We start from the raw sequence: 56,687 nt of genomic DNA, 5'->3' as shown, positions 1-56,687 counted from the left end.
TCCTTCATTTTCTTGAGCTCGTCGAGCTCCATCGAGCGGTTGACTTCCTGCTTGACGTCGGCCACATAACGCTGCGCCTTGCCCAGCAGGGTGCCCACCGTACGCGCCAGCCGCGGCAGCTTCTCCGGGCCGATCACGATCAGGGCGACAGCGCCTATCAGGGCAATTTTCGAAATGCCGAGATCAATCATTGGAGATCAGGCCCCGCATGACGAAACACATGCGGCGGCAAGCGTGGGGGCAGCCATCCTGATCAGGATTTCTGCTTGGCTTCCACGTCGATCGTGGCTTTGTCGGTGGTCTGGGCGTGGCTGACCTGGCCGGCCGGGGTGTCCTTGGCGTCGTCAGCGCTTTGACCGCCCTCCTTCATGCCGTCCTTGAAGCCCTTGACAGCGCCACCGAGGTCGCTGCCCATGTTCTTGAGCTTCTTGGTGCCGAACACCATCACGACGATCAACAGCACGATCAGCCAGTGCCAAATGGAAAATGAGCCCATGGTTCTCTCCTAAACTTTAATTGCAAGCATGCACAAGGTTGTGTCCATTCTAAAGGCCTTGCGCCCCGCTGCGGCGCAATAGCCCTGCATAAACCGCACGGCTTCATCTGGTGGGCGATGCCAGATCTGCAAGTGGGGATTTACCCGCGAGCGACCGTGGCCCGCTTAACCCAGCAGGGGCCGCAGGTCCGGCTTTGCCGGCCCGCAGGCGCAGCGCCCCCTCGGGGGGCAGCGACCCGCGCAGCGGCGGAGCGTGGGGCTAACCTTTTAACCAGGGCCGGGGGCCGCCCATCACGTGGATGTGCAGGTGGTGCACTTCCTGGCCGCCTTCCGCGCCGGTGTTGCTCACCATCCGGAAGCCGCCTTCGGGGTAGGGATTGCAGCCCTGCGCCACCGCGAGCTGCGGGGCCAGCACCATCATACGGCCCAGCAAAGCCGTGTGTTCAGGCCCGACCTGCGCCAGCGACGCAATATGCGCCTTCGGGATCATCAGGAAATGCACTGGCGCCCAGGGATGGATGTCATGGAAAACGAAGATCTCGTCGTCCTCATAAACCTTGCGGCTGGGGATCTGGCCGGCGGCGATCTTGCAGAAAATGCAGTTGTCGGGGGCGTGGGGGCTGGACTGGCTCATGGGAGGTAACGGCGAAGGGGTCAGACAAGTGGCAGGTTGCGGGCAGGCCGGTGACTGTTGAAGCGCATCCAGCCGCGGATGCAGCGGTACAGGTACCAGAGCCAGACGATGCCGTAGGCGATGGCGCCCGGCAGGAACAGCAGCAGCCACAGCGGCGACAACAGGACCAGCCACATCAGGGTCCACCAGAAGGTCTGGATCATGTAGTTGTGGTGGTCGATGTACAGCAAGTCGGACTCCTCGGCACGCCGCACGTAGTTGACGATCAGCGCAACGACTGCAAAAACGCCGCCGCTGAACCAGGCCAGCGTGTGCAGGCCGTACAGCACATGCATGACGAGGCGGTCGTTCGGGTTTTTGCTGTCGAATTCAGCCAGGTCGGTCTCGCTCATGGGTAGCCTTTCTTGCGTCGTATCATTTTTCAGCGGCTTCGCGGGCGTGCGCCTTGCGCAGGGCTTTTTCCTCGATGCCGCTGGTGCCTTCGCGGCGCTCCAGCTCGGCAATCACGTCGGCCGGCGACAGGCCGTAGTGCGCCAGCGCGATCAGGCTGTGAAACCACAGGTCGGCAACTTCACCCACCAGCTTCGCGCTGAGTTCGGGGGTGGCGCCGCCGTGCTCCAGGTCCTTGGCAGCCATCACGGTTTCCGTGGCCTCTTCACCGATTTTCTTCAGGAAGGCGTCCGGGCCCTGGTGCAGCAGACGCGCCACGTAGCTGGTTTGCGGGTCGCCACCGCGGGCCGGCTTGCGGCTTTCGATGGTTTGCGCGAGGCGCTGCAGGGAGTCGTTGGAAGTCATGGCTTACTTGTAAATGGTTGTCGGGTCTTTAAGGACCGGCTCGGTCACCACCCATTGGCCGTCTTTGTAGAGGCTGAAAAAGCAGCTGTGGCGCCCGGTGTGGCAGGCAATTCCTGGCTGATCGGGTTCATGGCCGAGCTGCGTCACCTTGAGCAGAATCACGTCGTTGTCGCAGTCCAGCCGGATCTCGTGCACGGTCTGCAGGTGGCCGGACTCTTCGCCCTTGTGCCACAGGCGTCGGCGCGAGCGGCTGAAATACACGGCCTGGCCGAGTTCGGCAGTTTTCTGCAGCGCCTCGCGGTTCATCCAGGCGAACATCAGCACGTCGCCGCTCGATGCCTCTTGCGTGATGACCGGGATCAGGCCCTTGTCGTCCCACTGGATGTCGTCTAGCCATTTTTGCGTCATGCGCCATTGTCATGGATTTGGAGAAGCCTCAGAGGTTTTCCAGACCGGGGCAGCGCGGAACCGGCTTTGCCGGGCCGCAGATGCCGCCCCAGCAGGGGGGAAGGCGCTACACGCAGTGAGCGTCCGACGGGGGTTACAACCGTACAGGGATGCCGCGGGCGGCCATGTGCTGCTTGGCCTGCTGCACCGTGTATTCGCCGTAATGGAAGATGCTGGCGGCCAGCACGGCGTCGGCGCCGCCGATCTGGATGCCGTCGGCCAGGTGGTCGAGGTTGCCGACGCCGCCAGAGGCGATCACCGGCACACTCACCGCGTCGCTGACCGCGCGTGTCAAGGCCAGGTCGAAGCCGGACTTGGTGCCGTCGCGGTCCATGCTGGTCAGCAAAATCTCGCCGGCGCCGCGCCGCGCCATCTCGCTGGCCCAGGCCACGGCATCCAGCCCGGTGTTCTTGCGGCCACCATGGCTGTAGACGTCCCAGCCGGGGCCGCGGGTCAACGCCTCTTCGTCGGAACGCCGCTTGGCATCGATGGCCACCACGATACACTGCGCGCCGTATTTGCCGGAGGCGTCTTCAATCACCTGCGGGTTGGCCAGCGCGGCTGAATTGAAGCTGGTCTTGTCGGCGCCGGCATTGAGCAGGCGCCGCACGTCTTCCACCGTGCGCACCCCGCCGCCCACCGTCAGCGGAATGAAGACCTGGGACGCCACCGCTTCGATGATGTGCAGGATCAGGTCACGCCCGTCGCTGGTGGCGGTGATGTCCAGAAAGGTCAGTTCATCGGCGCCCTGCTCGTTGTAACGCGCGGCAATCTCGACCGGATCACCAGCGTCGCGCAGCTCGACGAAATTGACGCCCTTGACGACGCGGCCGCCAGTGACATCAAGGCAAGGGATGATTCTTTTCGCGAGCATAAATTTAGGTGCGGAGCAGCGGACTTTTAGAGGTTGTCAGAAATTCGATTATCGGGATGCAGGGCAAGGCGCACGGAGCACAGGAACCGGAATGCACTTCGGTGCATGAGGATTCCGAGCACCGCGCAACGCCGCCATGCGCCCGAGAATCGGATTTATGACGGCCTCTAGCCGTTTAATTCGTCAGCCCTTGCTTGCGCCGCAGCGAAATCAAGGTCACCGCTGTAGATCGACCGGCCGCAGATCACGCCTTCGATACCTTCGTCTTCCACCGCACACAGCGCTTCAATATCAGCCATGCTGGACAGGCCGCCGGAGGCAATCACCGGAATGGTCAGCGCCTGTGCCAGCTTGACGGTGGCTTCGATGTTGATGCCGGTGAGCATGCCATCACGGCCGATGTCGGTGTAGATGATGGATTCGACGCCGTAGTCCTGGAATTTCTTGCCGAGGTCCACCACTTCATGGCCAGTCATCTTGCTCCAGCCGTCGGTCGCGACCTTGCCGTCCTTGGCGTCGAGCCCGACGATGATGTGGCCGCCAAACGCCGTGCAGGCGTCCTGCAGGAAGCCGGGGTTTTTCACCGCCGCCGTGCCGATGATCACGTAGCGCAGGCCGGAATCGAGGTAACGCTCGATGGTGTCCAGGTCGCGGATGCCGCCGCCCAGCTGCACGTCGATCTCGCTGCCGACTTCCAGCAGGATCTTGCGGATGGCCGCTTCGTTCTTCGGTTTGCCGGCAAACGCCCCGTTCAGATCCACCAGGTGCAGGCGGCGCGCGCCCTTGTCCACCCAGCTGCGCGCCATGGCGGCCGGGTCTTCGCTGAAGATGGTGGACTGGTCCATATCGCCCTGTTTGAGGCGCACACAATGGCCGTCTTTCAAGTCAATCGCGGGGATGAGTAGCATGGGCAATGAGGCAACGGTGGATGAAAGTGAAACGTGAGGAAAAGCGGTGCAACAAGGCGGTAAGCGGGCGGGGCAGGCGGGCCGGCGTGGTGAATCAGGGATTCCAGTGCAGGAAGTTGCGGTACAGGGCCAGTCCCTGGTCTGCGCTTTTTTCGGGGTGGAACTGGGTGGCGAAAATATTATCGCGCGCAAGCACCGCCGTGAAGCGCGCGCCGTAGTCGGCCTCGCCCGCGGTGTGGCGCGCATCCGACGGACGCGCGTAAAAGCTGTGCACGAAATAAAACCAGGATGCGTCGGGGATGCCCGCCCACAAGGGATGGACCGGCGCCGGCTGGTAGACCTGGTTCCAGCCCATTTGCGGCACCTTGAACCGGCTGCCGTCAGGCTGAAGCCGACCGGCCAGCTCAAACTTGAGCACTTCGCCGGCAATCAGGCCCAGACCGCGCGTGCCTTCGCCGCCCCGCCCTTCCGCGCTATGGTCCAGCAGCATCTGCATGCCGACACAGACGCCAAACAGCGGCTTGCTGGCGGCTGCCTGCAGCACCGCCTCCAGCATGCCCGAGGCCTGCAGATCGTGCATGCAGTCGGCAATGGCGCCCTGACCGGGCAGCACGATGCGGTCGGCGTCCAGCACGTCCTGGGCGCGGGAGGTCACGAGCACCTCGAAACCGCTGTCGGCCGTCACGTGCTGGACCGCCTGCGACACCGAACGCAGGTTGCCCATGCCGTAGTCCACCACCGCGATTTTCTTGAATTTGGCCATCAGGAGGGAAATTTGCTACTTTTTTTATAGCTGCTTGCGCATATGCAGCAAGGGCTGGAAGGCGAGAACATATAAAACAGTCTACAGCGAGCCCTTGGTCGACGGAATCACGCCCGCCGACCGGGGGTCGATCTCCAGCGCCATGCGCAGGGCACGGGCGAAGGCCTTGAAGACGGTTTCCGCCTGGTGGTGCGCGTTGTCACCCTTGAGGTTGTCGATATGCAGGGTCACAAAGGCGTGGTTCACGAAGCCCTGGAAGAACTCGTAGGCCAGCTGGCTGTCGAAAGCGCCAATCATGCCGCTCTTGAAAGGCACGTGCATGTCCAGTCCGGGCCGGCCAGAAAAATCAATCACCACGCGCGACAGCGCTTCGTCCAGCGGCACATAGGCGTGGCCGTAGCGGCGCAGGCCTTTCTTGTCGCCGACGGCCTGCGCCACGGCCTGCCCCAGGGTGATGCCCACGTCTTCCACCGTGTGGTGGCCGTCGATGTGCAGGTCGCCCTTGGCCTGGATGTCCAGATCAATCAGGCCGTGCCGGGCGATCTGGTCCAGCATGTGGTCGAAAAAGCCGATGCCGGTGGACAGCCTGGCCTGGCCGGTGCCGTCAAGGTTGAGCTTGACGGTGATTTGTGTCTCGGCGGTGTTGCGCGAGACTTCGGCGGTTCTGGGGGCAAGGGGCGCCGTGGCAGTGGGGGTGGTCATAGGGATTCTTTGAGGGCTGCCAGCATCTGCACATTGTCGTCGGCGGTGCCGACGGTCAAACGCAGGCAGTTGGCCAGCAATGGATGCATTTTAGAAACGTTTTTGACCAGCACCTTGCGTGCCCGCATGCCTTCGAAGGTCTTCTGGGCATCGGGCACCCGCACCAGGATCATGTTGGCATCGCTTTTCCAGGTCTTGAGCCCCGGCAAGGCCTGCAGCGCTTCGAAAAGAATAGCACGCTGCGCCCGTATTTCCTCGGCTTGCGCCGCAAACACGTCGGAATGTTCGAGCGCAAACAGCGCGCACTCGTAATTGAGCACACTGATGTTGTAGGGCGGGCGCACCTTGTCGATCTCGGCGATCAGGGCTTTCGGGCCCATCATGTAGCCAATCCGCACGCCGGCCAGGCCGAACTTGCTCAGCGTGCGCATCAGAAGCACATGGCCGTGCCGGCCAATGCGGTCGATGTAGCTTTTGCTCGAAAAGGGCTGGTAGGCCTCGTCGATCACCACCAGGCCGGGCGCAGCAGCAATGATCTTCTCGATGACCGCGTCGTCCCAGAGATTGGCCGTCGGGTTGTTCGGGTAGGCAATGTAGATGATGGACGGCTGGTGTTCGCTGATCGCGGCCAGCATGGCGGCTTCGTCGAGCTCGAAGTCCGCCGTCAGGGGCACGCCGACGAACTTCAAGCCCTGCAGCTGCGCACTCATGGCGTACATCACAAAGCCGGGCAGTGGCGCCAGAATCGAGGCACCGGGTACGTCGCAGGCCATGGCCAGCAGCGAGATGAGTTCGTCCGAGCCGTTGCCCAGCATGAGGTCGAAACCTTCGGGCATCTGCGCGTACGCCGCCAGCGCCTGGCGCAGGTCGTTCACGCGACCGTCGGGGTAGCGGTTCAGGGCCAGAGCGCCCAGGCGCTGGCCCAGATGCGCCTGCAGGGCCGGTGGCAGGCGGTGCGGGTTTTCCATCGCGTCGAGCTTGACCAGGCCACTTGATTCCTGAATCGCATAAGCGTGCATGGACTGCACATCCTGACGGATCAGTTTTTTCAGCGCGGGGGCAACATCGGTCATTTTTTCAATCTCATTTCGGCGGCGCGGGCGTGCGCCTGCAGGCCTTCGCCGTAAGCCAGTTCGGCGGCAACTTTTCCCAGGACCTGCGCGCCGGCTTCGCTGACCTCGATGATGCTGGAACGCTTCTGGAAGTCGTAGACACCGAGCGGGCTGGAGAAACGCGCGGTGCCGCTGGTCGGCAACACATGGTTGGGGCCGGCGCAGTAGTCGCCCAGAGATTCGCTGGTGTACGCCCCAAGAAAAATCGCGCCGGCGTGTTTGAGCAGCGGCTCCCACTTGTGCGGGTCGCGGCTGGAGACCTCGAGGTGTTCCGGCGCAATGCGGTTGCTGATGGCGCAGGCCTCTTCCATGCTGCGGGTGTGAATCAGGGCGCCGCGCCCGGTGAGGGACTTGGCGATGATTTCCGCACGCGGCATGGTGGGCAGCAGGCGATGGATGGCCTCCTGCACCGCATCGATATAGGCCGCGTCCGGACACAGCAGGATGCTTTGCGCGAGTTCGTCATGCTCGGCCTGGCTGAACAGGTCCATGGCCACCCAGTCGGCCGGCGTACTGCCGTCGGCCAGCACCAGGATTTCGCTGGGGCCGGCAATCATGTCGATGCCGACCGTGCCAAACACGCGCTTCTTGGCGCTGGCCACGTAGGCGTTGCCGGGGCCGGTGATTTTGTCGACCTTGGGGACAGTCTGCGTGCCATAGGCCAGCGCCGCCACCGCCTGCGCGCCGCCGATGGTGAAGGCGCGCGTGACGCCGGCCACATAGGCGGCAGCCAGCACCAGCGCGTTTTTTTCGCCTTTGGGCGTGGGCACCACCATGATGATTTCGCCGACGCCGGCCACATGGGCGGGAATGGCGTTCATCAGCACCGACGAGGGGTAAGCCGCCTTGCCGCCCGGGACGTAAATGCCAACGCGGTCCAGCGGCGTGACCTTCTGTCCCAGCAACGTGCCGTCTTCGTCGCGGTAGCTCCAGCTCTCGCCATTGGCCCTTTTCTGCGCTTCGTGGTAGGTGCGCACCCGGGCGGCGGCAGCCTGCAGGGCCTCCCGCTGCGCCGCAGGAATCGTGTCGAAAGCGGCCTTGAGTTCGGCCTGCGTGAGTTCCAGCGCCTGCAGGCTGGCGGCGCTGAGCCCGTCAAAACGCGCGGTGTATTCCAGAACCGCCGCGTCGCCGCGCTGCTGCACATCGGCCAGGATGTCGGCCACGCGCTGCTCGATGGCGGCATCGGTGTCGGCCGACCAGTGCAGGCGGGCCGTGAATTGAGCCTCAAAAGTGGCCTCAGCCGTTGACAGGCGGGCGGGAGCAGCTATTAATTCCATAGCAATTTCAAGCGACAGGCCGGGCGATGGCCGAGGAAAATGCATTGATGATGGCGCGTATCGGCGCCTGCTTGAGCTTGAGCGCGACCTGGTTGACCACCAGGTGCGAGCTGATGTCCATGATGCGCTCGACCTCGACCAGGTGGTTGGCCTTGAGCGTGTTGCCGCTGCTGACCAGGTCGACAATCGCGTCGGCCAGTCCCGTCAGCGGCGCCAGCTCCATGCTGCCGTAGAGCTTGATCAGGTCCACGTGCACGCCCTTGGTGGCGAAAAAATCGCGCGCGATGCTGACAAACTTGGTCGCCACCTTCAGGCGTGAGCCCTGCTTCACCGCCGCTTCATAGTCAAACCCGGCACGCACCGCCACACTCATGCGGCACTTGGCAATCTGCAGGTCCAGCGGCTGGTACAGGCCCTGGCCGCCGTGTTCGATCAGGGTGTCCTTGCCGGTGACACCGATATCGGCACCGCCGTACTGCACATAGGTGGGTACGTCAGTGGCACGCACCAGCACCACGCGCACGTCGGGCCGGTTGGTGCCAATGATCAGCTTGCGCGATTTTTCCGGATCTTCCAGCACCTCGATGCCGGCGGCCTTGAGCAGCGGCAGGGTTTCGTCGAAGATTCGGCCTTTGGACAATGCAAGAGTAATCATAGGTAGGCAGTCGAAATGTATTGTCCAGCGGCCACCGCGGAACCGGCTTTGCCGGGCCACTGGTGGCGCCCCCTGGAGGGGGAGGCGCCGCAGGCGCTTCGGGGGGGAGTCATTTGACCCTTTCGATGTCCGCGCCAATGCCGCGCAGCTTGGCTTCCATCTGGTCGTAGCCGCGGTCCAGGTGGTAAATGCGGTCAATCAGCGTCTCGCCTTCGGCCACCAGGCCGGCGATCACCAGGCTGGCCGACGCGCGCAGGTCGGTGGCCATCACGGTGGCGCCGGAGAGTTTTTCAACGCCTTCGATGATGGCGAACTTGCCGTCAATCTCGATCCTGGCGCCCAGGCGCACCATTTCGTTGACGTGCATGAAACGGTTCTCAAAAATCGTTTCGGTCACCTTGCTCGGGCCCTCGGCAATCGCATTGAGCGCCATGAACTGGGCCTGCATGTCGGTTGGAAAGCCCGGGTATTCGGTGGTACGAAAGGACTGCGCCTGCATCCGGCCCGAAGCCTGCACCCGGATAAAACCGTCACCCGCGGTGATCACGGCACCGGCCTCGCGCAGCTTGTCGATCACGGCCTCAAGGTGGTCGGCGCGACCGTGGCGCAGCACCACGTCGCCGCCGGCAGCCGCCACGGCGCACAGAAAAGTGCCCGTCTCGATGCGGTCGGCCACCACCTGGTGCGTGCAGCCGTGCAGGCGCTCCACACCCTGAATGCGGATGCGGCTGGTTCCATGACCTTCAATCTTCGCGCCCATCTTGATCAGCATTTCGGCGAGGTCACCGATTTCGGGCTCCTGCGCCGCGTTTTCGAGAATCGTTTCGCCCTCGGCCAGCGTGGCAGCCATCAGGAAATTCTCGGTGCCGGTGACCGTGACCATGTCGGTCAGGATGCTGCAGCCCTTGAGGCGCCCGCGCTGGCCGTTCGGCCCCGGTGGCAGTCTGGCAATCATGTAGCCGTGTTCAACCACGATGTCGGCTCCCATGGCCTGCATGCCCTTGATGTGCTGGTCCACCGGCCGCGAGCCGATGGCGCAGCCGCCGGGCAGAGACACCGTGGCTTCGCCGAAACGCGCGAGCAGCGGGCCGAGCGCCAGCACCGACGCGCGCATCGTCTTGACCAGCTCGTACGGCGCTTCAGGCGAGCTCAGCGCGCCCGCATTGATGACCACACTGCCGGGCGCGCTGTCGCTGCGCTCTGCCGTCACGCCCATGTTGCGGATCAGCTTGAGCATGGTGGCCACGTCCTGCAGGCGCGGCACATTGTCAAGCGTCACGGTGTCTGCGGTCAGCAGCGCCGCGCACAGCTCGGGCAGGGCCGCGTTTTTGGCGCCTGAGATATCGACGGTGCCGGAGAGCGAGCGGCCGCCCCTGATCAATAGTTTGTCCATGTCTTACTCAGCGGGGTGGTTGGCCCATTCGGCGGGCGTGTAGGTTTTCATCGACAGCGCATGCACCTCGTCGGTCTGCATGCGCCCACCCAGCGTGGCGTAGACCCGCTGGTGACGCTGGATCAGGCGCTGGCCTTCAAAAGCGGCTGACACGATGGTGGCATACCAATGCCGGCCGTCGCCGGTGAGCTCGATGTGTTCGCAGGGCAGGCCTGCGGCAATGATGGTTTGGAGTTCTTCGCTGGTCATGTTGTGCAGGGATCCGGTCAATGTCTTATTTTGTAGCCAATGCGCAGCAGATTCACCGCGATGCCGCTGACCACCAGCAGCGCGCCGCCCACGATGGCCAGACTCAACCACGGTGAGACGTCGCTGACACCGAAAAAGCCGTAGCGGAAGCCGTCAATCATGTAGAAAAACGGATTCAGGTGGCTGACGGTTTGCCAGAACGGCGGCAAGGAGTGGATCGAGTAAAAAACGCCGCTGAGAAACGTCATTGGCATGATCACAAAATTCTGGAATGCCGCCATCTGGTCGAATTTTTCAGCCCACAGGCCGGCGATCAACCCGAGGGAGCCGAGCAACGCCGCGCCAAGCACCGCGAACACGAGAATCCAGAGGGGCGCCACAAAGCTGGGCTGACCGAAATACACGGTGACCACAAACACGCCCAGGCCGACTGCCAGACCGCGCACGACCGACGAGCCGACGTAGGCGAAAAACCAGTGCCAATGCGACAGCGGGCTGAGCAGCACAAACACCAGACTGCCCATGATCTTGCTCTGGATCAGCGAGGAAGAGCTGTTGGCAAAGGCGTTTTGCAACACGCTCATCATCACCAACCCGGGCACCAGGAAGGCGGTGTAGCTGACCGTGCCATACACCTTGACCTGGTCCTGCAGCACATGGCCGAAGATCAGCATGTACATGACCGCTGTGAGAATGGGCGCACCGACGGTCTGGAAACCGACTTTCCAGAAACGCAGCACTTCCTTGTAGAACAGGGTTTGCCAGCCGGTCATAGGGGCCCCACGCTTTTCACTGCGTGTAATACGCAGCCCCCCGAGGGGGCGCTGCGCCTGCGGCCCGGCAAAGCCGGTTCCGCGGCCCCGGCTGTTAAAAACGGAGTCCTTGCACAGGTCATGCGGCCACCCCGATCTTTTCCGCCATCACCTCAAGGAAGACGTCCTCCAGGTCGGCTTTGCGGATCTCGACATCTTCGGCGACCAGGCCGGCCTCACGGATGGCGCTCAGGTACTGCTCGATCTCGTGTGCGTTGTGAGCCGGCAGCTGCACGATGCGGCCAGTGATACGGGCCTTGTCGGCCAGCGCCTTGGGCAACTCGCTGTCGATCTTGAACCGCAGCACATTCGACGACGCGGACTTGAGCAGTTCGGAGGTCTGGGCCAGCGCCACCATGCGGCCCTGCTTGAGCATGGCAATCCGGCTGCACAGCGCCTCGGCCTCTTCAAGGTAGTGGGTCGTCAGCAGCACGGTGCTGCCCTGTTTGTTGAGCCGGGCGACAAATTGCCAGAGGGTCTGGCGCAGCTCCACATCCACGCCGGCGGTAGGTTCGTCCAGCACGATGACCTGCGGCTTGTGCACCAGCGCCTGCGCGACCAGCACGCGGCGCTTCATGCCGCCCGACAGCTGCCGCATGTTGGCGTCAGCCTTGTCGGCCAGCCCCAGGCTGAGCAGCAACTCGTCAATCCAGTCATCGTTGTTTTTGACGCCGAAATAGCCGGACTGAATGCGCAGCGCCTCACGCACCGTGAAGAAAGGATCAAACACCAGCTCCTGCGGCACGATGCCGAGCTTGCGGCGGGCAGCAGCGTAGTCGGTCAATACATCGCTGCCATGCACCAGCACGTGGCCGCTGCTGGCCCGCGAGAGGCCCGCCAGGATGCTGATCAACGAGGTTTTACCGGCCCCGTTGGGGCCCAGCAGGCCGAAAAACTCTCCCTGCTGGATGTCAAAGCTGACATTGTCAAGTGCCCGGACGCCGGGACCAGTCTGGCTGCGTGTCGATGGGTAGATTTTGGAGACGGACTGAAATGAAATGGCGGGCATGAGCGCTCTATTTTAAGGGCTGACGCCTGTTTCCTCTGGTCTGACCACGCAAATGCCAGCCCGCCTTGCCTCCAGGCAGGACTGTCTACCGAAAAACGTTGGGTCTGCGGTCAGGTCGTGGCAGCTGCGGATGGCGGAATCAACTCTGCAACGCCATACAACTCGGCCAACTCCCGCAGGCGCGCAGGGGCAGCGCTCACCGAGAAGCGCTTGCCTGCCGCCAGAGCGTGACGTCGACACTCCAGCAGGACCGCCAGAGCAGATGAGTCGAACTGCTGCAGGGCCCCCGCATCGGCCACCACCTCCGCGGGCCCGCCGGTGAACAGCTCGGGTTTCAGACCGCGGGCAAAACCCGCAGCCACGGCATGGGTCAGGACAGGCGGAAGCGTCAACACGGCAGAATTCCCTTTCAGGACTTTTTCTCGCTGGCGTTCGACTTGTTGCGCTGGGACAGCGCGGAGATCAGTCCATCCACACCCTTGGCTGAAATTTCCTGCGCGAACTGGGTGCGGTAGGTTTCCACCATCCAGATGCCAAGGACGTTCAGGTCATAGATTTTCCAGCCCGTGGGCGTTTTTTCCATGCGGTAATCGAGCTGGATCGGTTCACTGCGGCCTATCACCTCGGTGCGTACGATCACCTCACTGTCCGTCGGCGCGGCGCGCAGGGGTTTGACGCTGACAGTCTGGTCCTTGACCTGCGCCAGCGCCCCGGAATAGGTACGAACCAGCAAGGTCTTGAACTCTTCCTGCAAACGCTTTTGCTGCTCGGGGGTGGCCTGGCGCCAGTTGCGGCCCACGGTCGCCGCCGTCATGCGCGTGAAATTCACATGGGGCATGACTTTGCCATCGACCAGGGCGATAATTTTTCCGGTGTCGCCGGACTGGATGGCCTTGTCGGCCTTGATGATGTCCAGCACTTCAGTGGAAGTGCGTTTGATCAGCGCGTCCGGGGCTTCGTCGGCCGCTCTTGCAACAGTACCCGCAGCCAGCAGGAAACCGGCAAGGCAGACCCCTGCGACATGGCTAAAAATTCGACGGTTCATGGTTTTCTTTCGGTTCGGAATACAGGCCTGCCGGGCCGGGGCAGGCGCCCTTCTGGCACAACTGACAGACAAGTGATTGATTTGACAGCGTTTTTCCGGCTTTGTTCAGGTCTTTTGAGTGAAGTTAAGGCACTGCGTGTAAGTGTTCTTTACTTGGCCGGCGCTGGCGCAGGTGCCTCGGGCAGGTCGTAGCGCTCCTCGGTATCGCCGTTGGTGTCTATCACCACGCCGCGGCGCTGCAGATAGGCATCGCGTGTGAAACTGTATTTATCCAGCGCAGCTTGATCAAGCACCTCGCCGGCGCGCAGCAGGCTGGCGCGAAGGTCTACCGCGCGCAGGACGTACAGCGAATTGCGGACAGGCACATTGTCAATCTGCAACACCAAGTCACCTTGGGCGTCGACCACCCGTGCGGCCGCATCGCGGACCGTGGAGGGCCCAAGCACCGGCAACACCAGGTAAGGGCCGGTCGCCATGCCCCAGTGACCCAGCGTCTTGCCAAAATCCTCGCTGTGCCGCTCTATACCCATGGGCGTGGCCCAATCGAGCACGCCGCCCAAGCCAATCAGCGTGTTGACGCTGACACGCATGAAGCTGTCGACGGCCGCCTGCGGCTTGGCCTGGAGCACGTTGTTGACGAAAGACCAGACATCCGACAGGTTGCCAAAGAAGTTATTCACGCCAGTGCGCACCGGCGGTGGAACCGTATTCTGGTAAGCCTGTGCCACGGGTTTGACGATGGCCTCATCGAGGCCGTCGTTGAAACGGGTCACGCTGCGGTTGAAGGGCTCAAACGGGTCGCGCGGGTTGGGACCGAGGGCACAGCCCTGAAGCAGCGCCAGCACCAGCAAACCGGCCCACAGGCCGCTCCGTTTCATTGTGATTTGTGTTTTCATTTTTTTTCGTTACTCCCTGTGGGCGGTGCAGTCACCGAGCCAGAACTGCTGTCCGCCGCCTTGCTGTACAAAAACTGGCTGATGAGATTTTCCAGCACAACCGCCGATTGCGTGCTGGAGATGGTGTCGCCCGCCGCCAGGGTCTTGTCGTCCGAGCCAGCCTCAATGCCAATGTACTGTTCACCCAGCAAACCACTGGTCAGGATTTTCAGCGAACTGTCCTTGGGGAATTTATAGCGGCTTTCCATGGCCAGCGTGACACGCGCCTGGAAAGACTTGTCGTCAAACACCAGCGACTCCACGCGTCCGACCACCACACCACCGCTGCGGACTGCACCCTTGGGCTTGAGACCCCCGACGTTGTCAAATTTGGCCGTGATCCGGTAGGTGGACTGAAAGCTCAGGTTCAGCAGATTGGCGGCCTGCAGTGCCAGAAACAGGATGGCCGCAGCGCCGATCATGACAAAAATACCCACCCACACATCATTTTTTGAGCGTTGCACAACACCCTCCTCAGGTAAACATCATCGCGGTCAGGATGAAATCCAGACCCAGAACCGACAGGGAAGCCACCACCACCGTGCGCGTCGTGGCGCTGGCCACGCCTTCCGGCGTGGGTTGCGCCTCAAAACCCTGCAACAGGGCAATAAATGTGACGGTAAAGCCGAAAACAACACTCTTGATCACACCGTTGCCCACATCTTTCCAGACATCGACCCCGCCTTGAATCTGACTCCAGAAAGACCCCGCATCCACTCCGATCATGACCACGCCAACGGCCCACCCGCCGATCACGCCCATTGCGCTGAAAACGGCAGCCAACAGAGGCATGACAATCACGCCAGCCCAGAAACGCGGCGCCAGGATGCGCTGCACCGGATCGACGGCCATCATCTCCATGACGCTGATCTGCTCACCGGCCTTCATGAGGCCGATTTCGGCGGTCAGCGAAGTACCGGCCCGTCCGGCGAACAACAATGCCGTCACCACTGGCCCGAGTTCCCGCACCAGGGTCAGCGTCACAAGCAACCCCAGCGCGTCCGAAGAGCCGAAACGCTGCAGCGTGTAATACCCCTGCAGGCCGAACACAAAGCCGACAAACAGTCCGGACACCGCAATGATGACCAGCGAATAGTTGCCCAGAAAATGGATCTGGTCGCGCACCAGGCCAAAACGCCGAAAAGTCGAGGGCAGGGAAAGAAGAAGCCGGAAGAACAGGCGAGCACCCAAGCCTACGTCCGCCAGTTTGCTGCGGGTGGCATAGCCGACATCCGAAGGTTTGTACCAGCTCATGATGCAGCTCCTGCCTGCCGGGCGACGGGCTTGGGGTTGCCGCCGAAGTCCTCTTCAACCGACAGGCCGGGATAGTGGAACTGAACCGGGCCATCCGGCAGGGCATTGACATATTGGTAAACCAGCGGATCGGTACTTTGCCGGACATGCTCAGGCGTACCCTCAGTCGCAATTTTTCCGTTGGCCAGGATGATCACATGATCGGCAACGGCAAAAGTCTGCTCAAGCTCGTGCGAGACAAAAATGCTGGTCAGGCCCATGGCGTCGTTCAGGTGCCTGATCAGCCGCGCCGCCGTTCCCAGCGAAATCGGGTCCAGGCCTGAAAAAGGCTCGTCATACATGACCAGTTCCGGATCCAGCGCGATGGCGCGCGCCAGCGCGATACGCCGTGCCATGCCACCGGACACCTCGCTGGGCATCAGATCGCGCGCGCCGCGCAGGCCCACCGCGTTGAGCTTCATGAGCACAATGTCGCGGATCAGGGCTTCCGGCAGGTCGGTGTGTTCGTGCAACGGGAATGCCACATTCTCGTAAACGCTCAAATCGGCAAACAGGGCACCAAACTGGAAAAGCATGCCCATGCGACGACGCGCCGCATAGATCTGCTCCTGATCCATCCGGGTGACATCCTGCCCATCGAACAGCAATTCGCCGGACTGGGCCCGAATCTGGCCGCCAATAAGCCGCAAAATTGTTGTTTTACCACCGCCGGAAGCTCCCATCAATGCCGTGACCTTGCCGCGCGGAACCGACAGTGAAATGTCATCCAGAATCACACGCTCCCCGTAACCAAAGGTAAGGTGACGCAGTTCAACAAGGGAGGGATTGGAAGGGGGGGCCATAAAAAGACAAAAGCCGGTTATCCGGCTTATTGATCATAAGGGATTACTCTGACCCGCGCGTTCGCCAGGAATCGTTCATTTTTCACAGGAATCGCCCGAAAAGCATGCCGATTCAGTCCGGCAACCTGCTTTCCGGACGTGCTTCGGCAAAAAACGAACGCTCGCCTGCGGTTTTTTGCGCGGTCAGTTGCTGCGAAGCCCAGCTTCGAAAGAGATTTTCCGGCCATCGCAAGGGGTTTTCGGTTGCTGGTGGTTATCCCCAAACAGACCGGAAACCGCAACCGTTCCTACCGCATGTGCAGCGCACGCGAGGCACCGCGGCCAGCGCAGCCGCCCATGACTTGCAAACCCTCGGTCATTCTCGAGGGCTACAGCTTTCAACGCGGCAAGTCGCTGAAACCCATCAGGAACTCGTCCACCGATCGGGCCGCCTGGCGCCCCTCGCGAATGGCCCAAACCACCAGACTCTGGCCACGACGCATGTCGCCCGCCACAAAGACCTTGGGAACATTGGTGGCATAACCGCCGGTGAAGTCGGTGGTCGCCTTGGCATTACCGCGCGCGTCTTTATCGACCCCAAAGGCGTCCAGCACCGGTGCCACCGGCGCTACAAAACCCATGGCCAGAAGCACCAGGTCGGCCTTCAGCAACTGCTCGGAGCCCGGAACCTCCTGCATCTTGCCGTCTTTCCAATCAACCCGCACCGTTTTCAGACCGGTGACCTTGCCCTTGTCACCGACGAGTTCCTTGGTGGAAATGGCAAACTCACGCTCACAACCCTCTTCATGGCTGGAACTGGTGCGCAGCTTGATCGGCCAGTAAGGCCAGGTCATGGGACGGTTTTCTTCCTCAGGCGGCTGCGGCAACAGTTCGAACTGGGTGACGCTTGCCGCACCATGGCGATTGCTGGTGCCAACACAATCCGAGCCGGTGTCACCGCCACCGATCACGATCACATGTTTGCCATCGGCGCGCAACTGGTCCTTGACCTTGTCGCCGGCGTTGACCTTGTTCTGCTGCGGCAGGAATTCCATCGCAAAGTGGATGCCGGCGAGGTCGCGGCCTGGCACCGACAGGTCGCGCGACTGCTCGGCACCGCCGGACAGAATGATCGCGTCAAAATCCTTTTGCAGTTGCTCGGGCGTGATGGTTTCCTTGGCCCAGTTGGTTACTTTCGAGTCCTTCCCCAGCGCGTCTTTTTCCCGTCCGATCATGACGCCAGTACGAAAGGTCACGCCTTCGGCCTGCATTTGCGCCACACGGCGATCGATATGGATCTTCTCCATCTTGAAATCGGGGATGCCGTAACGCAGCAGGCCGCCAATACGGTCGTTTTTCTCGAACAGCGTTACATCATGGCCGGCCCGCGCCAGTTGCTGCGCCGCAGCCATGCCCGCCGGGCCCGACCCCACCACGGCCACCCTTTTCCCGGTCCTGTGAGCAGGCGGCTGGGGCAGGACCCAGCCCTCGGCCCAAGCGCGATCAATGATGGCGTGTTCAATGGATTTGATACCCACCGCGTCGTCGTTCACGTTGAGCGTGCAGGCCGCCTCGCAGGGTGCGGGGCAGATCCGTCCCGTGAATTCCGGAAAGTTATTGGTGCTGTGCAGGGTGTCAATCGCACTTTTCCAGTTGTTTCGAAACACCATGTCGTTGAAATCCGGAATGATGTTGTTGACCGGGCAGCCGCTGTTGCAAAACGGCGTACCACAGTCCATGCAACGCGCGGCTTGCTTGTTGGCCTGCGCATCGTCGAGCCCGATCACAAACTCCTTGTAGTTTTTCAGCCGCTCGGGCACAGGCTTGTAGCCTTCCTCGATGCGCTCGTATTCCATGAAACCGGTGACTTTTCCCATGAGGCTACTCCAGATACTTCTTGTTGAGGCTGCTTAAGCTGCGGCTTTGGCGGCTTTCCCGCCTGCGGGCCTGGAAGGCGCCTTGGCAGGTACGGCTGCGGCCAACTTCCTTGCGGCCATTTCGCCGAGTGCCCGCTTGTATTCCAGCGGGAACACCTTGACGAACTTTCCGCGCGCTTCGGCCCAGTTGTCCAGCAACTCGCGGGCACGCTTGCTGCCGGTCCAGCGGTTGTGGTCTTCCAGAAGCTTCTTCAGTTGCGCTTCATCGGTCTTGCCGCCGTGCCACAAGGCGTGGTCGGCGCCAGCTTCCTGCTGGGCAACAGGCTGAACTTTCTCCAGCGACACCATGGCCGTGTTGCAGCGTTTGGCGAACTGGCCATCCTCGTCGTACACGTAGGCCACGCCGCCGCTCATTCCGGCCGCGAAGTTGCGCCCTGTTTTCCCGAGCACCGCCACGGTGCCGCCGGTCATGTACTCGCAACCGTGGTCGCCGGTGCCCTCGACGACCGCCGTGGCGCCCGACAGGCGCACCGCAAAACGCTCGCCGGCCACGCCGCTGAAAAAGGCCTCGCCGGTCGTGGCGCCATAAAGCACGGTGTTGCCGACGATGGTGTTCTTGACCGCGTCACCGCGAAAATCGATGCTGGGTCGCACCACAATGCGCCCACCAGACAGTCCCTTGCCGGTGTAGTCGTTGGCATCGCCGATCAGGTACATGGTGATACCCTTGGCCAGGAAGGCTCCGAAAGACTGGCCGCCCGTGCCTTCGAGCTGGATACGCAAGGTGTCGTCCGGCAGCCCCTCAGGATGGCGCCGCGTCAGCTCGCCCGACAGCATGGCGCCGACGGTACGGTTGACGTTACGGGCCACTTCGATGAACTGGACTTTTTCGCCCTTCTCGAGGGCTGCTTTCGATTTCTCGATCAGTCGCACATCCAGTGCATTTTCGAGCGCATGGTCCTGCGCCATCACATGCATGCGCGCCACATCGGCTGGCACGTTGGGCTGGTAGAACAGTCGCGAGAAATCCAGTCCGTCGGCTTTCCAGTGCTCAATGCCCTTCTGGGTATCAAGCAGGTCGGAACGGCCAATCAGTTCGTCGAACTTGCGCACGCCGAGTTGCGCCATCAGCTGGCGCGCTTCTTCAGCGACGAAGAAGAAATAGTTCACGACATGTTCGGGCTTGCCGCTGAATTTCTGGCGCAGCACCGGATCCTGCGTGGCGACGCCGACCGGGCAGGTGTTGAGGTGGCATTTGCGCATCATGATGCAGCCCTCCACCACCAGTGGTGCGGTCGCGAAACCGAACTCATCAGCGCCAAGCAAGGCGCCGATCACGACGTCGCGGCCGGTTTTCATCTGCCCGTCGGCCTGCACGCGGATGCGGCCGCGCAGGCGATTCAGCACCAGCGTCTGCTGGGTTTCGGCCAGCCCGATTTCCCAGGGAGATCCCGCGTGCTTGATCGACGACCATGGCGAGGCCCCGGTGCCGCCGTCGTGGCCGGCGATCACCACGTGGTCGGACTTGGCTTTGGCCACACCGGCCGCAATCGTGCCGACCCCGACTTCACTGACCAGCTTGACGCTGATGCTGGCGCGCGGGTTGACGTTTTTCAGGTCATGAATCAGTTGTGCCAGATCCTCGATGGAGTAAATATCGTGGTGCGGCGGCGGCGAGATCAGGCCGACGCCTGGCACGGAATAACGCAGCTGGCCGATGTACTCGCTGACCTTACCGCCGGGCAACTGGCCGCCTTCGCCGGGCTTGGCGCCCTGCGCCATCTTGATCTGGATCTGGTCGGCCGACACCAGGTATTCCGCGGTGACGCCGAAACGACCCGAGGCCACCTGCTTGATGCGCGAACGCAGCGAATCTCCGTCCTGCAAAGGCAGGTCAACCTCAACCACGCTTTCGCCAATCACGCTCTTGAGCGTCTCGCCTTTTCTGATCGGGATGCCCTTGAGCTCCTGACGATACCGGTTCGGATCTTCGCCGCCCTCGCCGGTGTTGCTCTTGCCGCCGATGCGGTTCATGGCCACAGCGAGCGTGGCATGGGCCTCGGTGCTGATGGATCCGAGCGACATCGCGCCGGTGGCGAATCGCTTGACGATCTCCTTGGCCGACTCGACTTCATCGATCGGAATGGCTTTGGACGGATCAATGCGGAATTCGAAAAGGCCCCGCAGCGTCATGTGACGGCGGTTCTGGTCGTTGATCAGCTGTGCGTATTCCTTGTAGGTGTTCCAGTTGTTGGAGCGTGTCGAATGCTGCAGCTTGGCAATGGCGTCGGGTGTCCACATGTGGTCCTCACCGCGTACGCGCCAGGCGTACTCACCACCGGCGTCCAGCATGTCGGCGAGCACCGGGTCGTTGCCGAAGGCGGCCTTGTGCATGCGCAGCGCTTCTTCGGCGATTTCAAACACGCCCATGCCTTCAACCTGGCTGGCGGTGCCGGTAAAGAACTTGTCGATGGTCACCCGATTCAGGCCAATAGCCTCGAACAGCTGGGCGCCACAGTAGCTCATGTAGGTGGACACTCCCATCTTCGACATGATCTTGGACAGGCCCTTGCCGACCGCCTTGGTGTAGTTGTAGATCGCCTTGTCTGCACTGAGGTCCCCAGGCAGATCCCTGGCGAGTTCGGCCAGTGTTTCCATGGCCAGGTAGGGGTGCACGGCTTCCGCGCCATAACCGGCCAGCACGGCGAAATGATGGACTTCGCGGGCCGAGCCGGTTTCCACCACCAGGCCTGCTGTCGTACGCAGGCCTTCTTTGACCAGATGCTGGTGAATGGCCGACAACGCCAGCAGCGCCGGAATCGCCACCTGGGTCGGGCTGATGGCGCGGTCGCTGACGATCAGGATGTTTTTGCCGCTCTTGATCGCGTCCACCGCTTCCGCGCACAGCGAGGCAAGCTTGGCTTCAACCCCTTCGTGTCCCCATGCAAGCGGATACGTGATGTCCAGCGTATAGCTCTTGAATTTGCCCTGGGTGTGGGTTTCGATGTCGCGCAGCTTTTTCATGTCGGCGACATTGAGGACAGGCTGGCCAACCTCCAGCCGCATTGGCGGGTTTACCTGGTTGATATCGAGCAGGTTGGGCTTGGGGCCCACAAAGGACACCAGCGACATCACAATCGCCTCGCGGATCGGGTCGATGGGCGGGTTGGTGACCTGCGCGAACAACTGCTTGAAGTAGTTGTAGAGCGGCTTGTTCTTGTTGGACAGCACGGCCAGCGGGCTGTCATTGCCCATGGAGCCTGTGCCTTCCTCACCGTTGACGGCCATGGGTGACATCAGGAACTTGAGGTCCTCCTGGGTGTAGCCAAAAGCCTGCTGGCGATCCAGCAGGGAGTGCGACTCGGTCAGGCCGGAGCTTGATGCCGAGGTCGCGCTCGCTTCGTCGGCGCCCATTTTCAGGCCGTCGGTCGGCGCCGGCACGGTGGTCGCCTGCACGTCGTCGAGGCGGATGCGCAGGTTTTCAATCCACTGTTTGTAGGGCTTGCTGTGCGCCAGCGTGGCCTTGATCTCTTCATCGTCGATCATGCGGCCCTGTTCAAGGTCGATCAGAAACATCTTGCCGGGTTGCAGACGCCATTTCCGCACGATCTTGTTCTCGGGGATCGGCAATACGCCGGACTCGGAAGCCATGATGACGAGGTCGTCGTCGGTCACGCAGTAACGCGAAGGACGCAGGCCGTTGCGATCCAGCGTGGCGCCGATCTGGCGGCCGTCGGTAAACACAATGGATGCCGGGCCGTCCCAGGGCTCCAGCATGGCGGCGTGATATTCATAAAAGGCCTTGCGGCGCTCGTCCATGGTGGTGTGCTGCTCCCAGGGCTCAGGGATCATCATCATCACGGCCTGGCTGATCGGGTAGCCGGCCATGGTCAGCAACTCCAGGCAGTTATCAAAGGTGGCGGTATCGGACTGGTCGGAAAAGCTGATCGGGTAGAGCTTTTGCAGGTCGGCGCCCAGCACCGGCGAGGACATCACGCCTTCGCGCGCCTTCATCCAGTTGTAGTTACCCTTGACGGTGTTGATCTCTCCATTGTGGGCAACATAACGGTAAGGGTGGGCCAGCGGCCACTCGGGAAAGGTGTTGGTGGAAAAGCGCTGGTGCACCAGACCCAGCGCGGAAACGCAACGCGGATCCTGCAGATCCAGATAATAGGTTCCCACCTGATCGGCCAGCAACAGGCCCTTGTAGACCACGGTCCGGCTGGACATGCTCGGGACGTAGTACTCCTTGCTGTGGGTGAGCTTCAGGCGCTGGATCGCCGCACTGGCGGTCTTGCGGATCACGTAGAGCTTGCGCTCCAGGGCGTCCTGCACGATCACATCGTTCCCGCGGCCAATGAAAATCTGGCGCAGGATGGGCTCTTTCTCGCGCACCGTCGGCGACATCGGCATCTCGCGATTAACCGGGACGTCGCGCCAGCCCAGCAACACCTGCCCCTCCATGCGCACGGCACGCTCGAGTGCCTGTTCGCAGGCCAGGCGCGAGGCATGCTCTTTGGGCAGGAACACCATGCCCACGCCGTACTCGCCCGGAGGCGGAAGATTGATACCCTGCCGGGCCATCTCCTCACGGTAAAGTGCGTCCGGTAACTGAATCAGGATGCCGGCGCCGTCACCCATCAGTTTGTCGGCACCCACTGCACCCCGGTGATCCAGGTTCTCGAGGATCTTCAGGCCCTGCTGCACGATGGCATGGCTTTTGTGACCCTTGATGTGGGCCACAAAACCAACGCCGCAGGCGTCATGCTCATGGGCCGGGCTGTAAAGACCGTTTTGTTCAAAGTGCTTGATTTCAGCAGCCGTGGTCATGGCCTACTCCTGGGTCGGTAGGGAGAACTGCATCGGCGTACATGGAGCACGCCAGCCTGTCCTGCCAAGTTTCGTAATGGGTCGCGAGGAAAGAGAGGATAGTGCAGTGCAACAACAATGCCAAGCAAAAAAATTAGGGTCAGATCCTAATTTAGGAAAGTTGACTGATTTGCCATTTTAATTAGGGACAGATAAAAATCAGAGCGCAGTACCCGGTGAAACCTCTCCATGCCGGTCAAGCGATTCGAGGCTTCCGGGGCGGACGCCCAACCCGCGTTTTGACAAGCCGGCGTGCCGTGCGCTTTTGCAGGTCCGCCAGGAAATCAACATCCCCCAAGGCCCACCCTCTCAGCGCCGACTCCGTCAGCGCAGCCTGTCGAACGTCGGACACACCGATGCGCACCATCTCGGCGTAGGCCGCCTCCCGGGCAAAAGGTGTGTTTCCCAAAGTCCAGAACAAGGGATGAGGCGTTATCAGTCTGTCGCTGCGCAGTCCGATGTAGTGGCCGTGGCTGGACCAGGGGTAGTCGCGCGCCTCGGCGACCAACCCGGCCCGCACCGGATTGAGATCGATGTAGGCCATGCAGGCCAGCAGATAGGGTTCGGTCTGGATCGGCGTGGAACGATAACGTCCCTCCCAAAGGGTGCCCGATCGGCCCTGGCTGTCGTTGAAATACCGCACATAGCGCCTGCCCACCGCCTGCATCATGCGTGGCAGGGAATCGGCCGATTCCGGCGTCACCAGCAAATGAAAGTGATTGCCCATCAGTACGTAGGCGTGCACGGCGATGCCTGATTTTCTGGCGTGTTCCTCGACCAGATCCAGCAGCGTCTGGTAGTCAGCTGGACACGAAAAAATGGCCTGCCGGTTGTTGCCGCGCAGAATGACGTGGTGCGGATAGCCGGGAAGGCTCAAGCGGGGAAGGCGGGCCATGACAATATGCACTGGAGTAGAGGGCCATCATAGGGGAACCCGCCTCCGCCTCGCGCCAAGCACCTGGGAAAATTGAGCGCTGCGTCAGCGGACCACTTTGCCGTCCGGGGTGATGGTCACCAGATCCACCAGGCGGACTGATTCGTATTTTTTGGCCCGAAGATTGACGCGAAAGCCACCGGCGTCATAGTCGGTCATGGATTCAAAAGCCTTCTGAAGCCCGGCGCGATCGGCTTTTCCGCCCCCTGCTGCGCTGCGCCGCACGCCCTCTGCAAAGGTGCGAGCCGCGATATATCCTTCGACGCTCTCGTAACTCGGGGTCTGGTCAGTCAGGTTCAGGACGTCCAGGTACTCCTTGATGATGGGGGTTCCCGCGCTGCGCGGCGAGGGTACCACTTGCGAGATGACCACGCCGCCGATCTCCTTGCCCAGCGCCGTGAACAGCGGATCGATCCCGACCACCGAGAAGTTCAGAAACTGGCCGGCGAAGCCGGTTTTGCGCATGGCGCGGATAAAGGCCGCCGAAGTATTGAACAGGCTGACCTGAATGATGGCCTGAGGCTGGGCCTTCGCCAGCAAGGCTACTGCTGGCCCAACCTTGTCGCTGTTGACCGGTGCGAAGGCATTTGCCACAAGAGGCGGGCGCTTCAGATCAACCAGCGCCTGGTTCACAGCTGCCAACCCCGCACGGCCCATGGCGTCGTCCTCGGCAAAAACGGCGATGCGGTCCTGGCTCAGCGTGGCGCAATGGCGCACCATCTTGTAAGCCTCGTCAGCCAGGGCCGGACGGATATGAAACGCATTGCTCAGCGCGGCTTCGCGCAGGGCGTCCGATGCAGCGAACGGGGCAAAAAACAGGGTGTTGGCCGGCTTGGCGACGGCAAAAGCGGCATCGCAGCTGGCTGTCCCTACAAAACCGAACAAGGCATCAACATCCTCATCAATCAATTGCCTGGCGTTACTGGCTGCCTTGAGCGGGTTATAGCCATCATCGAGCGTCTTGACTTCTATCCGATAGCCTGCCGCACCGTTTTTGGCATTGATCGCATCAAAGTAGAGCTTTGCACCATTGAGGTAGGCCAGCCCGATCTGATCGGCGGCGCCCGTCAAGGGAACCGATTGGCCAATCACCAGTTTGCGGCCATTCCTGGCTGTCTGCGAATGCGCGAGCGGGGTAAAAGCCGCCACACCAGCTGCCAGTCCGCTCATCACCAGCGCTCGTCGATTGAGTCTCATGCAATACCTTTTGAAATGTCACCACATTAAGCACGATGAATGCCTGAACGCAGGCAAACAGTCCAGACGCGCTTTTCGTAACAAATTGGACTCCCGCAGGGTAGTCGTTCGAGACGGAAAAAGGCGGTGCGGAAAATGCCAACACGTCATAAGGCTATGCAAGAGCGAAGCCACGGCCATGGGTAAACCCGGCCATGACGCCTGGCATCCGACTCGCGGGGTCCTTCCGGGTTGGAGACGCCAGAGAGGCTAGGGTTCGCGTTCCAACAGGCAGTGAATCTGCCAGGCCAGCCCGGCACCGGCCAACGCGCAGGCACCGGTCACCGTCCAGGTCAGCTGCCAGTTTCCCACCAGACCCGCCACCCAAGCGACCAGCGGCGGTCCACAGAACTGGCCAAAGGACGACCATTGCTGCATCCAGCCCACCGTGGTGGGTACGGTGGCCGCGCTTGGCGCCAGACGAACCGCGAGGCTGAACAGAGTCCCCGGTATCAAGCCTCCCAGCATCGAAAAGGCCAACACCGCCCCATACCGGAGCCAGGGGTTGGCATCCACCCCAAAGGCGACCCAGGCGCCCCCGCCCATCGCGCCAAACCCCGCCACAAGCAGGGCAAGCGGAGGCACACGCCGGTGCAGCAAGCGACCAGCCGCCAGGTTGCCGATGATGTTGACGGCCGCAGCCAGTGCGGTGAGCCAGGCGGTGAGGCTGGGGGCCAGCCCGGCCTGGGCGTAAACCGACGGCAAAAATCCGACGACCGCCAGCCACTGCCCCGAATACATGGAAAAACACAAGGCCACCAGCCAGACTCCGCGTGACCGTAACGTCAGGCGCAGGAGGCCAAGACCCACCGCGGAGCCAGACGTCGCGGGCGATAGCGTCCGCGATGGCGTCAGCCCCCGGGGCGGGTCCGCAGGGACGTTGCGATACACCGCCGCAGCGAGTAAAACGGACAACGCGGACAGGAGCCACCACCAGACTCGCCACCCCCAAGCGACATCGGCCTGGGCCATCACCCAGGGCCCTACCAGCATCGCCAATGCTGCGCCGAGCGGCATGTAAGCCCCCCAAGCCCCGAGCGTACGGCTCAGGCCCCCTGGCGGGACCAGAGCGCGCAATAACCCCGGCGCGGGTAACACTACACACAGAAACCCCAGCCCCTCAAAAACGCGACTTGCAAGCAGTCCGGTTGCGCCCTGCGCCGCACCGCCCAGGGCGCTGGCCAGACTCAGCACCAGCAAGCCGGCGAGCATGCTGCGCCGCGGACCGTAGCGTTGAATCAGCAATCCCGCGGGCAAACCCAGTGTCATCCCGGCGAGCTGAAACAGCGCCAGCAAAAAGCCTGCCTGCACCAGGGACACACCCAACACCTGCTGCAGCGCTGGCAACGCCGGCGGCAGCTTGCCCACATGCAGCGCCGCCACCACGCCGGCGGCGATCACCAGGCTGGCGGGATGAACGGCTTTCAAACAGGAAACACCACGCGGCCGTTCAGCCGTTCGTGTTCCTTGGCGGCAAACCGGTCTGTCATGCCGGCGATGTAGTCGGCCACGACGCGTTCGGGCCGGGCTTGGTGCCTCGCACTGCCGGACGGACTGCTGTCCAGTTGATCAAACCGCTCGCTGTGCGCCAGTGGCATCTGCGCCGGATCGGCCATGTAAGCGGCAAACAGGTCGCGCACCACCTGCTGGGCCGTCTGTGTAGTCTCGACCACCTGCGGATGACGGTATAAATTTTGTAGCAGGAACCGCTTGAGGGACGAGGACTTCAGGGCCATTTCATCACTGAAGCAGACCAGTGGCGGGTGTTGACGGACGGCCCGCACATCGGACGGCATCGCAGCCCGCAAGGCGGCGCCAGTGGCGTCCATCACGTCGTAAACCTGGGCACTGAGCATGCGGCGTATGGTTTCAAACAACAGTCGCCGTCCTTGCAAGCCTGGATGGCTGGCGAGTGTTTCCCGGTGGTACGCCTCAAACAAGTCAACCTCCTTGAGCTGCTCCAGGCTGAGCAGGCCGGAGCGCACGCCATCGTCAATGTCATGGGCGTTGTAGGCGATCTCATCGGCGAGATTGGCGAGCTGGGCCTCAAGGCTGGGTTGCTGCGCGTGCGAACCCGCGCCGGAGGACGCCAGGAAGCGTTGCGCCACGCCACCAGGTTCGCGCCCTTCAATCCGCCGGGCGTTGCGGCGGGAGCAATGCTTGAGGATGCCTTCCCGGGTTTCAAAAGACAGGTTCAGCCCGTCGTAGTCCGGGTAACGCTCCTCGAGCGTGTCCACCACACGCAGGCTTTGCAGGTTGTGCTCGAAGCCGGCGCTGTCCGGATTGTGGCTTTTCAGGCAGATGTTGAGCGCGTCCTGACCGGCGTGGCCAAACGGCGTGTGCCCGAGATCGTGAGCCAGTGCGATGGCTTCGACAAGATCTTCATTCAAACGCAACGTGCGGGCAATGGAACGGCCAAGCTGCGCGACTTCGAGCGAATGTGTCAGGCGCGTGCGGAACAAATCGCCTTCATGGTTCAAAAACACCTGAGTCTTGTAAACCAGGCGGCGAAATGCCGTGGAATGCACAATCCGGTCGCGGTCGCGCTGAAAGGCCGAACGGGTCGGCGCAGCGGGCTCGGGGTAGCGCCGGCCACGCGACTGGGCCGGGTCGCAGGCGTAGGGAGCCAGTGCAGTCATGAATCAGATATCCAATCGGGCATGCGCCCTTTCCATATCTGCGCGAGAAGCTATCACTTTAATAGCAATCGAATGCAGAAACATTCATCCGCAGCACGCGTCGATCACCTCGCGCACCAGTGCATCCGGCGCACTGCGCACAGAAGCGTGGCCCGGGCCATTGATCACGACAAACCTGATTTCACCGGCTTCTGCCTTTTTATCCACACGCATCAGTTCGAGGTAGCGCCCCGCGTTGTCGGTGGCAGACAGCCTGGGACCCACCACCGGCAGCCCGGCGCGCTGGACAAGCGCACGCAGGCGGTCGACAAATGCCTCGTCAACGAGGCCCAGCCTTTGCGAGAGCCTGGCAGCCATCACCATGCCGCAACCCACACCTTCGCCATGCAGCCATTGACCGTAACCCAGTCCCGACTCGATCGCGTGCCCGAAGGTGTGCCCGAAATTCAGGATGGCACGCAGCCCGGCTTCACGTTCATCCTGGCCCACCACCGCGGCCTTGATCTCGCAGCTGCGCCGGACGGCGTGTGCCAACGCCGCCGGTTCACGCGCAAGCAGGGCCTCGATGTTCTCCTCAATCCAGCCCAGAAAGGCCATGTCGGCAATCGGCCCGTACTTGATGATCTCCGCAAGCCCGGCGCTCAACTCGCGCGGGGGCAGGGTCTGGAGCACGTCGAGGTCGCAGATCACACGCTCCGGCTGGTAAAACGCGCCCACCATGTTTTTCCCCAGCGGGTGATTGATGGCCGTTTTTCCACCCACGGAAGAATCCACCTGCGCCAGCAAGGTGGTGGGGACCTGCACAAAGGGCACACCGCGCATGTAGCAAGCCGCCGCGAATCCCGTCATGTCACCCACCACGCCGCCGCCCAGGGCAAAAAGCACGGTCTTTCGATCACAACCGTTGACAAGCAGGGCGTCGAAAATCAGTTGCAACGTGGGCCAATCCTTGTGAGCCTCCCCATCGGGCAGGATCACCTGCAGCACCTTTTCATAATGCCCCTGAAGTGCCAGTTGCAGGGATTGAGCATAAAGAGGGGCCACCGTGGCATTCGAGACAATCAGCGCCGTGCTTGCAGCCGGCAGATTGAGGTAGGTGCCAGGGTCACCCAGCAGGCCGGCACCAATGGTGATGGGATAACTGCGCGCTCCCAGATCAATGAAGACCTGCTGCGTCGCCGGAGGGGGATTTGAAACCATGACACAAGTGTAGAGGCTCTGCCGGCCCGCACGGGAGGCCGTGGCCCGCGTCACGAGGCTCCGCGCAGCCGTACCGCGTTGATTCGAGATGACCTCTGCAGCAGAGGGAATGTCAGGGTTGGGGAGCGGAAACGACCCCTGCCAGCTCCAGTTGCATCACTACCATGTTGACCAGTGCCGCTACCGAAGGCCGCCCGGTTTCCACCACAAAACGGGCACATTCCCGGTAAAGCGGGTCACGCAGCGCATACAGTTCGCGCAGGCGCGCCAAGGGATCAGACACCTGTAACAGCGGGCGATTCCGGTCGTGCCGCAACCGGCGAAAAACCTCTTCGGGCGCCGAATGCAGGTACACCGCCTGGGTTCGCTGCTTCAAATGCTGGCGATTGACCAGTCGCAACACCGCCCCGCCACCGGTCGATAAAACGCAGGACTCGCCCAGCGTCAATTCGTCGATGACGTCCTGTTCCAGGTCTCGAAAGGACTCCTCGCCCTCCCGCTCAAAAAACTCCCGGATGGATAGACCAACGCGATGCTCGACGACCTGGTCGGTGTCGATGAAAGGTCGGCCGAGACGTCGGGCCAACTGGCGTCCGATGGTGGACTTCCCCGATCCGGGGAGACCAACGAGTGCCACATGAGCTGGCCCACTCAAAAACGTCTCCTGTCAGGATGAATCACGGCAACAAACAAAGAAAAAGCGTCCTTGAACACATCTGTCGCGACCAGTCCTGAACCGGACTTGCCGGCAACGTACCCATCGGGGCACAAACCCGCAAGACGCGCCGGAAGACCATCCCGGGTTCGCGTCGTGCAACCAACGCTCAGCGCAAGGGGGCGCCGTTGGAAATCATTTTGGGAGAGATGAAAACCAGCAATTCGGACTTGTTGGCCGTCCGCGTCCTGGTTTTAAACAGGTTGCCCACTCCCGGCAGATCGCCAAGCAAAGGAACCTTGGTTTCGTCTTCACGCTCGTTCTGCTCAAAAATACCGCCAATCACCACCGTGCCGCCGTTTTCCACCAGCACCTGGGTTTGAATGTGTTTGGTATCGATCGCAAAGCCGTTGGTCGTCGATCGGCCCACACTGTCCTTGTTCACGTCAACATTCAGGATGATGTTTCCTTCAGGCGTGATTTGCGGGGTCACCTCCAGCTTCAGGTTGGCCTTGCGGAAGGCGATGGAGGTAGCACCGCTGGACGTCGCCTGCTGATAAGGCAACTCGGTACCCTGCTCGATCAGGGCCTTGACCTGATCAGCCGTCACGATGCGCGGGCTTGACACAATTTTGCCTTTGCCGTCGGCTTCCATGGCGGAGATTTCGAGGTTCAGCAGCCGAGTGGCGCCCGACGAGAAGAGGGAAACTGCGAAAGTGGCAGCACTGAACCCGTTCTGTCCCACCCCGGGAAGGTTAAGAAAGTCGCCCGTAGTAGTTCCGTAGTTCACGCCTTGGACCGGAGCTCCGGGCGTGGTGCCCGGGTTGATGTAAGTTGGACCGAACGATGCATTACTTGCACCATTGAGCGTAAAAGGTCGACCACCTAATCGAACGCCCAATGATTTTCCGAAAGTATCCGAGGCTTCCACAATGCGCGCCTCAATCAGGACTTGCCGTACGGGAATGTCTATTTTTGCAATGAAACTCTGCACCTGCTCGAGCTTCGATGGGATGTCGGTCACAAACAGCTGGTTCGTTCTGGCTTCGGCAATCGCACTACCGCGATTGGACAGGATGCGAGCACTGGTGGGACCGGTGCCCCCGGCCGTGATCTGGGCGCCGATATCCGCTGCTTTCGCATAGTTGATCTGGAAAGACTGCGTGCGCACCGATTCCAGGGTCTGGATTGCGTTGCGCGACTCAAGGTCGAGCTTGTCTTTGGCAGCCAATTCATCCTTGGGAGCAATCAGCAACACATTGCCGGTTTTCCGCATCCCCAGACCTTTTGCCTGCAAGATGATGTCCAAGGCCTGATCCCATGGGACGTCCTTCAGGCGCAGGGTCACAGCACCAGACACGCTATCCGACGTGACAATATTGAAATTGGTGAAGTCGGCAATGACTTGCAACAGGGACCGTGTTTCGATGTTCTGGAAGTTGAGCGACAGTTTTTCACCCGTATAGCCAGGCCCCTGCGACAGTTTGGACTCGTCCACTTTCTGCTGGCGGACCTCCAGCACAAACTGGTTGTCGCTTTGATAAGCACTGTGCTCCCACGACCCTTTGGGTTCAACCACCATGCGAACCTTGTCCCCCAGCTGGGAAGTGGTCACGCTTTGAACCGGCGTGCCGAAGTCGGACACATCCAGCCGGCGGCGCAAGCCTTCGGGCAAGGCGGTTTTCAGGAATTCAACGACCAGAGTCTGCCCCTGCTGGCGGATATCAACGCCCACCTGGTTGTTGGCAAGATCAACCACAATCCGGCCTGAAGCATCCGTTCCGCGCCGGAAATCGATGTCTTTCAGTGGCAAGGTGTCGCGGTTGCGATTTTCGGCAAAAACAGGTGCAACGACTGGCGAAGGCGTGGAAACGGCCACAGGGTCCAGCGTGATCAGCAAGGATTTTCCCTGAATCTGCGCCGTGTAGGCCGTTGAAGCCTTGAGATTGAGGACAACACGGGTTCGTTCACCCGCCTGAACCACGTTGGCAGAACGCAGGTTGCCCAGGTTCAGATCAAGGGCCGAGCGGCCCATGGAATTGCTGACGCCGGGGAAATCGAGCGCAATCCGCGCTGGGGTCTGAATCGTGAAACCAGTGGGAATTGCCGTCAGTGCTTCTTTCAGGTCAATACGAATGACTTCCGAGCCTCCCTGGACAGAACCCGACACCGCCTCGATCGCGTTGGGCGCCTGGGCCGATGCCTGCGCTGCCAGCGCGAGCGTCATCCAGGCCATCACCATGGCCAGTCCACCCGCCATACGCGACCAGGCACCCCGCGCCGGGACTGCCTGCATCATCCTTGAATTCTTGTTCATTTCGACCCCTCTTGAAGCTGTAAAGTCGCTGTCCGCTCTAACCACTCGCCCGCAGCGTCCTGCACAATTTCCCGCAGGGCGACCTCCGTCTCGGAAATTTTCGTGATGCGCCCGTAGTTCTGGCCCAGGTAGTTGCCAACCCGCACCTGGTACAGCAGGTTATCCACCCGGACCAGCGCTACCGGCTGCCCCTGCTTGGTCAGGCTGCCGACCATCGCGACCGCATCGAGCGGCATCGCTTCCAGCGGCTCCTTGCGTCGGCTCAATTCAGGCGCAATCAAGCCCGCATTGGCGGTTGCCCGATTGGAATCACGGTTAAGCGCCTGCGTCAATTTCTGGGGACTGAAAGGCTCGACAGCGCCCTCCTGGGTGTAAGCCTGCGGGGAGAACTTGGTGGGCTCAGGCAAGGGTTCGATCCTGGGCTTTGTCAGGTTGCGTTGCTCGTTCATCCACTGCTGCAATTCCTCCTGCTCGGAAGAACTGCAGGCCGTCAGGCTCAGGCAGACCACCGTTGTGGCGACGAGCGACAGAATCTTTTCGATAGCTGGCCGCTTCATTTTTTGGGACCTTTCGCAGGCGCCGCTTTACGCTGCAGGGCAACCTCCTCGGGATCAAGATAACGGAATGTTTTGGCGGTGGTGTCCATGGTCATCATTCCGTCCTTGACCGGAGTAATCGTCATGTTATTGAGCGTCACAATGCGCGACAGGTTGGCAATATCGGCGGCAAAGGCCCCGATATCGTGATAACGACCTGACACCTTGATCGCAATGGGCAGCTCCGCGTAGTACTCCTTGACGCTGACCTGTCCTGGCCGAAACAACTCAAACTGCAGACTCCGGCCCAATCCCGCCTGGTTGATATCGGACAGCAAAGCATCCATTTCGGCCTTGCTGGGGAGTTGTTTCTCCAGTTGAGTCACATATTGCTGGACTTGCTCCCGCTGCTTTTTCAAAGCTTCCAGATTGACCGCTTGCGCCAGCTTCTTCCTGAAATCTTCGCGCAGCTGCACTTCCTTGGCCTGTTCTGCCTTGAGGCCCTCGTCAGAATCGCTGAGCCATACGAACCACAGTGCGACCACAACTGCGGCGGTCACAAAAAAATACAGAAGGAAACGGGGCAACGCAGGCCAGGAAGAAGGGTCATTCGGGTTGAGGCCGACAAACTGCGCCTTCAGCCCATCCTGAAGCGCGGAGAAATTTACATTGAATTTTGGTGTACTTGCCATAGTCAGTGTCTGTTCGGACCCGGTTGGTCAGCTCTTGGCCGCGGTCGGGCCGGGCTGGGCGGGCCGGGCCAAGGCCGGGCCGGAAGACCCCGCCGCCGATGCCGCAGCTTTCTGCACATCCGTGGCGCGTTTGAGTCCCACGCGCATCGAAAAATTCGCCACGCGCCGCTGGTCGCGCGCGCCCAGCGTGATGGTCCTGCCCGTGATTTCAATCAGTTCGGGCCGGGTCAGCCATGGGCTGTTGTTGCCCAGATTGCGCAGCAATTCGGAAACCCGCTCATTGGACTGGGCCACGCCAGTCAACAGCACCACCTGGTTATCCTGTTTCATGCTGGTGATGTAAACACCATCGGGCAGTTGTCTGACCAGTTCGTCAAGCAGGTAGACCGGAAGATTCCGGTTGCCTTGCAGATCTTCCACTGCCATTTGCCGGGCACGCAAGGCGGCAATTTCCTGCTGCAGACCCGCAATTTCCTTGATCTGGTTTTCAAGACGGGTGATTTCGGTTTTCAGAAAGGCATTCTTGCCCTGCTGCCCCGATATCTGGGTCTGGTACCAGGAATAAACCGCTCCGCAGAGCAAACCACCCACCAGGGCGGAAATACCCAGGGCGACGAAAAAAGCCTCGCGACGGCGCTTGCGCGCCGCTTCGCGATGAGGAAGCAGATTGACCAGAATCACTGGAAAAACCTCCGCAAAGCCAGCCCGCAAGCGGTCAGGTAAGACGCGGCTTCACGCTTCATCTTCTTCTCCCGTACATCGCCACCCAGAACCATCCCTTCAAAGGGGTTGGCCACCATGCAGGCAAATGAGGTCTGCTGGGTCACTGCATCGGTCAACCCCGGCAAGGCCGACGAGCCGCCTGCCAGCATCACATAGTCCACCTTGTTGTGCGGTGTGCTGGTAAAAAAGAACTGGAGCGCACGGCCAATCTCCTGCGCCATGCTGTCGACGAAGGGCTTGAGCACGCTGGCATCGTAGTCGTCCGGCAGGTCGCCGCTGCGCTTTTTTGCTTCCGCCTCTTCCGGAGAAAAGCCATACTGGCGAACGATCAGCTGGGTCAGCTGCGCTCCGCCAAAAGCCTGATCGCGCTCATAAAGCACTTCGTCGTTCTTGATGACCTGCATGCTGGTGGTCAAGGCTCCGACTTCGAACAGAGCCACCATGGTGTCCACGCCATTGTTCGGCAAGCTTTCAATCAATCGAGCCGTCGCCAGCCGCGACGCATAGGACTCCACATCCACCACCACCGGCCTGAGACCTGCCGCCTCGGCCAGCCCCTGCCTGTCATTGACTTTTTCCTTGCGGGACGCAGCGATCAGCACTTCCACGTCACCCGCGGAACTGGCGCTCGGACCGATGACACAAAAATCAAGACTGACCTCATCCAGTGAAAAGGGGATGTACTGATTGGCCTCGGCTTCTACCTGGATCTCCAGCTCCTGCTCGCTCATTCCGCCGGGCAGGATGATTTTTTTGGTGATCACGGCCGACGCGGGCAAGGCCATGGCCACATTCTTGGTGCGTGTTCCGCTTTTCTTGACCAGCCGGCGCACGGCCTCCGCAACTTCATCGAACTTCTCGACGTTGCCGTCAGTGATCCAGCCCCTTTCCAGGGGTTCAATGGAACACCGGTCAAGTACCAGGTTGCCGGCCTTGTCCCGGCTCAGCTCCACCAGCTTGACACTGGATGAGCTGATGTCCAGACCCAGCAAGGCTGACGATTGACGGTTGAATAAAGACCCCAGAGAGATCAAAACGGTCCCCAGATGACGGCTAATATGTAGCCTTACAAACTTAAGAAATCACTTGAATGCTATCAGTAAGGTCCTTGTACAACAAAGGATTTTCCAGTTTTCGCTTACTATCACCGTTGTCAAAAGTAGACGCTTTTGATGGCTTGGCCGGGTTGATACCGGCGCGGCGACAAGGCCACAATTGCAAAATGTGAAATCCCCGACAACCTGCAAAGTCTTCCAGCATCCGGGATTTTTCCAATGCTGGCGCGAACTTACGTTAAACCCATGCCGTCAAATTCTTCGACTCCCGAATCCCGTCCCTCCCCTGCCGGCCGGCTTCCCTGGCTACCCAGGCTACTCAAGGTCCTCGCATGGGGCCTGGGTCTGGCGCTGGCTGGCCTTGTTTCACTCCTGATCATCATTGCCGTTGCACTGGCGGTCGCCTACCCCAACCTGCCGGATGTGTCTGATTTGCTGGACTATCGTCCCAAGCTTCCGCTGCGCGTCTATTCAGCAGATGCCGTCCTGATTGGCGAGTTTGGCGAGGAACGCCGCAATCTGACGCCGATAGGGGAGATACCCAAAGTGATGAAGGATGCGGTGCTGGCCATTGAAGACGCACGCTTTTTCTCCCACGGCGGGGTTGACTACATCGGCGTGATCCGGGCCGGCCTCGCCAACGTAGGGCGGGCCAAGAGTCAGGGGGCCTCGACCATCACCATGCAGGTCGCCCGCAATGTCTATCTGTCGACCGAAAAGAGCTACACGCGGAAAATTTACGAGATCCTGCTGACCTTCAAGCTGGAACACCTTCTGAGCAAGGATCAGATCCTGGAGATCTACATGAACCAGATCTTCCTGGGGCAGCGCGCTTACGGCTTTGCCGCCGCGTCCGAGATTTATTTCGGCAAGCCGCTTAAATCCATCAGCATTGCAGAGGCCGCCATGCTCGCCGGTCTGCCCAAGGCCCCTTCCGCTTACAACCCGATCAGCAACCCGAGGCGGGCCAAAGCGCGCCAGCTGTACATCATTGAGCGCATGGAAGAGAACGGCTTCATCACGGCGGAACAGTCGACTGCAGCAAAAAACGAGGACATCAAGGTCAAATCCGGTCCGGATTCAGGGAGAGTGCATGCTGAATTTGTGGCGGAAACCGTGCGCCAACTGGTGTACAGCCAGTATGGCGACGAAACCTATACACGCGGTCTGAATGTCTTCACCACCCTGCGGGCGGCCGACCAGACCATGGCTTACAGGGCGCTGCGCAAAGGGATCATGGATTATGAGAGGCGCCAGATTTACCGCGGCCCCGAAAAATTCATTGCCCTGTCCAGCGATCCCAAGGAAACCGAAGACGCGATTGACGATGCCTTGGCCGAGAGTCCGGACAACGATGACGTGATGTCGGCCGTGGTGCTGGAAGCTGGCCCGAAAAAAATCGTGGCCCTTCGCCAGAACAGCGAAACCATCGAAATCACTGGCGACGGTCTCAAACCCGCCCAGTCGGGCCTGTCCGAAAAAGCAGCTCCCAACATCCGGATCCGTCCTGGCGCCCTGATCCGCGTGACCAAAACGTCCAAAAACACCTGGGAGATCACGCAGCTCCCTGAGGTCGAGGGCGCTTTCGTCGCGCTGGACCCGCGCAGCGGTGCCATCAGGGCACTGGTCGGTGGTTTTGACTTTGAGAAAAACAAGTTCAACCACGTGACGCAGGCGTGGCGACAGCCTGGTTCGAGCTTCAAGCCGTTCATCTATTCTGCCGCCCTCGAAAAGGGCTTCACCCCGGCAACCGTCGTCAACGACGCCCCTCTGTTTTTTGACGCTGGCGTCACCGGTGGCCAGCCTTGGGAGCCAAAAAATTACGACGGCACCTTTGAAGGGCCAATGAGCCTGCGCCGCGGCCTGGCCAAGTCCAAAAACATGATTTCCATCCGGATACTGCAGGCCATAGGTCCCAAATATGCCCAGGAATGGGTGACCCGGTTTGGTTTTGACGGTGACAAACACCCAGCCTACCTGACGATGGCGCTGGGCGCCGGCTCGGTCACTCCGCTGCAAATGGCCATCGGGTATTCCGTGTTTGCCAATGGCGGCTACCGCGTGAACCCCTACCTGATCACGAAGATCACCGATCAGAAAGGCAAGGTTGTGGTCGACAGCCCAGTGCCCACACTCGACGAGTCAGTGCGTGGTATCGAAGCGCGCAACGCCTTCATCATGTCAAGCCTCTTGCAGGAAGTTGCCCGGAGCGGTACCGCCGCCAAGGCCCAGGCGACCCTGAAACGGCCAGACCTCTATGGCAAAACCGGCACCACCAACGATTCGATTGACACCTGGTTTGTGGGCTTCCAGCCGACCCTCACCGCAGCCGTGTGGATGGGCTACGACACGCCGAAAAAACTCGGCGACCGGGAGACCGGAGGTGGCCTGAGCCTGCCGGTCTGGATCAACTTCATGGACTACGCACTTAAAGGCGTGCCAGTGACCGAGTTTTCAGCTCCCCCGGGTGTTGTCAATATCGGCGGCGAGTGGTTTTATGACGAATACGCCAAAGGTTCCGGGATCAGCAGCGTCGGACTGGGTGACCGTCCCGCTGCAGGCGCCGGTGCGGACAACCCGGTCGCGGGCCAACCCGTGCCTCCTGGCGCCGCCATTCAGACTCCCCCACCGAGCGACGAACGCCGCCGGATTCTCGATCTGTTCAAGAATTAGCTGCGCGCGGGAATGAAGGTGCGCTGAACGAGAGCGGCTGGCCAGCCTGTGCACTGGCGTAGCGCGACAGCTCCTCAAACAGCAGGCTGCCATCCTTGGTGTCTGTCCACTGGCCCTGGTTGTGCCTGTAATGAAAACCGCCAGCGCGGGCGGCCATCCAGATTTCCTGAAGCGGCTTCTGGAGATTGATGATGATCTGGCTGCGGTCGGCAAAAGTCAGCGTGATCATGCCCCCGGTCCTCTGGTTGTCGACATCGGCATCCGTTTCGTCGTTGATGCGGTCACACGCCATTTCAATCGCCTGGAGGGCGGCTTCGGCATGGTCCAGATATTCCAGGTCGGTCATTACAATCCCATCATGTTTGCAAGATTTCAAATCCAGCGCCAAATTCTAGGCCGCCGCCAGGCAACCTCCTGCGTTCATGGCCTTTCAACCGTCGCCGCGGCTCTGGCCATTGCCATGGGTCTTGCCGCTTGCGGCCAGAAAGGCCCCCTCTTTCTCCCGCCGCCGCCCAAAGCGCGTCCGGCGGGCATTGCCCCGTTCGCCGCGCCTGCGCCTGCCGCAGCCGCCAGCGCACCGGAAAACGCTGCCGCCACCGCGACCGATCTGCCGGCACCGCCACCAGCATCCGGTCCTGCGACCTTGCCGCTGCGATGAAGGGGCACCGGCCATGAACACCCCTGTATCCCCCGCGCTGCCAGGCGCCCCCCAGCTGGCCTACCGCCAGGACGGCCTCTACCTCGAAGCGGCCCGCCTTGATGACTTGGCCAGCCAGTACGGCACACCTCTGTTCGTCTACTCCAAAGCCGCCATGCTGGCGGCCCTGGCGGCCTACCAGCAGGGCTTTGCCGGACGCCACGCGCAGATCTGCTACGCCATGAAGGCCAATTCGTCGCTCGGCGTGTTGCAGGTGTTTGCCCGTGCCGGCTGTGGTTTTGACATCGTTTCCGGCGGTGAGCTTGAGCGGGTGCGGGCGGCCGGCGGCGACATGCGCAAAGTCATTTTTTCGGGTGTCGGCAAAACACGTCCTGAAATGCAGCTGGCCCTCGCTGCCGGCATCGGTTGCTTCAATGTCGAGAGCGAGGCAGAACTGGATGTGCTGTCCGGGGTGGCGTTGGCCATGGGCCGCATCGCGCCCATCAGCATTCGCGTCAACCCCAATGTCGACCCGAAGACCCACCCCTATATCTCGACCGGCCTCAAGGGCAACAAGTTCGGCGTGGCGCACGAGGATGCACTGAGGATTTACCGGTACGCGGCGTCGCTGGAAGGGCTTCGAGTCGTCGGCATCGACTGCCACATAGGCTCGCAGATCACCGAGACCACACCTTACCTGGACGCCATGGACCGGGTGCTGGACCTGGTTGACAGCATTGAAGCGGCCGGCATACCGATTGAACACATCGACTTCGGTGGCGGCCTGGGGATCAATTACAACCAGGACACGCCACCCGCAGCAGATGCGCTCTGGCAGGAACTGCTGGCCAAGCTGGATGCACGTGGTCATGGCAGTAAAAAATTCATGGTCGAGCCGGGTCGTTCGCTGGTCGGCAATGCCGGCGTCTGCCTGACCGAGGTGCTTTACCTCAAGCCAGGTGAACAGAAAAATTTCTGCGTGATTGATGCCGCGATGAACGACCTGCCACGGCCCGCCATGTACCAGGCATTTCATGCCATCGTTCCGCTTGAGCCGCAGCGGGACAGGCAGGAGGCGTGCTACGACGTGGTAGGCCCGGTCTGCGAAAGCGGCGACTGGATAGGCCGTGATCGCACATTGGCGGTGGCCGCCGGAGATCGTCTGGCCGTGCTTTCTGCGGGGGCCTACTGCATGAGCATGGCCAGCAACTACAACACCCGGGGCCGTGCTGCCGAGCTGCTGGTCGATGGTGATCAAGCCCACCTCATACGCGAGCGCGAAACAGCGGCAGACACCTTTCGCGGCGAAAAATTGTTGCCTTGAGATCAACGTCGCTTGATGCTCATCAAGCGATATCTGCAGAGATGGAAGTACAGTCGGTTTTCTCAAATCGAGCTTGCTCACTGATATGCCTCTGGAACTCTACCGCGACAAAAATCACGCCTGCCTGATGTTCAGCGACCTCATTGAGGAAGATGGGCAGGCGGTTCAGGCCAACCAGTTCCTCATCGTGGACAACGGCACGGGAGCCATCATTGACCCCGGCGGCAACCTGGCCTACAACGAACTGTTCATGGGCATGACGCAGCATTTTCCGCCGCACAAGCTGTCGTACATCATCGCCTCGCATGCAGACCCCGACATCATCGCTTCGCTGGATCGCTGGCTGAGCAGCACCCAGGCCATGCTGGTGATTTCACGGGTGTGGGAGCGTTTCGTTCCGCATTTCACCAAGGTCGGCAAGACCGACAAACGCGTGATCGGCGTGCCCGACGGCGGCGGGCGCCTGCCTCTGGGCAGCCACGAACTGTGGTTGATCCCGGCACACTTCATGCACTCTGAAGGCAATTTTCACTTCTACGATCCCGTCAGCCGCATCCTGTTCACCGGCGATCTCGGGGTGTCGATGATGTCCGGCGCGCAAGCGCGTGTACCGGTCACCAGCCTCAAAGCGCACATTCCCCTGATGGAAGGTTTTCACCGGCGCTACATGGTATCGAACAAGATCCTGCGGTTGTGGGTGAACATGGTGCGTCCCATGGACATCGCCATGCTGGTGCCGCAACACGGTGCGCCCATCGTCGGCAAGCAGGCGGTGACCGAATTCTTCAACTGGATTGAAAACCTGATGTGCGGTATCGACCTGTTTGACGATCGCGCTTACCAGCTGCCTGCGGCGGGCATCGACCCGGTCGCTCGCCAGCCCCGGCCTCCGCTGCGGGCGGTAAACGCCTAGATTCAAGGCGAAAACCTGCTCCAGCCCTTATCCCTCGTGCGCCTCCAGCTCCTGATTCAGGAGCATCCAGCTCAAGGCAGGCGTGTCGCCGGGACAGGACGCGGGCCCGCCGGAGCCTTGCGCCGCCCCCAGCGCTGCCATACGCGCCAGCCCAGCAGCACCGCAATGATGGCCGCATAGACCGACACCTCGGCAAAATCGTTTTTGCCTGAGCGCATCCAGAAAAAATGCAGGAGGCCCAGGCCCGCAATCAGGTAAACCAGCTTGTGCAGCATTTGCCAGCGCTTCGCACCGAGCTTGCGGATGGCTGCGTTGAAGGAGGTCGCTGCCAACGGCGTCAGCAGCAGGAAGGCAGCAAAACCCACCAGGATGAATGGCCGCTTGATGATGTCCTTGACGATGTCGGCCACATCAAAACCCATGTCGAACCAGCTGTAGCTGAGCAGGTGGACAAGCACGTAAAAATAGACAAACAGCCCCAGCATGCGGCGAAAACGTGCAAGCGCGGGCGTGTTGCTGATCACCCGCAGCGGTGTGACAGCCAGCACGATACATAGAAAACGCAGGGTCCAGTCGCCCGTTGCCCGGATCAGTGCTTCCGCGGGGTTGGCACCGAGCTGGTTGCTCAGCGCGCTGTAGAACAGCCAGATAAAGGGCAACAGACAGGCGGCGAACACCACCGGTTTGGCCGCGGGATGGAGGAGAAGTTTTTTCATGGTTGAAAGCCGAAACGGCGCCGGGGTGCCGCACGACGTGTGGCGTCCTGGCGAGCGCCGGATGCGAATCAATAAAACTTCTTCAGGTCCATGCCCGCATACAACTGCCCCACCTGGGCCTCGTAACCGTTGAACATCAAGGTCTTGCGCTTCTTGGCAAACAGGCCGTCTTCGCCAATACGGCGTTCGGTCGCCTGGCTCCAGCGTGGATGGTCCACGGAGGGGTTCACATTGGAATAAAACCCGTATTCATTGGCAGCCGCCTTGTTCCATGCGGTACGGGGCTCCTTGTCGGTAAAGCGGATCTTGACAATGCTCTTGCCGCTCTTGAAACCGTATTTCCATGGCACCACCAGGCGTACCGGCGCACCGCTCTGGTTGGGCAGCACTTCGCCGTACATGCCAAAGCTCAGAAGGGTCAGAGGGTGCATCGCCTCGTCCATGCGCAGCGCCTCCACATAGGGCCAGTCCAGCACACGCGAGCCGACGAACGGCATGGTCTTGGGATCGGCCTGGGTGATGAACTCGACATATTTGGCGTTGCCCAGCGGCTCGACCTTCTTGATCAGCTCCGCCAGCGAATAGCCAACCCAGGGAACGACCATGGACCAGCCCTCAACGCAGCGCAGACGGTAAATGCGTTCTTCCTGGGCACTGAGCTTGATCAGGTCTTCGATGGCATAAGTCTTCGGCTGCTTGACCAGGCCTTCAATGGCCACCGTCCAGGGCTTGGTCACCAGGGTGTGGGCATTTTTGGCCGGGTCCGACTTGTCGGTGCCGAATTCATAGAAGTTGTTGTAGCTTGTGACGTCCTTGTAGTCAGTCACTTTCTCCATCGTGACCGCACCCGCCACCCCTGACTTGGCGCCAGGCAAAGCCGCCAGCTTCCCGGGTTTGGCGACAGCCTGCGCCATCGCTTGCCGACCGGCCCAGGACGCGATGGTTGCCCCGGCCGCGCCGGTCGCCATCAGCTTGATCAGGTCTCGCCGCTGCTGGTAAACGCCCTGGGGCGTGATGTCGCCGGGAACGGCGTGGTCGAAGCCACGGTGGTCGGTCTTGATGAGCATGGTGTGTCCTTGTTGTGGTGGAGTGGCTGGGAGTTAGTCTTGGTACGCAGCCACTTCTTACAAGGATTCAAATCCCGGCTACAAGGTTCCGTAACTGTGCAGGCCGGACAGGAACATGTTCACCCCCAGAAAGGCAAAGGTGGTGACGGCCAGCCCGACCAGGGCCCACCAGGCAGCCACGGTACCACGCAGGCCTTTCATCAGCCGCATGTGGAGCCAGGCCGCATAGTTGAGCCAGACAATCAATGCCCAGGTTTCCTTGGGGTCCCAGCTCCAGTAGCCGCCCCAGGCTTCGGCTGCCCACAAGGCGCCCAGCACGGTGGCAATGGTGAAAAACGCAAAACCGACGGCAATGGCCTTGTACATCACATCGTCGAGCACTTCGGCGCTCGGCAGTCGGGCAGCAATGCGCTGGCGGCCCAGCAAAATGGTGGCGGCTATCAGGCCGGAGACCAGCAGATAACCGAGCCAGTAATTGGTGCCCCCGATCTCGGTCGACTTGCGAAACACAATCGGCACAAAACACAGGACCACACCCAGCAGCCACAGTGGCGTCAGCTTGTACCAGCGGGTCTCAAGCGCCTGCTGCTTGATCAGGTAAGCCAGCGACACCATGGCCGCCAGCGAGAACATCCCATAACCGATGAAGTTGGCAGGCACATGCAGTTTCATCCACCAGCTCTTGAGGGCAGGCACCAGCGGCTGGATTTCATGCGCTTCGCGGACCACGGTGTACCAGAGCAGGAATCCTACGGCGGCACTCACCACCAGCATCACAAACGCACCCATGGTGCGGGTCTTGTAATGGGCTTCGAAGTAAAGGTAGAACGCAGCGGTCATCCAGCTGAACAGCACGAACACCTCGTACAGGTTGCTGACCGGAATGTGGCCGACGTCGGCGCCGATGAGGTAGCTTTCGTACCAGCGCACCATGGTGCCGACCAGTGCCATGCCCACAGCCACCCAGGCAATCCGCGAGCCCAGCAGCTCCATCGTGCCGCTTTGCCCCCGGGCAAACATGCCCATCCAGTAAAACGCGGTACTCATGAAAAACAGCACGCTCATCCACAAAATAGCCGACTGGCTGGACAGGAAATACTTGAGCCAGAACACCTGTTCGGCGCGTGCCAGATCGCCCTGGTAAGACACGATGCCGAGCAGGGAAAATCCCGCCACCAGCAGCATCAGCGCGCGCAACGGCCGCCAGAACCAGCCCATTGCAATCACGGCAGGAATGGCGCCCAGCAAAATGCCTTTTTCATAGACATCCATGAAAGCGCCGTACCTGGCAAGGCCGTACAGTCCGCCGGCCAGCGCGATGGCCGCAAAAATCCAGTCCAGCGCGTTGCGCTTGGCGAAATAGCCTTCCTGCAGGCTGATGGTCGTCGCGTCCGTGGTGCGCGAGCTCAGGGTAGTGGTGGTGTTCATCGTGGCACCTGTAAAAGTTTGATTTTCAGCATTTCGAATTCCTTGCCGCCATCCATGGTCTGGCGGTTGGTCGACATGGCCATGGTCGCCTGGCTGCCTGCGCCCGATTCTGGCCCCTTTTCGTATCCTGTTCGGGATTCCGCGGAATCCGCAGCGCCTCCGGCGGGCGCCAGCCAGACCCAGAGGCGGCGCTCGCGCACATACAGCATGGCAAAGATGCCCAGAATCAGGAGCGCACAGCCGAGGTAAACAATATTTTTCCCGGGTGTACGCGCCACCTGGAACACGCTGGCCTGCAACTGGGTGAAGTCCTTCAGTTCAAACGCCATGGGCGCCGGGTAATAGTGGGCATCACTGAGGGACAACACGGCCTGAGCCATGAAAGCCTGGGTTGTGTCGTCGCGCGGCAGCGGCTGCAGGCCGCTTTGCTCACGCGTGAGCTGCGCCAGTTCGAACAGCACGCCGTTGAGAATGCGTACCAGCACCTCGCCGGCGCGGTTGCGCTCGTCTTCCGGCACATTGGCTTCCATGAAGTCAGAGATTGCCTGCAGCCCTGCCAGCGGCCTGGTCTGGGCGCCGCTCACCGGCTGATCCGGCCCGGCGAACAGGGCCAGCGCCCGCGACGCGGACGCGGACAGTTGCGCCGCCAGATCGGGCCGGTCCGCCGCGATGGCCTGACGCACATAACGCTTGACGGCTTGGTCGCGCTGGGCGGGGTCGGCCAACGCGCGCCGCAGACGCAAAAAGCCTTCCATGCTGCCCTGCTCATCGGCTGGGATGCGCAGGTACTGGAAAGGCTCGGCCGGATTTTCGCGCACACCAAGCAAAAACAGCGCCGGGCTGGACTCGGCTGCGTCCATCTTGACCGGCAGCATGTAGTTGTGAAACTCCTTGGCCTGGCCGGACGCATCGCGCAGCTTGTAGGTCACGCTGGGGCCGACGTTGCGCAATTCCTTCTTTTCTCGGGTCTTGTTCGCCGCGCCCAGGCGCGCATCGAGGGACTGGCGCAGATCAACCTTGCGCACATCCACACCCGAGCCTGCCCCCATGCTGCCCGAGCCGCCAAAATTCTCGACGTTGATGACACGCAGCGCGGTGTATTCCAGCGTCATTTTTTCGGCGCCTTCCCCTTGACCATTCGTCAGGCTGCTCGAGCCGCCAATCGTGCCCTGGATTTCAAAAGCCTTGCTCGTCGCCTGGCTTCCGACGGCCAGGGGCACTGCCTTGAGCGTGACGCTGGAGCCGCCATCGTCAAAACTGGACTGGTAAATTTCTATGCCCTTGTGGCGAACCGGGTGATTGACCTCGACGCGGGCCGGGATCTTCTCGCCGGTTGCCTTGTCGTGAATCACGATATCGCTGGCAAACAGCTTGGGCATCCCGGTCGAGTAGTACTCGACAATGAATTTTTTCAGCTCCACCGCAAAAGGCAGGTCCTGCAACAGGACGCCGCCAGGCTGGTTCAGGATGGCGGTGCTTGACTGCGTTCCCTCGGCGACCAGCAGGTTGGCGCGGAAGGTGGGGTTGCGCTCGCTCAGCCGGTGCTGGGCCGGCACATCGGCAATCAGTCCACCGCCGGTGTAGATCGACTTGTTGTTGAGCCACATCTGCGCACGCACGATCAGATCGCCATCAAGCAGGCCGCCCACACACACCAGCACGATGGCGCTGTGAGCCGCGATGTAGCCCAGCTTGTTGGCAGCGCCGGCCTTGGCCGCCACCATCCAGCCTTCTCCGCCAGACGTGGTTCTCTGCTGCAGCTTGACCTTCCAGCCACCCTGCACCAGCGTCTGCCCGATACGCCGCGCGGCCGCTTCAGGCCCTTCAACCAGCGTCGCCTGGGCGCGGTGGCCGAAAGCCTGGAGGCTTTGTTCCCGGATGTTTTCCTTGAGCTGGTTCAGGTCAGCGAGAATTTTCGGTGTGTTGCGGCTGATGCAAAGCGAGGTGGAGACCACCAGAAAGGCCAGGATCAGCATGAACCACCAGGCGCTGTACACCGTGTAAAGGCTGACGGCGCCAAACACCTGGGCCCAGAACGGACCGAACTGGTTGACGTAGTTGCCAATCGGCTCCTGCTGCTTGAGCACCGTGCCTATCACCGAGGCGATGCAGATCACCGTGAGCAGCGAGATGGAAAAGCGCATTGACGACAGCAACTCCACGGTGGAGCGCAGGGCATGCGAGCCCGCCTTGAGCCTCAGGCCGTGGGTGGAAACTGCGTGGCTGGGAACGGTCATGCGTGGTATTCGGTAGGGCGGAAACAAAAAAGGCGGGTCTTCTGCAAAAGACCCGCCCTGTATGGAGTGACTATTCTGGCTGGGGTTCAATACAAACCGGGCGAGCCCCTGTATTTTCCCGGGAAGGCGGTTTCACCATTTCCCCCGCCACGGATTCCATGGAATTTTCAGGGGATTCAGCGCAAACCGGCGATGTAGTCAGCCACGGCACGGATTTCCCGGTCGTTCAGCTTGGCGGCAACCTGCGTCATCTGCAGATTGTTATTGCGCACGCCGTCGCGGAAGGTCGTCAGTTGGGTCGCGGTGTATTCGGCATGCTGGCCGCCCAGGCGCGGGTACTGCGAGGGAATGCCAGCGCCGTTCGGGCTGTGGCAACCGGCGCAGGCCGGCACCTGCCGGTCGGCGATGCCGCCGCGGTAAATGCGCTCGCCCAGCGTCACCAGGGCCTTGTCCTTCGCGAACCCGGGCTTGGCCTTTTTGGTGGTCACCCAGTAAGCGATGTTTTTCATGTCGTCGTCGCTGAGGGCGCTGGCAAAACCCTTCATGACGGCATTGTTGCGCTTGCCCGACTTGAACTCCTGGAGCTGCTTGACCAGGTATTCGGGGTGCTGCTGCGCCAGTTTCGGGTTGGCGGCAATCGCGGAATTGCCGTCCGCCGCGTGGCAGGCGACACACACCGCGGTGTAAGTGGCCTCCCCCTTGACCAGATCCGGCTTGGCCACCTGGGCCGGAGCGGCCTCACCGGCCGCCCGCGACACGGCCGGCACGACCATCAGGGCAGCGAATAAATAAGTAATCAACGAAGTGGAAACAAGCTTCATATCGGGGGTTTAATAGTTGACTCTAAGGTGGACCAGGCAATCGGCGCCCAGCTTGGGCTGAAATTAACAGCCCGCCGGGGCGCCGACCATCGCAAAACTCCCTGATTTTACAATGGCTTGGGGGACAATCCCAAATATGAGCATATCTCCCCGATCTACACCCGTTAAAACGCAGAAGCCGACAGCCAAACGGGCGCCGCCCAAAGAAGCGGCGGCCAAAATGGCTGCCGCGCTGGCCGCCCAGCCGCCCCAGTCCGCCGAGGCGAAAATTGCCATGGGCTGGCTGCACACTGCCAAGTTCCTGACCACAGCGCCCGAGCTCAAGCACCTGCCTATGTACGAGTTTCCAGAGATTGCCTTTGTCGGCCGCTCCAACGCGGGCAAGTCCACCTGCATCAACACGCTGACCCAGATCAACCGCCTGGCTTTTGCCTCCAAGACCCCGGGCCGCACGCAGAGCATCAATTTGTTTTCGCTCGGCAAACAGGGGGTGACCGATGCGGTGCTGGCCGATTTGCCGGGTTATGGCTACGCGGCCGTGCCCAAGGCCGCCAAGTACCGCTGGCAGCAGGTGATGGGCAATTACCTGCAGACGCGCGACAACCTCAAGGGCGTGGTCCTGCTGTGCGACCCGCGCCTGGGACTGACCGAGCTCGACGAAATCCTGCTCGATGTGATCCGTCCGCGGGTTGAGGAAGGCCTGAAATTTCTGGTGCTGCTGACCAAGTCCGACAAGCTCAACAAAACCGAGGCGGCCAAGGCACTGTCCATTGTGCGACTGCAGGCCGGCGGCGGCGATGTCAAACTGTTTTCTGCGCTCAAGCGGCAAGGCGTGGAAGAAGTGGCCCAGCACCTGTGGCAGTGGGCCCATCCCCCGGTCAAGCCTGACAAGGCAAGCAAGGCGGCGCTTACCCCGCCACCGGAAGAGGAAGCCGGCGAAGGCTGAGTCCCGGCGGGGCAGGCCAGCCCTGCCGCTTGTGCATTTTTCAAGCAAAACTGCCCGCAACCCAGAGAACACGGGCGCAGGCAGCTCCTGAATGCATAGCACCATGATTGCAACCCGCCTGATCCCCCTGCCCCACGGCATCAGCCTGTCCTGCCGCATGGCGGGTGAGCCGGGCCGGCCGGTCCTGATGTTCCTGCACGGCTTTCCGGAAGGGGCATTTGTCTGGGACGCCCTGCTGGCGCACTTTGCCAGACCGGAAAACGGTGCTTACTTCTGCATCGCGCCCAACCTGCGCGGCTTCGAGAAGTCGAGTGCGCCGCCGGAAGTGGATGCCTACCGGCCCAAACACCTGATGCAGGACATCGCCGCGCTGGTGGCGGCAGTCTGCCCGGCCGACAGGCCCCAGCTTGAATGCCTGGTGGCGCATGACTGGGGCGGCGCGATTGCCTGGAACCTGGCCGCCGCCATGCCGCAGCTGATGAAAAAACTCGCCATCATCAACTCGCCCCATCCCGGCACGTTTTTGCGCGAGCTGCAGCGTTCGCCGGCCCAGCAGGCCGCCAGCGCCTACATGAATTTCCTGATTCGCCCGGACGCCGAAACACTGCTGGCCAGGGACGACTTCCGCCGCCTGTGGCAGTTTCTGACCAACGGCAGCGACAACCAGCCGGCCTGGCTCACGGACAGCGTCAGGCAACAGTACCGCGAGGTCTGGGGTGCCGGGCTCACCGGCGGCTGCAACCTGTACCGCGCCTCGCCGCTGCGTCCGCCCCGGCCCGGGCCACCGCACAACGACCCGGCCGCCGCAGCCGTCACGCTGGCGCGCGAGCGCTTGATGGTCCTGTTGCCGACACTGGTGATCTGGGCGCTCGACGACATCGCCTTGCCGCCGGCCCTGATCGAGGGCCTGGCCGACTACGTGCCAGACATGCAGCTGCAGCAGGTGCCGGGCGCCTCCCACTGGATCGTGCATGAACAGCCCGAACGGGTAGCTGGGTATCTGCAGGATTTTCTGGGGCAAGCCTGTTAGCTACTATTTTTATAGCTGTTGGCGCCCGTCCTGCAAGGGCTGGAGGCTAAAAACACTTGACAATCCGGACTGATCCGGCCTAATAAAGCGAGGGCTGATCTTCCGGCCGCGTCTTGAAGCGTTTGTGCACCCAGTAGTACTGCGCCGGCATGGTGTCGATGTAGGACTGCAGCTGGGCGTTCATGAAAGCGGTATCGGCCACCGGATCGTCCGACGGGAAGTTGGTCCAGGCCGGCAGAACCTCCACCTCGTAGCCCCAGGTAGTCAGGCGCGGCACCAGGGGCACCACCTTGGCGCGGCCCAGTCGGGCGAAGCGGGACAGCGAAGGCACGGTCGCTGTCGGCAGGCCGTAAAACGGCACAAACACGGAATCGTCGGGGCCAAAGTCCATGTCGGGCAGCAGGTACAGCGGCTGCCCCTCGCGCAGGGCCGTCACGATGGGCTTGACGCCGTCGGCCCGTCCGAACAGCCGCAGGTGGCCAAAACGCTGCCGGCCACGCAATATCCAGCGGTCCACCAGCTTGTTCGACTGGTCGGTGTAAATCGTCGTGGACTGGCGCGGCGAATGCAGGGCGGCGGCGGCCCAGGCCGCATCGAGACCGACGAAATGCGGCAGAAAGATGACCGTGGGGTCGTTGCCGGCGAGTTCGTGCACGGCACCAGTCAGCCGGACACGCCGTTGCACCCAGTCCCGGGGCGCATGCCACAGCCAGGCGCGATCCAGCCAGGCCTGCGCAAAATACACAAAGGTCTGCTGCGTCAGCCGGCGTCGCTCGCCCTCGACGAGCGAGGGGAAGCACAACTGCAGGTTCGCCCGCACGACACGCCTGCGCGCCCCGACCAGGGCATACAGCGTCCAGCCGAGGGCCACACCGAGCGCCCGCGCCACGGGCAGCGGAAACACCGCCAGCACCTGCATCAGGCAGATGCCGGCGCGGGTGACCAGGCGGCCAAACCATGGACGGGGGGGCTTCAAAATGCGTCCTTGCGTGGGGTCTTGTAACGCGCATACCCCCAGAGGTATTGTCCCGGCTGGCTCAGGACGATGGCCTCGATCGCCTGGTTGATGCGCGTCACGCCATGGAGGATGTCCGCCGGCGATGGTCCGGTGCGCGGGCCGGCTTCGGCCGCCGGCGATGGTTGCGCCTGCAGACCGGCCACGGGCGGCCAGATCTTGAGAAAATAACCTGCGCCGCGCGGCAGCCGCTCGCAACTCACCGGCAGCAGCACGGCTCCACTTTGCAACGCCAACCGGGCCGCCAGCGTCATGGTGTAGGCCGGCTTGCCAAAAAATGGCGCCCACACCCCCAGGCCCTCGGGCGGCACCTGGTCGGTCAGAAGAGCCACCGCCTGGTTGGCCTTGAGGGTCCGGTGCATCAGCCGGATGCCGCTCAGGCTGGCGGGCACCACCGTCAGTTGCGGCCGTTGACGGGTCGCCCGTTCAATCGTCGCCAGCCAGGACTTGCGGGCCGGCCGGTAGATCGCGGTGATCGGGCCATACAGTTCGGCCAGCGCCTGCGGGCCCAGTTCGAAGCTGCCGCAATGCGGTCCGAAAAAAATCACCCCCCGGCCCCGGCCAAAGGCCTGCTCGGCATGTATCTGGCCTTCAACCCGCACATTGCCCAGGCATGACTCGGTTTGTGGCCGCATCCAGAGCTTGGGCAGTTCCGCCACAAAACGTCCGGCCTCGGCAATCGCCGGCCGGGCAGCCTCGACAGTGATGCCGGCCTGCGTCACGTTGGCGCGAAACTGCCGGCGGTAGCTGGGGCTGAGCAGCCAGACCAGCCAGCCCAGGGCTGCGCCCAGCGCATGCAGCGCGCGCAAAGGCCAGTGGGAGAAAAAACGGAACAGCAGGATCATGAAAGGCGGATAGGGCCGGGCACCGTGGCAAAGGACAAAGGACAAAGGCGATATAATTAAACTTGTCGCCGAGTTATTGAACTACTTGCAGGGCGACATTAAACCAAACTGCTAAAGCGTTCGCCGAGGCACCCCAAGCCGGCAACGCGCCGACTAACTTCATGGAGTGTACGCAATGGCGAACGATTTTCTCTTTACTTCCGAATCCGTCTCCGAAGGCCATCCCGACAAGGTTGCCGACCAGATTTCCGATGCCATCCTTGATGCCATCTTCAAGCAGGACCCGCTGTCGCGCGTGGCCGCCGAGACGCTGACCAATACCGGTCTGGTGGTGCTGGCCGGTGAAATCACCACCAATGCGCATGTGGATTACATCCAGGTCGCACGCGACACCATCAAGCGCATCGGTTACGACAACACCGAATACGGCATCGACTACAAGGGTTGCGCAGTGCTGGTTGCCTACGACAAGCAGAGCAACGACATCGCCCAGGGCGTGGACCACGCGTCCGACGACCACCTGAACACCGGCGCCGGTGACCAGGGCCTGATGTTCGGTTACGCCTGCGACGAGACGCCGGATCTGATGCCTGCCCCGATTTATTACGCACACCGCCTGGTGGAGCGCCAGGCCCAGTTGCGCAAGGACGGCCGCCTGCCTTTCCTGCGCCCGGACGCCAAAAGCCAGGTCACCATGCGTTATGTGGACGGCAAGCCGCACAGCATCGACACCGTTGTGCTCTCCTCGCAGCACAGCCCCGACCAGAGCGAAACCCCGCACAAGATGAAGGCCTCCTTCATTGAAGCCATCATTGAAGAAATCATCAAGCCGGTGCTGCCCAAGGAATGGCTCAAGGACACCAAGTACCTGATCAATCCCACCGGCCGTTTTGTCATCGGCGGCCCGCAGGGCGACTGCGGCCTGACCGGCCGCAAGATCATTGTCGACACCTACGGCGGCGCCTGCCCGCATGGCGGCGGTGCGTTTTCAGGCAAGGACCCCTCGAAAGTCGACCGTTCGGCCGCTTACGCCGCCCGTTACGTGGCCAAAAACATCGTGGCCGCTGGCCTGGCGCGCCAGTGCCAGATCCAGGTGGCCTACGCCATCGGCGTGGCACGCCCGATGAATGTCACGGTGTACACCGAAGGCACGGGCGTGATGTCCGACGAAAAACTCTCGGCCCTGGTCAATGAGCACTTTGACCTGCGCCCGAAAGGCATCATCCAGATGCTGGACCTGTTGCGTCCAATCTACGAAAAAACCGCCGCCTACGGTCACTTCGGCCGCGACGAGCCGGAATTCACCTGGGAAAAAACGGACAAGGTTGCCGTGCTGCGGGCTGCTGCGGGCCTGTAAGGCCCGAGCGAAGCGAAGTTAAGAGCCAAAGGCTTCGGGCCCAAGCCGACGAACTGATGAAGCTGCGGCCCTCCGGGCTGCAGCCGGCCTCAAGTAAGCATCGACGGCTCGACAGGTGCGCCGGCCCCGCCGTGTGTCGTGCCTGCAGTTCAGGCGCGCTGCGCCACACGCTCCGCGGGGGGCGGTTGCAGGCACTTCACCAGCAATTCGTAATCCACGGGTTTGACCAGATGGTGGTCAAACCCCGCTTCGCTGGCACGTTTTCTGTCGGCTGACTGGCCCCAGCCTGTCAGCGCGATCAGCAAAATCCTGTTCCCGCCCGGCTGCTGCCGGATCAGGCGCGCGGCGTCATAACCGTCCATGCCTGGCATGCCGATATCCATGACCACGATATCGGGAGCGACTGCCCTGGCCTGCGCCACCGCGGCGACACCGTCATACGCGGTACTCACGGCAAAGCCGTCCATGCCCAGCAGGGCGCCCAGGGTATCGGCCGCATCAACGTTGTCGTCAACCACCAGGACTTTTCTCAGGCGGCCGGAAACAGCCGGCGCGATGACCGCCACCTCCGGTCTCAGCGGGCCTTGTTTCTGCTCGACCACCACCGGTAACGTCAGTACAAATTCGCTGCCACGGCCAAGACCTTCGCTCACAACATGCAGCTTGCCGCCATGCATTTCCGCAAATTGCCTGGCCAGGCTCAGGCCGATGCCCAGGCCGGTCGGCGCCTCCCCAGGCACTGGCGTCTGTGCAAACAGGTCAAAAATGCGCGTCAGCGACACCGGCTCCAGTCCGATGCCGTTGTCCCGCACGCTGAATGTCACGGTATCCCCACGCACCTGCGTCGCCAGCACAATATGCCCCTGAGGCGGCGTGAACTTGGCGGCATTGACCAGCAGATTGGCCACACTCTGCACCAGGCGCGCGTGGTCCGCGTTGAGCAGGTAATCGCTTTCCGTCCCGTTCACATCCAGCCGGTGTTTCTTGGCCTCCATGGAGGAGCTGGATATCTCGATGGCGTGATTGACCACCGACTGCAGGGTGATGCGGTCTTTCTTGAGAACCACCTTGCCGCTGGTGATCCGGGCGACGTCGAGCAGGTCGTCCACCAGCCGCGTGAGGTGGGTGACCTGCCTGTCCACCACATTGCGCAGCCGGGTCACCGGGTCGGAATCCGGATGCAGGTGTTTGAGAATACCCATGGATGTGCGTATCGGCGCCAGCGGATTGCGCAGCTCATGCGCCAGCGTGGCCAGAAACTCGTCCTTGCGCTGATCAGCATCCCGGACCTGGTACTGGCGCTCCCGCGCCCGGATTGCAGAACGGGCCGCAGAGATCAGGGCAATGGTGCGCACCGGTCGCTCCATCAGGGTCACATTGCCCAGCCGGTCCACGGCACGCCGTACATCCAGCGAATCGGCGCCGCTGCGTGTCAGCAGCAGAATCGGAAGGTCTGACCAGGTCGGCTGGCTGGCCACATACTCGGCCAGCGGCCGCATGGCTGCACCGCTGATCACTTCCTCGGCCAGCAACAGGGCACCCGCACCACGGGGCAACTGTTCGAGCAACTCCCCGGTGTCGCGGCACACCATGCAGCCGATGCCCACCGAACGGAACACCCTGGACGTCAGGCTCGCATCCTGCCCGGTCGGGGTGCAGATGACGATACGCCGCTCCACTTAGCGGACCCCGGATTCGCTGCCTGCCGCGCTGCCCGTATTCCCCAGGTAAACCGGTACACCGGTCAGAATGCCGCGAAAGCCCCGCAACACCTCGCCGACATGGATGCCGTCGGCGGACATGGAAAACTGCCGAATCGTGCGCTCGTGCAGGCTGCCGCGTTTCTTGAACACTGACACGGCCTGTTTGACCTCCCCGTCATGTTCGAAGTAACGCAACATCAGCACGTTGTCGGCCAGGTAACTGGCATCCACGGTGGTCGACATCTGGCCGCCCAGCATGCCCTGCTGAACGCCGACCAGGATGGTGACCACACCACGCTGACCCAGGTAGGTCAGCAACTCGTGCAGATGGGTGGTCAAAAAGCGTTCATCGGGCATGGCGTTGAGGTAGCCGTTGACGCTGTCGATCACTACCACCTTCGCGCCCTCGTCCGCAGCCCTGCACACCGCTGTGGCGAACTCGCCGGGCGACAGCTCCGCCGGATCGATCTGCTGGATGGTCAGCAAACCCTCGGTATAAGGCCCACGCACCCGCATGCCCAGCCCGTCGGCGCGGTTGAGCAGGTTGCTGGCGGCTTCCTCGAACAGAAACATGGCACTGCGCTGGCCGCGCTCCGCAGCGGCGGCGACAAACTGGGCAGCCAGCGAGGATTTGCCGGTGCCCGGCGGACCGGCGATCAGCGTGCTGGTGCCTTCTTCCAGCCCGCCGCCCAGCAACGCGTCCAGCGCAATCAAGCCGCTCTTGAGCTGCTCCCGCTTTTCCATGATCCGGGAGTCTGCGGCCACCAGCCTCGGGTAGACACACAGCCCGCCGTACTGGATGTCGTAGTCGTGCATGCCACCGCGAAAGGCCATGCCGCGGTATTTGACCACCCGAACCCGGCGCCGCTCCGCCCCATATTCCTTGACCGACTGCTCCAGCGTGATCACGCCATGCGCGATGCTGCGCACCTGCAGGTCGATGCCGGCAGCGGTGCGGTCGTCGAGCATCATCACCGTGCAGGAACGGCTGGCAAAAAACTGCTTGAGCGCCAGCACCTGACGCCGGTAGCGCAGCGGCGTATCGGCCAGTAATTGCAATTCCGACAGCGAATCAATCACCACCCGGGTCGGCTTGCGCTCCTCGATCGCGGCAAGGATCAGCTGCATGGTGGTGCCCATCTCGACCTCCGATGGATGAAACATGGTGTACTGGGCCTCGGGTTGCAGCAGGTTCTCCGAGGGCAGCACTTCCTGGATATGGATGCCCTGCATGTCCCAGCCGTGGGACTCGCCCACGCCCCGCAACTCGCCCCCGGTCTCGGCAAGTGTGATGTAAACCACCGACTCGCCGTGCCTGGCGCCTTCGACCAGGAATTGCAGCCCGGTGGTGGTTTTGCCCGTGCCGGGTTCGCCCTCAATCAGATAGATACGGTCCTTGGTCAAACCGCCGCCCAGAATGTTGTCGAGGCCAGCGATCCCCGTGGATAAGAGGGATGGGTTGGGATTGTCCTGAATCTTCATGTGTTCGAATAAGCAAAGTTATCTGCCAGAGATGGCGTCAAGCAGGACAAGCGGCAACGCAATCAGGCATCAGAAAGAGCCGTTCATCTCACTTTGAAAAATAATAGTCAGCGGTTTCAGGAAATTCCAGTTTTCCATCCGCAGGCTGCTGTAGGACTGAAGGCCGATTCGGTATCACCCGTTTGGCCATGGCAAATATTCGTGTGCAGCACATGTAGGCAAGATCATGTGCAGCCTGCCAAAACCGACAGACAGCAAAAAGCCACCAAGCGGTGGCTTTTTTGGGCGTGACTGAACTCAGCGCGTGAAAGGCGTCGGTTCGATGAATTTGCCGCCAGCGCCTACATCAGAGGGCTGGGCATTCGGATCCGGCGTGGACTGTGTCTTGTTGGTGCCTTCTTCGCCGAAAGTCTTGCGGGGGGTCGTGTTCTTGTCGACCGCGTTTTGATTGCTGTCTGCCGGCTGGCCCGATCCAATGCTTGCGTCACCCATGCTGCTATGCCTTGATAGTCACTTCAAACCGGGGTCAACTGGCAAAACCGGATGGACTGCCAGCCTCCTGCGCGAGCGCCTGTTGATCACCCCGGGGACTGCGAGTGACCAGAAACGGCCAGGCCGTACGCGCAGGACCAATGCGCCCGCCTGCAGGCAAACGCGTGTCTCCCGGTACGGCGTACCCGGAACGCAAAACCGGTTGGTGGGCCGTCATGTCAATTGCAAACTGGTTCATAAAATTCCCCCGGATGTGGCTTGCACTGCCTTCAGTGATCTTGAAGCCACTTTAGAGGGGGAATCGTTCCTCCCATGTCAGACGCAGGCGGGTCTTTTGTAGGACAGCCAGCGCTTTCTATCCCCCTGGACCGGCTGATCAGCGCATTGGAACGCCATTTTTTGCTTCCCGAACTTGAAACGGCCTCCAAACAGCCTTATGATTAGCACTCGATGGTATTGAGTGCTAACAATCACTTACGCCAGCCCATGCACAAGCACCCGCCGTCCTGCGATGGTGCTTTCTGATTCCAAACCTGTTTCAAAACAAGGAGCTCCCATGAAACTTCGCCCCCTGCACGACCGCGTGATCGTCAAACGTGTTGAAAACGAAACCAAAACCGCCTCCGGCATCGTCATTCCCGACAGCGCCGCTGAAAAGCCTGATCAAGGCGAAGTGCTGGCAGTGGGCCCCGGCAAAAAGAACGACAAGGGCGAAATCAGCGCCATGGCCGTCAAGGTCGGCGACCGCGTCCTGTTCGGCAAATACAGCGGCCAGACCGTCAAGGTCGATGGCGACGAACTGCTGGTCATGAAAGAAGACGACCTGTTCGCTGTTGTCGAGAAATAAAGCTACTTCGCGGCCGTCATGCGTCGTTGCTCCGTGCTCGCAATCCTCACGTACCCAAGTACGTTCCGGTTGCTGTGCGCGGTGCGCCTAGCCTGACAGCCGCTCGCTACGCTTTCTTTCCCAACAACGGTCCCGTAAAACTTTTTTGAATATTCTGGAGAATTAACATGGCAGCAAAAGACGTCATTTTCGGCGGCGAAGCCCGCGCACGCATGGTCGAGGGTGTGAACATCCTGGCCA

55 protein-coding genes (1 of these 55 only partly in view) are annotated in these 56,687 nt (G+C 61.5%); 8 read left to right on the top strand and 47 right to left on the bottom strand.

Annotated features, from left to right (window positions below; translation table 11 throughout):
* The 36 genes from tatB to PSV33_RS16490 form a co-directional block, all read right to left on the bottom strand.
* On the bottom strand, window positions 1–191 hold the 5' portion of the coding sequence (gene tatB / locus PSV33_RS16665) for a Sec-independent protein translocase protein TatB (RefSeq protein ID WP_300563389.1). It extends 289 nt beyond the left edge of the window; 191 of the gene's 480 nt are visible here — the first part of the coding sequence; its start codon is at window positions 189–191; the stop codon falls past the left edge of the window.
* A gap of 62 nt (window positions 192–253) precedes the next feature.
* A complete protein-coding gene (gene tatA, locus PSV33_RS16660) occupies window positions 254–496 on the bottom strand; it encodes a Sec-independent protein translocase subunit TatA (protein WP_300563387.1) in 243 nt (80 codons plus the stop codon).
* 259 nt (window positions 497–755) lie between these two features.
* Entirely contained in the window at window positions 756–1,130 is a 375-nt protein-coding gene (locus tag PSV33_RS16655) for a histidine triad nucleotide-binding protein (RefSeq protein ID WP_300563386.1), read from the bottom strand.
* Between the two features lie 20 nt (window positions 1,131–1,150).
* On the bottom strand, window positions 1,151–1,522 hold the full coding sequence (locus PSV33_RS16650) for a hypothetical protein (RefSeq protein WP_300563385.1): 372 nt from the start codon (window positions 1,520–1,522) through the stop codon (window positions 1,151–1,153).
* 22 nt (window positions 1,523–1,544) lie between these two features.
* Complete coding sequence (locus PSV33_RS16645; protein ID WP_300563384.1) at window positions 1,545–1,925, bottom strand: phosphoribosyl-ATP diphosphatase; 381 nt, start codon at window positions 1,923–1,925, stop codon at window positions 1,545–1,547.
* Between the two features lie 3 nt (window positions 1,926–1,928).
* Window positions 1,929–2,333, bottom strand: a complete 405-nt coding sequence (hisI, locus tag PSV33_RS16640) for a phosphoribosyl-AMP cyclohydrolase (protein WP_300563383.1) — start codon at window positions 2,331–2,333, stop codon at window positions 1,929–1,931.
* Between the two features lie 133 nt (window positions 2,334–2,466).
* Window positions 2,467–3,246 (bottom strand): imidazole glycerol phosphate synthase subunit HisF, encoded by a 780-nt coding sequence (gene hisF / locus PSV33_RS16635; RefSeq protein WP_300563382.1) that lies wholly within the window; start codon window positions 3,244–3,246, stop codon window positions 2,467–2,469.
* A gap of 167 nt (window positions 3,247–3,413) precedes the next feature.
* The gene (gene hisA / locus PSV33_RS16630; protein WP_300563381.1) at window positions 3,414–4,154 is read right to left on the bottom strand and encodes a 1-(5-phosphoribosyl)-5-[(5-phosphoribosylamino)methylideneamino]imidazole-4-carboxamide isomerase; all 741 of its coding nucleotides are present in this window, start codon (window positions 4,152–4,154) and stop codon (window positions 3,414–3,416) included.
* Window positions 4,155–4,248: 94 nt separating this feature from the next.
* Entirely contained in the window at window positions 4,249–4,917 is a 669-nt protein-coding gene (hisH, locus tag PSV33_RS16625; RefSeq protein ID WP_300563380.1) for an imidazole glycerol phosphate synthase subunit HisH, read from the bottom strand.
* An 81-nt stretch (window positions 4,918–4,998) separates the two neighbouring features.
* Complete coding sequence (hisB, locus tag PSV33_RS16620) at window positions 4,999–5,619, bottom strand: imidazoleglycerol-phosphate dehydratase HisB (protein WP_300511825.1); 621 nt, start codon at window positions 5,617–5,619, stop codon at window positions 4,999–5,001.
* Window positions 5,616–6,692, bottom strand: coding sequence for a histidinol-phosphate transaminase (gene hisC / locus PSV33_RS16615; protein WP_300563379.1), 1,077 nt, complete (start codon window positions 6,690–6,692; stop codon window positions 5,616–5,618). Before hisC ends, hisB begins: the two co-directional genes overlap by 4 nt.
* On the bottom strand, window positions 6,689–8,008 hold the full coding sequence (gene hisD, locus PSV33_RS16610; protein ID WP_300563378.1) for a histidinol dehydrogenase: 1,320 nt from the start codon (window positions 8,006–8,008) through the stop codon (window positions 6,689–6,691). Before hisD ends, hisC begins: the two co-directional genes overlap by 4 nt.
* A 7-nt stretch (window positions 8,009–8,015) precedes the next feature.
* Window positions 8,016–8,663, bottom strand: coding sequence for an ATP phosphoribosyltransferase (gene hisG / locus PSV33_RS16605; RefSeq protein WP_300511828.1), 648 nt, complete (start codon window positions 8,661–8,663; stop codon window positions 8,016–8,018).
* Between the two features lie 109 nt (window positions 8,664–8,772).
* Window positions 8,773–10,056: a UDP-N-acetylglucosamine 1-carboxyvinyltransferase gene (murA, locus tag PSV33_RS16600; protein ID WP_300563377.1), complete on the bottom strand. Its 1,284-nt coding sequence runs from the start codon at window positions 10,054–10,056 to the stop codon at window positions 8,773–8,775.
* 3 nt (window positions 10,057–10,059) lie between these two features.
* Window positions 10,060–10,305 (bottom strand): BolA family protein, encoded by a 246-nt coding sequence (locus tag PSV33_RS16595; RefSeq protein ID WP_300511830.1) that lies wholly within the window; start codon window positions 10,303–10,305, stop codon window positions 10,060–10,062.
* Between the two features lie 17 nt (window positions 10,306–10,322).
* The gene (locus PSV33_RS16590) at window positions 10,323–11,078 is read right to left on the bottom strand and encodes an ABC transporter permease (RefSeq protein ID WP_300563376.1); all 756 of its coding nucleotides are present in this window, start codon (window positions 11,076–11,078) and stop codon (window positions 10,323–10,325) included.
* Window positions 11,079–11,196: 118 nt separating this feature from the next.
* Entirely contained in the window at window positions 11,197–12,126 is a 930-nt protein-coding gene (locus tag PSV33_RS16585; protein WP_300563375.1) for an ABC transporter ATP-binding protein, read from the bottom strand.
* A gap of 110 nt (window positions 12,127–12,236) precedes the next feature.
* A complete protein-coding gene (locus PSV33_RS16580) occupies window positions 12,237–12,521 on the bottom strand; it encodes an STAS domain-containing protein (protein WP_300563374.1) in 285 nt (94 codons plus the stop codon).
* 14 nt (window positions 12,522–12,535) lie between these two features.
* Complete coding sequence (locus tag PSV33_RS16575) at window positions 12,536–13,171, bottom strand: phospholipid-binding protein MlaC (RefSeq protein ID WP_300563373.1); 636 nt, start codon at window positions 13,169–13,171, stop codon at window positions 12,536–12,538.
* 149 nt (window positions 13,172–13,320) lie between these two features.
* Window positions 13,321–14,049 carry a VacJ family lipoprotein gene (locus PSV33_RS16570; protein WP_366945608.1) on the bottom strand — a complete coding sequence of 243 codons (729 nt, stop codon included), beginning with the start codon at window positions 14,047–14,049 and terminating at the stop codon, window positions 13,321–13,323.
* A gap of 14 nt (window positions 14,050–14,063) precedes the next feature.
* A complete protein-coding gene (gene mlaD / locus PSV33_RS16565; protein ID WP_300563371.1) occupies window positions 14,064–14,570 on the bottom strand; it encodes an outer membrane lipid asymmetry maintenance protein MlaD in 507 nt (168 codons plus the stop codon).
* Window positions 14,571–14,580: 10 nt separating this feature from the next.
* A complete protein-coding gene (gene mlaE / locus PSV33_RS16560) occupies window positions 14,581–15,360 on the bottom strand; it encodes a lipid asymmetry maintenance ABC transporter permease subunit MlaE (RefSeq protein WP_300563370.1) in 780 nt (259 codons plus the stop codon).
* Window positions 15,357–16,202: an ABC transporter ATP-binding protein gene (locus tag PSV33_RS16555; RefSeq protein ID WP_300563369.1), complete on the bottom strand. Its 846-nt coding sequence runs from the start codon at window positions 16,200–16,202 to the stop codon at window positions 15,357–15,359. The genes mlaE and PSV33_RS16555 overlap by 4 nt, the downstream gene beginning before the upstream one ends.
* A gap of 377 nt (window positions 16,203–16,579) precedes the next feature.
* Entirely contained in the window at window positions 16,580–18,058 is a 1,479-nt protein-coding gene (locus PSV33_RS16550; protein WP_300563368.1) for a glutamate synthase subunit beta, read from the bottom strand.
* Window positions 18,059–18,091: 33 nt separating this feature from the next.
* Window positions 18,092–22,888, bottom strand: coding sequence for a glutamate synthase-related protein (locus PSV33_RS16545; protein WP_300563367.1), 4,797 nt, complete (start codon window positions 22,886–22,888; stop codon window positions 18,092–18,094).
* Between the two features lie 235 nt (window positions 22,889–23,123).
* On the bottom strand, window positions 23,124–23,822 hold the full coding sequence (locus PSV33_RS16540; RefSeq protein WP_300563366.1) for a transposase: 699 nt from the start codon (window positions 23,820–23,822) through the stop codon (window positions 23,124–23,126).
* 84 nt (window positions 23,823–23,906) lie between these two features.
* Window positions 23,907–25,058: an ABC transporter substrate-binding protein gene (locus tag PSV33_RS16535; RefSeq protein WP_300563365.1), complete on the bottom strand. Its 1,152-nt coding sequence runs from the start codon at window positions 25,056–25,058 to the stop codon at window positions 23,907–23,909.
* A 249-nt stretch (window positions 25,059–25,307) separates the two neighbouring features.
* Window positions 25,308–26,525: a CynX/NimT family MFS transporter gene (locus PSV33_RS16530; protein ID WP_300563364.1), complete on the bottom strand. Its 1,218-nt coding sequence runs from the start codon at window positions 26,523–26,525 to the stop codon at window positions 25,308–25,310.
* Window positions 26,522–27,736 carry a deoxyguanosinetriphosphate triphosphohydrolase gene (locus PSV33_RS16525; RefSeq protein WP_300563363.1) on the bottom strand — a complete coding sequence of 405 codons (1,215 nt, stop codon included), beginning with the start codon at window positions 27,734–27,736 and terminating at the stop codon, window positions 26,522–26,524. The genes PSV33_RS16530 and PSV33_RS16525 overlap by 4 nt, the downstream gene beginning before the upstream one ends.
* An 84-nt stretch (window positions 27,737–27,820) precedes the next feature.
* Entirely contained in the window at window positions 27,821–28,936 is a 1,116-nt protein-coding gene (gene aroB, locus PSV33_RS16520; protein WP_300563362.1) for a 3-dehydroquinate synthase, read from the bottom strand.
* Window positions 28,937–29,048: 112 nt separating this feature from the next.
* Complete coding sequence (locus PSV33_RS16515) at window positions 29,049–29,522, bottom strand: shikimate kinase (protein ID WP_300563361.1); 474 nt, start codon at window positions 29,520–29,522, stop codon at window positions 29,049–29,051.
* Window positions 29,523–29,760: 238 nt separating this feature from the next.
* On the bottom strand, window positions 29,761–31,827 hold the full coding sequence (locus tag PSV33_RS16510) for a type IV pilus secretin PilQ (protein ID WP_300563480.1): 2,067 nt from the start codon (window positions 31,825–31,827) through the stop codon (window positions 29,761–29,763).
* 77 nt (window positions 31,828–31,904) lie between these two features.
* A complete protein-coding gene (locus tag PSV33_RS16505; RefSeq protein ID WP_300563360.1) occupies window positions 31,905–32,465 on the bottom strand; it encodes a pilus assembly protein PilP in 561 nt (186 codons plus the stop codon).
* Window positions 32,462–33,136: a type 4a pilus biogenesis protein PilO gene (locus tag PSV33_RS16500; RefSeq protein ID WP_300563359.1), complete on the bottom strand. Its 675-nt coding sequence runs from the start codon at window positions 33,134–33,136 to the stop codon at window positions 32,462–32,464. The genes PSV33_RS16505 and PSV33_RS16500 overlap by 4 nt, the downstream gene beginning before the upstream one ends.
* A 27-nt stretch (window positions 33,137–33,163) precedes the next feature.
* Window positions 33,164–33,817 carry a PilN domain-containing protein gene (locus tag PSV33_RS16495; RefSeq protein ID WP_300563358.1) on the bottom strand — a complete coding sequence of 218 codons (654 nt, stop codon included), beginning with the start codon at window positions 33,815–33,817 and terminating at the stop codon, window positions 33,164–33,166.
* Window positions 33,814–34,893: a pilus assembly protein PilM gene (locus PSV33_RS16490; RefSeq protein WP_300563357.1), complete on the bottom strand. Its 1,080-nt coding sequence runs from the start codon at window positions 34,891–34,893 to the stop codon at window positions 33,814–33,816. Before PSV33_RS16490 ends, PSV33_RS16495 begins: the two co-directional genes overlap by 4 nt.
* Window positions 34,894–35,160: 267 nt before the next feature.
* On the opposite strand from PSV33_RS16490, the gene PSV33_RS16485 reads away from it, so the two are divergent.
* Complete coding sequence (locus tag PSV33_RS16485; protein WP_300563356.1) at window positions 35,161–37,587, top strand: penicillin-binding protein 1A; 2,427 nt, start codon at window positions 35,161–35,163, stop codon at window positions 37,585–37,587.
* Here the strand turns inward: PSV33_RS16485 and cyaY are convergent.
* Window positions 37,577–37,933 carry an iron donor protein CyaY gene (gene cyaY, locus PSV33_RS16480; protein ID WP_300563355.1) on the bottom strand — a complete coding sequence of 119 codons (357 nt, stop codon included), beginning with the start codon at window positions 37,931–37,933 and terminating at the stop codon, window positions 37,577–37,579. The genes PSV33_RS16485 and cyaY overlap by 11 nt on opposite strands.
* On the opposite strand from cyaY, the gene PSV33_RS16475 reads away from it, so the two are divergent.
* From PSV33_RS16475 to PSV33_RS16465, 3 genes are all read left to right on the top strand, one after another.
* Window positions 37,907–38,245 carry a lipoprotein gene (locus tag PSV33_RS16475; protein WP_366945606.1) on the top strand — a complete coding sequence of 113 codons (339 nt, stop codon included), beginning with the start codon at window positions 37,907–37,909 and terminating at the stop codon, window positions 38,243–38,245. The two genes, cyaY and PSV33_RS16475, sit on opposite strands and share 27 nt — an antisense overlap.
* A gap of 13 nt (window positions 38,246–38,258) precedes the next feature.
* Entirely contained in the window at window positions 38,259–39,548 is a 1,290-nt protein-coding gene (gene lysA / locus PSV33_RS16470; RefSeq protein ID WP_300563354.1) for a diaminopimelate decarboxylase, read from the top strand.
* A gap of 85 nt (window positions 39,549–39,633) precedes the next feature.
* Window positions 39,634–40,461 (top strand): MBL fold metallo-hydrolase, encoded by an 828-nt coding sequence (locus PSV33_RS16465; protein ID WP_300563476.1) that lies wholly within the window; start codon window positions 39,634–39,636, stop codon window positions 40,459–40,461.
* Window positions 40,462–40,532: 71 nt separating this feature from the next.
* Here the strand turns inward: PSV33_RS16465 and PSV33_RS16460 are convergent, their stop codons facing one another.
* The 5 genes from PSV33_RS16460 to PSV33_RS16440 form a co-directional block, all read right to left on the bottom strand.
* The gene (locus tag PSV33_RS16460; RefSeq protein WP_300563353.1) at window positions 40,533–41,177 is read right to left on the bottom strand and encodes a sulfite oxidase heme-binding subunit YedZ; all 645 of its coding nucleotides are present in this window, start codon (window positions 41,175–41,177) and stop codon (window positions 40,533–40,535) included.
* Between the two features lie 68 nt (window positions 41,178–41,245).
* On the bottom strand, window positions 41,246–42,244 hold the full coding sequence (gene msrP / locus PSV33_RS16455; RefSeq protein WP_300563352.1) for a protein-methionine-sulfoxide reductase catalytic subunit MsrP: 999 nt from the start codon (window positions 42,242–42,244) through the stop codon (window positions 41,246–41,248).
* A 78-nt stretch (window positions 42,245–42,322) separates the two neighbouring features.
* Entirely contained in the window at window positions 42,323–43,672 is a 1,350-nt protein-coding gene (ccsB, locus tag PSV33_RS16450; RefSeq protein WP_300563351.1) for a c-type cytochrome biogenesis protein CcsB, read from the bottom strand.
* Window positions 43,669–45,909, bottom strand: a complete 2,241-nt coding sequence (locus PSV33_RS16445) for a cytochrome c biogenesis protein ResB (protein ID WP_300563350.1) — start codon at window positions 45,907–45,909, stop codon at window positions 43,669–43,671. Before PSV33_RS16445 ends, ccsB begins: the two co-directional genes overlap by 4 nt.
* Window positions 45,910–46,085: 176 nt before the next feature.
* A complete protein-coding gene (locus PSV33_RS16440) occupies window positions 46,086–46,730 on the bottom strand; it encodes a c-type cytochrome (RefSeq protein WP_300563349.1) in 645 nt (214 codons plus the stop codon).
* A 220-nt stretch (window positions 46,731–46,950) separates the two neighbouring features.
* Between PSV33_RS16440 and yihA the strand changes: the two genes are divergently transcribed.
* Both yihA and PSV33_RS16430 read left to right on the top strand, forming a co-directional pair.
* Window positions 46,951–47,676 (top strand): ribosome biogenesis GTP-binding protein YihA/YsxC, encoded by a 726-nt coding sequence (gene yihA, locus PSV33_RS16435; RefSeq protein ID WP_300563474.1) that lies wholly within the window; start codon window positions 46,951–46,953, stop codon window positions 47,674–47,676.
* Window positions 47,677–47,779: 103 nt separating this feature from the next.
* Window positions 47,780–48,706, top strand: coding sequence for an alpha/beta fold hydrolase (locus PSV33_RS16430; protein WP_300563348.1), 927 nt, complete (start codon window positions 47,780–47,782; stop codon window positions 48,704–48,706).
* 79 nt (window positions 48,707–48,785) lie between these two features.
* Here PSV33_RS16430 and PSV33_RS16425 read toward each other — a convergent pair whose 3' ends face one another.
* Window positions 48,786–49,682: a lipid A biosynthesis acyltransferase gene (locus PSV33_RS16425; protein WP_300563347.1), complete on the bottom strand. Its 897-nt coding sequence runs from the start codon at window positions 49,680–49,682 to the stop codon at window positions 48,786–48,788.
* Window positions 49,679–50,566 carry a lysophospholipid acyltransferase family protein gene (locus PSV33_RS16420; protein ID WP_300563346.1) on the bottom strand — a complete coding sequence of 296 codons (888 nt, stop codon included), beginning with the start codon at window positions 50,564–50,566 and terminating at the stop codon, window positions 49,679–49,681. The genes PSV33_RS16425 and PSV33_RS16420 overlap by 4 nt, the downstream gene beginning before the upstream one ends.
* Before the next feature lie 175 nt (window positions 50,567–50,741).
* Here PSV33_RS16420 and metK point away from each other — a divergent pair, with 175 nt between their 5' ends.
* The gene (gene metK, locus PSV33_RS16415; protein ID WP_300563345.1) at window positions 50,742–51,923 is read left to right on the top strand and encodes a methionine adenosyltransferase; all 1,182 of its coding nucleotides are present in this window, start codon (window positions 50,742–50,744) and stop codon (window positions 51,921–51,923) included.
* 149 nt (window positions 51,924–52,072) lie between these two features.
* Here metK and PSV33_RS16410 read toward each other — a convergent pair whose 3' ends face one another.
* From PSV33_RS16410 to PSV33_RS16400, 3 genes are all read right to left on the bottom strand, one after another.
* Window positions 52,073–53,602: a response regulator gene (locus PSV33_RS16410; protein WP_300563344.1), complete on the bottom strand. Its 1,530-nt coding sequence runs from the start codon at window positions 53,600–53,602 to the stop codon at window positions 52,073–52,075.
* Window positions 53,603–55,108, bottom strand: coding sequence for an ATPase domain-containing protein (locus PSV33_RS16405; RefSeq protein WP_300563343.1), 1,506 nt, complete (start codon window positions 55,106–55,108; stop codon window positions 53,603–53,605).
* 297 nt (window positions 55,109–55,405) lie between these two features.
* A complete protein-coding gene (locus PSV33_RS16400; protein ID WP_300563342.1) occupies window positions 55,406–55,600 on the bottom strand; it encodes a hypothetical protein in 195 nt (64 codons plus the stop codon).
* Window positions 55,601–56,156: 556 nt separating this feature from the next.
* On the opposite strand from PSV33_RS16400, the gene groES reads away from it, so the two are divergent.
* Window positions 56,157–56,447 (top strand): co-chaperone GroES, encoded by a 291-nt coding sequence (gene groES, locus PSV33_RS16395; RefSeq protein ID WP_096667046.1) that lies wholly within the window; start codon window positions 56,157–56,159, stop codon window positions 56,445–56,447.
* Window positions 56,448–56,687: the final 240 nt, after the last annotated feature.

The sequence above is a fragment of the Polaromonas sp. genome, from assembly GCF_029945895.1.
Taxonomy (GTDB): domain Bacteria; phylum Pseudomonadota; class Gammaproteobacteria; order Burkholderiales; family Burkholderiaceae_C; genus Polaromonas.
The sequence above is the reverse complement of the archived record's forward strand: the minus strand, read 5'-3'. Positions and strand labels throughout refer to the sequence as shown.

Bases quoted from the DNA above. Each gene is read 5' to 3' on its own strand.
- mlaE (WP_300563370.1), bottom strand. From the start codon at position 15,360: ATGAGCTGGTACAAACCTTCGGATGTCGGCTATGCCACCCGCAGCAAA.
- PSV33_RS16445 (WP_300563350.1), bottom strand. From the start codon at position 45,909: ATGACCGTTCCCAGCCACGCAGTTTCCACCCACGGCCTGAGGCTCAAG.
- yihA (WP_300563474.1), top strand. From the start codon at position 46,951: ATGGCTGCCGCGCTGGCCGCCCAGCCGCCCCAGTCCGCCGAGGCGAAA.
- PSV33_RS16430 (WP_300563348.1), top strand. From the start codon at position 47,780: ATGATTGCAACCCGCCTGATCCCCCTGCCCCACGGCATCAGCCTGTCC.
- PSV33_RS16645 (WP_300563384.1), bottom strand. From the start codon at position 1,925: ATGACTTCCAACGACTCCCTGCAGCGCCTCGCGCAAACCATCGAAAGC.
- PSV33_RS16465 (WP_300563476.1), top strand. From the start codon at position 39,634: ATGCCTCTGGAACTCTACCGCGACAAAAATCACGCCTGCCTGATGTTC.
- PSV33_RS16485 (WP_300563356.1), top strand. From the start codon at position 35,161: ATGCCGTCAAATTCTTCGACTCCCGAATCCCGTCCCTCCCCTGCCGGC.
- msrP (WP_300563352.1), bottom strand. From the start codon at position 42,244: ATGCTCATCAAGACCGACCACCGTGGCTTCGACCACGCCGTTCCCGGC.
- cyaY (WP_300563355.1), bottom strand. From the start codon at position 37,933: ATGACCGACCTGGAATATCTGGACCATGCCGAAGCCGCCCTCCAGGCG.
- ccsB (WP_300563351.1), bottom strand. From the start codon at position 43,672: ATGAACACCACCACTACCCTGAGCTCGCGCACCACGGACGCGACGACC.
- hisC (WP_300563379.1), bottom strand. From the start codon at position 6,692: ATGACCGATGTTGCCCCCGCGCTGAAAAAACTGATCCGTCAGGATGTG.
- aroB (WP_300563362.1), bottom strand. From the start codon at position 28,936: ATGGTTTCAAATCCCCCTCCGGCGACGCAGCAGGTCTTCATTGATCTG.
- hisH (WP_300563380.1), bottom strand. From the start codon at position 4,917: ATGGCCAAATTCAAGAAAATCGCGGTGGTGGACTACGGCATGGGCAAC.
- PSV33_RS16400 (WP_300563342.1), bottom strand. From the start codon at position 55,600: ATGGGTGACGCAAGCATTGGATCGGGCCAGCCGGCAGACAGCAATCAA.
- PSV33_RS16550 (WP_300563368.1), bottom strand. From the start codon at position 18,058: ATGGGAAAAGTCACCGGTTTCATGGAATACGAGCGCATCGAGGAAGGC.
- murA (WP_300563377.1), bottom strand. From the start codon at position 10,056: ATGGACAAACTATTGATCAGGGGCGGCCGCTCGCTCTCCGGCACCGTC.
- PSV33_RS16500 (WP_300563359.1), bottom strand. From the start codon at position 33,136: ATGGCAAGTACACCAAAATTCAATGTAAATTTCTCCGCGCTTCAGGAT.
- PSV33_RS16555 (WP_300563369.1), bottom strand. From the start codon at position 16,202: ATGGCCCCCCCTTCCAATCCCTCCCTTGTTGAACTGCGTCACCTTACC.
- PSV33_RS16505 (WP_300563360.1), bottom strand. From the start codon at position 32,465: ATGAAGCGGCCAGCTATCGAAAAGATTCTGTCGCTCGTCGCCACAACG.
- PSV33_RS16585 (WP_300563375.1), bottom strand. From the start codon at position 12,126: ATGCCCGCCATTTCATTTCAGTCCGTCTCCAAAATCTACCCATCGACA.
- groES (WP_096667046.1), top strand. From the start codon at position 56,157: ATGAAACTTCGCCCCCTGCACGACCGCGTGATCGTCAAACGTGTTGAA.
- hisA (WP_300563381.1), bottom strand. From the start codon at position 4,154: ATGCTACTCATCCCCGCGATTGACTTGAAAGACGGCCATTGTGTGCGC.
- hisB (WP_300511825.1), bottom strand. From the start codon at position 5,619: ATGACCACCCCCACTGCCACGGCGCCCCTTGCCCCCAGAACCGCCGAA.
- PSV33_RS16575 (WP_300563373.1), bottom strand. From the start codon at position 13,171: ATGAACCGTCGAATTTTTAGCCATGTCGCAGGGGTCTGCCTTGCCGGT.
- PSV33_RS16540 (WP_300563366.1), bottom strand. From the start codon at position 23,822: ATGGCCCGCCTTCCCCGCTTGAGCCTTCCCGGCTATCCGCACCACGTC.
- PSV33_RS16510 (WP_300563480.1), bottom strand. From the start codon at position 31,827: ATGGCCTGGATGACGCTCGCGCTGGCAGCGCAGGCATCGGCCCAGGCG.
- PSV33_RS16440 (WP_300563349.1), bottom strand. From the start codon at position 46,730: ATGAAGCTTGTTTCCACTTCGTTGATTACTTATTTATTCGCTGCCCTG.
- hisD (WP_300563378.1), bottom strand. From the start codon at position 8,008: ATGGAATTAATAGCTGCTCCCGCCCGCCTGTCAACGGCTGAGGCCACT.
- lysA (WP_300563354.1), top strand. From the start codon at position 38,259: ATGAACACCCCTGTATCCCCCGCGCTGCCAGGCGCCCCCCAGCTGGCC.
- PSV33_RS16545 (WP_300563367.1), bottom strand. From the start codon at position 22,888: ATGACCACGGCTGCTGAAATCAAGCACTTTGAACAAAACGGTCTTTAC.
- PSV33_RS16570 (WP_366945608.1), bottom strand. From the start codon at position 14,049: ATGAAACGGAGCGGCCTGTGGGCCGGTTTGCTGGTGCTGGCGCTGCTT.
- PSV33_RS16420 (WP_300563346.1), bottom strand. From the start codon at position 50,566: ATGATCCTGCTGTTCCGTTTTTTCTCCCACTGGCCTTTGCGCGCGCTG.
- PSV33_RS16535 (WP_300563365.1), bottom strand. From the start codon at position 25,058: ATGAGACTCAATCGACGAGCGCTGGTGATGAGCGGACTGGCAGCTGGT.
- hisF (WP_300563382.1), bottom strand. From the start codon at position 3,246: ATGCTCGCGAAAAGAATCATCCCTTGCCTTGATGTCACTGGCGGCCGC.
- PSV33_RS16655 (WP_300563386.1), bottom strand. From the start codon at position 1,130: ATGAGCCAGTCCAGCCCCCACGCCCCCGACAACTGCATTTTCTGCAAG.
- PSV33_RS16650 (WP_300563385.1), bottom strand. From the start codon at position 1,522: ATGAGCGAGACCGACCTGGCTGAATTCGACAGCAAAAACCCGAACGAC.
- PSV33_RS16595 (WP_300511830.1), bottom strand. From the start codon at position 10,305: ATGACCAGCGAAGAACTCCAAACCATCATTGCCGCAGGCCTGCCCTGC.
- tatA (WP_300563387.1), bottom strand. From the start codon at position 496: ATGGGCTCATTTTCCATTTGGCACTGGCTGATCGTGCTGTTGATCGTC.
- PSV33_RS16460 (WP_300563353.1), bottom strand. From the start codon at position 41,177: ATGAAAAAACTTCTCCTCCATCCCGCGGCCAAACCGGTGGTGTTCGCC.
- PSV33_RS16475 (WP_366945606.1), top strand. From the start codon at position 37,907: ATGGTCCAGATATTCCAGGTCGGTCATTACAATCCCATCATGTTTGCA.
- PSV33_RS16590 (WP_300563376.1), bottom strand. From the start codon at position 11,078: ATGACCGGCTGGCAAACCCTGTTCTACAAGGAAGTGCTGCGTTTCTGG.
- hisG (WP_300511828.1), bottom strand. From the start codon at position 8,663: ATGATTACTCTTGCATTGTCCAAAGGCCGAATCTTCGACGAAACCCTG.
- metK (WP_300563345.1), top strand. From the start codon at position 50,742: ATGGCGAACGATTTTCTCTTTACTTCCGAATCCGTCTCCGAAGGCCAT.
- PSV33_RS16525 (WP_300563363.1), bottom strand. From the start codon at position 27,736: ATGACTGCACTGGCTCCCTACGCCTGCGACCCGGCCCAGTCGCGTGGC.
- hisI (WP_300563383.1), bottom strand. From the start codon at position 2,333: ATGACGCAAAAATGGCTAGACGACATCCAGTGGGACGACAAGGGCCTG.
- PSV33_RS16405 (WP_300563343.1), bottom strand. From the start codon at position 55,108: ATGAAGATTCAGGACAATCCCAACCCATCCCTCTTATCCACGGGGATC.